General features: G+C 33.6%; 50 protein-coding genes (1 of these 50 only partly in view). 36 read left to right on the top strand and 14 right to left on the bottom strand.

Annotation, left to right across the window (positions count from 1 at the left end):
• Positions 1–204 precede the first annotated feature (204 nt).
• Positions 205–2,235 (top strand): YgiQ family radical SAM protein, encoded by a 2,031-nt coding sequence (locus BN2390_RS02865; RefSeq protein ID WP_053982840.1) that lies wholly within the window; start codon positions 205–207, stop codon positions 2,233–2,235.
• A 45-nt stretch (positions 2,236–2,280) separates the two neighbouring features.
• Here the strand turns inward: BN2390_RS02865 and BN2390_RS02870 are convergent, their stop codons facing one another.
• Complete coding sequence (locus BN2390_RS02870; protein WP_053982841.1) at positions 2,281–3,495, bottom strand: L,D-transpeptidase; 1,215 nt, start codon at positions 3,493–3,495, stop codon at positions 2,281–2,283.
• Between the two features lie 165 nt (positions 3,496–3,660).
• Between BN2390_RS02870 and BN2390_RS02875 the strand changes: the two genes are divergently transcribed.
• Complete coding sequence (locus tag BN2390_RS02875) at positions 3,661–4,062, top strand: DUF2871 domain-containing protein (protein ID WP_053982842.1); 402 nt, start codon at positions 3,661–3,663, stop codon at positions 4,060–4,062.
• Positions 4,063–4,111: 49 nt separating this feature from the next.
• Here BN2390_RS02875 and BN2390_RS02880 read toward each other — a convergent pair whose 3' ends face one another.
• Together BN2390_RS02880 and BN2390_RS02885 are read right to left on the bottom strand one after the other, a co-directional pair.
• On the bottom strand, positions 4,112–4,777 hold the full coding sequence (locus BN2390_RS02880; protein ID WP_053982843.1) for a hypothetical protein: 666 nt from the start codon (positions 4,775–4,777) through the stop codon (positions 4,112–4,114).
• 70 nt (positions 4,778–4,847) lie between these two features.
• Positions 4,848–5,414: a TetR/AcrR family transcriptional regulator gene (locus BN2390_RS02885; RefSeq protein WP_053982844.1), complete on the bottom strand. Its 567-nt coding sequence runs from the start codon at positions 5,412–5,414 to the stop codon at positions 4,848–4,850.
• Positions 5,415–5,803: 389 nt separating this feature from the next.
• Between BN2390_RS02885 and BN2390_RS02890 the strand changes: the two genes are divergently transcribed.
• Both BN2390_RS02890 and BN2390_RS02895 read left to right on the top strand, forming a co-directional pair.
• Entirely contained in the window at positions 5,804–6,859 is a 1,056-nt protein-coding gene (locus BN2390_RS02890; RefSeq protein ID WP_053982845.1) for a peptidyl-prolyl cis-trans isomerase, read from the top strand.
• A 191-nt stretch (positions 6,860–7,050) separates the two neighbouring features.
• Positions 7,051–9,123 (top strand): serine hydrolase domain-containing protein, encoded by a 2,073-nt coding sequence (locus tag BN2390_RS02895; RefSeq protein WP_053982846.1) that lies wholly within the window; start codon positions 7,051–7,053, stop codon positions 9,121–9,123.
• A gap of 173 nt (positions 9,124–9,296) precedes the next feature.
• On the opposite strand, the gene BN2390_RS02900 is transcribed toward BN2390_RS02895, so the two are convergent.
• Together BN2390_RS02900 and BN2390_RS21885 are read right to left on the bottom strand one after the other, a co-directional pair.
• A complete protein-coding gene (locus tag BN2390_RS02900) occupies positions 9,297–10,958 on the bottom strand; it encodes a glutamine--tRNA ligase/YqeY domain fusion protein (protein WP_053982847.1) in 1,662 nt (553 codons plus the stop codon).
• Between the two features lie 119 nt (positions 10,959–11,077).
• Positions 11,078–11,224: a hypothetical protein gene (locus tag BN2390_RS21885; protein ID WP_198524845.1), complete on the bottom strand. Its 147-nt coding sequence runs from the start codon at positions 11,222–11,224 to the stop codon at positions 11,078–11,080.
• 420 nt (positions 11,225–11,644) lie between these two features.
• On the opposite strand from BN2390_RS21885, the gene BN2390_RS02905 reads away from it, so the two are divergent.
• Positions 11,645–12,754 (top strand): C39 family peptidase, encoded by a 1,110-nt coding sequence (locus BN2390_RS02905; RefSeq protein ID WP_053982848.1) that lies wholly within the window; start codon positions 11,645–11,647, stop codon positions 12,752–12,754.
• Between the two features lie 72 nt (positions 12,755–12,826).
• Here BN2390_RS02905 and BN2390_RS21890 read toward each other — a convergent pair whose 3' ends face one another.
• Positions 12,827–12,979, bottom strand: coding sequence for a hypothetical protein (locus BN2390_RS21890; protein ID WP_198524846.1), 153 nt, complete (start codon positions 12,977–12,979; stop codon positions 12,827–12,829).
• Positions 12,980–13,158: 179 nt separating this feature from the next.
• Between BN2390_RS21890 and nadD the strand changes: the two genes are divergently transcribed.
• The 6 genes from nadD (at position 13,159) to BN2390_RS02935 (ending at position 17,996) form a co-directional block, all read left to right on the top strand.
• A complete protein-coding gene (nadD, locus tag BN2390_RS02910; protein ID WP_053982849.1) occupies positions 13,159–13,791 on the top strand; it encodes a nicotinate (nicotinamide) nucleotide adenylyltransferase in 633 nt (210 codons plus the stop codon).
• A 106-nt stretch (positions 13,792–13,897) separates the two neighbouring features.
• Positions 13,898–14,629, top strand: coding sequence for an NAD(+) synthase (gene nadE, locus BN2390_RS02915; RefSeq protein WP_053982850.1), 732 nt, complete (start codon positions 13,898–13,900; stop codon positions 14,627–14,629).
• 71 nt (positions 14,630–14,700) lie between these two features.
• Entirely contained in the window at positions 14,701–15,141 is a 441-nt protein-coding gene (locus BN2390_RS02920) for a GNAT family N-acetyltransferase (RefSeq protein WP_053982851.1), read from the top strand.
• A gap of 73 nt (positions 15,142–15,214) precedes the next feature.
• Entirely contained in the window at positions 15,215–15,832 is a 618-nt protein-coding gene (gene udk, locus BN2390_RS02925) for a uridine kinase (RefSeq protein ID WP_053982852.1), read from the top strand.
• 100 nt (positions 15,833–15,932) lie between these two features.
• Entirely contained in the window at positions 15,933–17,000 is a 1,068-nt protein-coding gene (gene buk, locus BN2390_RS02930) for a butyrate kinase (RefSeq protein WP_053982853.1), read from the top strand.
• A gap of 78 nt (positions 17,001–17,078) precedes the next feature.
• A complete protein-coding gene (locus tag BN2390_RS02935) occupies positions 17,079–17,996 on the top strand; it encodes a DUF4349 domain-containing protein (RefSeq protein ID WP_053982854.1) in 918 nt (305 codons plus the stop codon).
• Between the two features lie 43 nt (positions 17,997–18,039).
• Here the strand turns inward: BN2390_RS02935 and fba are convergent, their stop codons facing one another.
• A complete protein-coding gene (fba, locus tag BN2390_RS02940) occupies positions 18,040–18,903 on the bottom strand; it encodes a class II fructose-1,6-bisphosphate aldolase (protein ID WP_053982855.1) in 864 nt (287 codons plus the stop codon).
• Positions 18,904–19,194: 291 nt separating this feature from the next.
• On the opposite strand from fba, the gene BN2390_RS02945 reads away from it, so the two are divergent.
• On the top strand, positions 19,195–20,355 hold the full coding sequence (locus BN2390_RS02945; RefSeq protein WP_053982856.1) for a DUF2812 domain-containing protein: 1,161 nt from the start codon (positions 19,195–19,197) through the stop codon (positions 20,353–20,355).
• A gap of 47 nt (positions 20,356–20,402) precedes the next feature.
• Here the strand turns inward: BN2390_RS02945 and BN2390_RS02950 are convergent, their stop codons facing one another.
• Entirely contained in the window at positions 20,403–21,746 is a 1,344-nt protein-coding gene (locus tag BN2390_RS02950; protein WP_053982857.1) for a YjiH family protein, read from the bottom strand.
• A gap of 243 nt (positions 21,747–21,989) precedes the next feature.
• Between BN2390_RS02950 and BN2390_RS02955 the strand changes: the two genes are divergently transcribed.
• The 5 genes from BN2390_RS02955 to BN2390_RS02975 all read left to right on the top strand — a co-directional run bounded on the left by BN2390_RS02955 (position 21,990) and on the right by BN2390_RS02975 (position 27,299).
• Positions 21,990–22,727 (top strand): tRNA threonylcarbamoyladenosine dehydratase, encoded by a 738-nt coding sequence (locus BN2390_RS02955; protein ID WP_053982858.1) that lies wholly within the window; start codon positions 21,990–21,992, stop codon positions 22,725–22,727.
• A 200-nt stretch (positions 22,728–22,927) separates the two neighbouring features.
• Positions 22,928–25,510, top strand: coding sequence for a heavy metal translocating P-type ATPase (locus BN2390_RS02960; protein ID WP_053982859.1), 2,583 nt, complete (start codon positions 22,928–22,930; stop codon positions 25,508–25,510).
• Positions 25,511–25,529: 19 nt separating this feature from the next.
• A complete protein-coding gene (locus BN2390_RS02965; RefSeq protein ID WP_053982860.1) occupies positions 25,530–25,790 on the top strand; it encodes a metal-sensing transcriptional repressor in 261 nt (86 codons plus the stop codon).
• A 160-nt stretch (positions 25,791–25,950) separates the two neighbouring features.
• Complete coding sequence (locus BN2390_RS02970) at positions 25,951–26,901, top strand: hypothetical protein (protein WP_053982861.1); 951 nt, start codon at positions 25,951–25,953, stop codon at positions 26,899–26,901.
• A gap of 92 nt (positions 26,902–26,993) precedes the next feature.
• Positions 26,994–27,299: a Dabb family protein gene (locus BN2390_RS02975; protein WP_053982862.1), complete on the top strand. Its 306-nt coding sequence runs from the start codon at positions 26,994–26,996 to the stop codon at positions 27,297–27,299.
• Between the two features lie 79 nt (positions 27,300–27,378).
• Here the strand turns inward: BN2390_RS02975 and BN2390_RS02980 are convergent, their stop codons facing one another.
• Positions 27,379–28,302 (bottom strand): ROK family protein, encoded by a 924-nt coding sequence (locus BN2390_RS02980; protein ID WP_053982863.1) that lies wholly within the window; start codon positions 28,300–28,302, stop codon positions 27,379–27,381.
• A 144-nt stretch (positions 28,303–28,446) separates the two neighbouring features.
• On the opposite strand from BN2390_RS02980, the gene BN2390_RS02985 reads away from it, so the two are divergent.
• The 4 genes from BN2390_RS02985 (at position 28,447) to BN2390_RS03000 (ending at position 35,567) form a co-directional block, all read left to right on the top strand.
• Positions 28,447–30,816 (top strand): glycoside hydrolase family 38 N-terminal domain-containing protein, encoded by a 2,370-nt coding sequence (locus BN2390_RS02985; protein ID WP_053982864.1) that lies wholly within the window; start codon positions 28,447–28,449, stop codon positions 30,814–30,816.
• Between the two features lie 40 nt (positions 30,817–30,856).
• Positions 30,857–32,587, top strand: a complete 1,731-nt coding sequence (locus tag BN2390_RS02990) for a class I mannose-6-phosphate isomerase (protein ID WP_053982865.1) — start codon at positions 30,857–30,859, stop codon at positions 32,585–32,587.
• Between the two features lie 97 nt (positions 32,588–32,684).
• Entirely contained in the window at positions 32,685–33,410 is a 726-nt protein-coding gene (locus tag BN2390_RS02995; protein WP_053982866.1) for a GntR family transcriptional regulator, read from the top strand.
• Positions 33,411–33,506: 96 nt separating this feature from the next.
• Positions 33,507–35,567, top strand: a complete 2,061-nt coding sequence (locus tag BN2390_RS03000; RefSeq protein ID WP_053982867.1) for a DUF5054 domain-containing protein — start codon at positions 33,507–33,509, stop codon at positions 35,565–35,567.
• A 59-nt stretch (positions 35,568–35,626) separates the two neighbouring features.
• Here BN2390_RS03000 and BN2390_RS03005 read toward each other — a convergent pair whose 3' ends face one another.
• Complete coding sequence (locus BN2390_RS03005) at positions 35,627–35,971, bottom strand: DUF1622 domain-containing protein (protein ID WP_053982868.1); 345 nt, start codon at positions 35,969–35,971, stop codon at positions 35,627–35,629.
• 151 nt (positions 35,972–36,122) lie between these two features.
• Between BN2390_RS03005 and BN2390_RS03010 the strand changes: the two genes are divergently transcribed.
• The 8 genes from BN2390_RS03010 (at position 36,123) to BN2390_RS03045 (ending at position 44,688) form a co-directional block, all read left to right on the top strand.
• The gene (locus BN2390_RS03010) at positions 36,123–36,689 is read left to right on the top strand and encodes a DUF421 domain-containing protein (protein WP_053982869.1); all 567 of its coding nucleotides are present in this window, start codon (positions 36,123–36,125) and stop codon (positions 36,687–36,689) included.
• 133 nt (positions 36,690–36,822) lie between these two features.
• The gene (gene thiS, locus BN2390_RS03015) at positions 36,823–37,017 is read left to right on the top strand and encodes a sulfur carrier protein ThiS (RefSeq protein WP_053982870.1); all 195 of its coding nucleotides are present in this window, start codon (positions 36,823–36,825) and stop codon (positions 37,015–37,017) included.
• 1 nt (position 37,018) lies between these two features.
• Positions 37,019–37,822 (top strand): sulfur carrier protein ThiS adenylyltransferase ThiF, encoded by an 804-nt coding sequence (gene thiF / locus BN2390_RS03020; RefSeq protein ID WP_053982871.1) that lies wholly within the window; start codon positions 37,019–37,021, stop codon positions 37,820–37,822.
• 39 nt (positions 37,823–37,861) lie between these two features.
• Positions 37,862–38,632: a thiazole synthase gene (locus BN2390_RS03025; RefSeq protein WP_053982872.1), complete on the top strand. Its 771-nt coding sequence runs from the start codon at positions 37,862–37,864 to the stop codon at positions 38,630–38,632.
• A 2-nt stretch (positions 38,633–38,634) separates the two neighbouring features.
• Positions 38,635–39,765, top strand: a complete 1,131-nt coding sequence (gene thiH / locus BN2390_RS03030; RefSeq protein WP_053982873.1) for a 2-iminoacetate synthase ThiH — start codon at positions 38,635–38,637, stop codon at positions 39,763–39,765.
• A 10-nt stretch (positions 39,766–39,775) separates the two neighbouring features.
• Entirely contained in the window at positions 39,776–40,354 is a 579-nt protein-coding gene (locus tag BN2390_RS03035) for a thiamine phosphate synthase (RefSeq protein WP_053982874.1), read from the top strand.
• Between the two features lie 196 nt (positions 40,355–40,550).
• Positions 40,551–42,428: a sensor histidine kinase gene (locus BN2390_RS03040; RefSeq protein WP_053982875.1), complete on the top strand. Its 1,878-nt coding sequence runs from the start codon at positions 40,551–40,553 to the stop codon at positions 42,426–42,428.
• Positions 42,429–42,474: 46 nt separating this feature from the next.
• The gene (locus tag BN2390_RS03045; RefSeq protein WP_330373677.1) at positions 42,475–44,688 is read left to right on the top strand and encodes a DNA topoisomerase III; all 2,214 of its coding nucleotides are present in this window, start codon (positions 42,475–42,477) and stop codon (positions 44,686–44,688) included.
• 121 nt (positions 44,689–44,809) lie between these two features.
• On the opposite strand, the gene BN2390_RS03050 is transcribed toward BN2390_RS03045, so the two are convergent.
• Positions 44,810–45,799, bottom strand: a complete 990-nt coding sequence (locus tag BN2390_RS03050) for a leucine-rich repeat domain-containing protein (protein WP_053982876.1) — start codon at positions 45,797–45,799, stop codon at positions 44,810–44,812.
• 221 nt (positions 45,800–46,020) lie between these two features.
• Here BN2390_RS03050 and BN2390_RS03055 point away from each other — a divergent pair, with 221 nt between their 5' ends.
• Positions 46,021–48,528, top strand: a complete 2,508-nt coding sequence (locus BN2390_RS03055) for an ATP-dependent DNA helicase (RefSeq protein WP_053982877.1) — start codon at positions 46,021–46,023, stop codon at positions 48,526–48,528.
• Positions 48,529–48,572: 44 nt separating this feature from the next.
• Here the strand turns inward: BN2390_RS03055 and BN2390_RS03060 are convergent, their stop codons facing one another.
• Positions 48,573–49,475 carry an esterase/lipase family protein gene (locus BN2390_RS03060; protein WP_053982878.1) on the bottom strand — a complete coding sequence of 301 codons (903 nt, stop codon included), beginning with the start codon at positions 49,473–49,475 and terminating at the stop codon, positions 48,573–48,575.
• A gap of 142 nt (positions 49,476–49,617) precedes the next feature.
• On the opposite strand from BN2390_RS03060, the gene BN2390_RS03065 reads away from it, so the two are divergent.
• Positions 49,618–50,610 (top strand): asparaginase, encoded by a 993-nt coding sequence (locus BN2390_RS03065; protein ID WP_053982879.1) that lies wholly within the window; start codon positions 49,618–49,620, stop codon positions 50,608–50,610.
• Positions 50,611–51,307: 697 nt separating this feature from the next.
• On the opposite strand, the gene fsa is transcribed toward BN2390_RS03065, so the two are convergent.
• Positions 51,308–51,955: a fructose-6-phosphate aldolase gene (fsa, locus tag BN2390_RS03070; RefSeq protein ID WP_053982880.1), complete on the bottom strand. Its 648-nt coding sequence runs from the start codon at positions 51,953–51,955 to the stop codon at positions 51,308–51,310.
• A gap of 130 nt (positions 51,956–52,085) precedes the next feature.
• Here fsa and BN2390_RS03075 point away from each other — a divergent pair, with 130 nt between their 5' ends.
• From BN2390_RS03075 to BN2390_RS03090, 4 genes are all read left to right on the top strand, one after another.
• Positions 52,086–52,523, top strand: a complete 438-nt coding sequence (locus BN2390_RS03075) for a YaiI/YqxD family protein (RefSeq protein ID WP_053982881.1) — start codon at positions 52,086–52,088, stop codon at positions 52,521–52,523.
• 29 nt (positions 52,524–52,552) lie between these two features.
• Positions 52,553–54,586 carry a M13 family metallopeptidase gene (locus BN2390_RS03080; RefSeq protein ID WP_053982882.1) on the top strand — a complete coding sequence of 678 codons (2,034 nt, stop codon included), beginning with the start codon at positions 52,553–52,555 and terminating at the stop codon, positions 54,584–54,586.
• A 258-nt stretch (positions 54,587–54,844) separates the two neighbouring features.
• On the top strand, positions 54,845–55,474 hold the full coding sequence (locus tag BN2390_RS03085; RefSeq protein ID WP_053982883.1) for a hypothetical protein: 630 nt from the start codon (positions 54,845–54,847) through the stop codon (positions 55,472–55,474).
• A gap of 33 nt (positions 55,475–55,507) precedes the next feature.
• A complete protein-coding gene (locus BN2390_RS03090) occupies positions 55,508–55,795 on the top strand; it encodes a cupin domain-containing protein (RefSeq protein WP_053982884.1) in 288 nt (95 codons plus the stop codon).
• A gap of 108 nt (positions 55,796–55,903) precedes the next feature.
• Here the strand turns inward: BN2390_RS03090 and BN2390_RS03095 are convergent, their stop codons facing one another.
• A complete protein-coding gene (locus BN2390_RS03095; RefSeq protein ID WP_082238553.1) occupies positions 55,904–56,446 on the bottom strand; it encodes a superoxide dismutase family protein in 543 nt (180 codons plus the stop codon).
• Positions 56,447–56,611: 165 nt separating this feature from the next.
• Between BN2390_RS03095 and BN2390_RS03100 the strand changes: the two genes are divergently transcribed.
• Positions 56,612–57,671: the 5' portion of an oligosaccharide flippase family protein gene (locus BN2390_RS03100; RefSeq protein ID WP_053982885.1), read on the top strand. Its footprint extends 485 nt past the window's final position; 1,060 of the gene's 1,545 nt are visible here — the first part of the coding sequence; the start codon lies at positions 56,612–56,614; the stop codon falls past the right edge of the window.

The raw sequence follows: 57,671 nt of genomic DNA on the forward strand, positions 1-57,671 counted from the left end.
GAAAGGAACTTAATCAAGTTCCTTTTTTAATGAAAAAATGTTATGATACAAGGTAGTCTATTATATAGTAATAGTAAGCTATATATAGATTTAGTAATATTAGGAGTTTGGATGCTACTAAATTGAGTATGAGAGTAACAATTTAAAATATAAACAATGAATATGTTCAGCAGAACATAATGATAGAGAGGAAATATAAACTTTATGAGCGAAAAAAACTTTTTGCCAATATCTAAAGAAGATATGATAGAGCGTGGTTGGGATCAATGTGACTTTGTACTTGTAACAGCAGATGCTTATGTAGATCATCATAGTTTTGGAACAGCTATTATATCTCGTGTGTTAGAGTCAGCAGGTTATAAGGTTGGGATTATTGCTCAACCAGATTGGAAAACAACAGATGATTTTATGAAGCTTGGGAAGCCAAGACTTGCTTTCCTAGTTAATGGTGGAAATATGGATCCTATGGTTAATCATTACTCTGTTTCTAAGAGGATGAGAGATAAGGATCTTTATTCACCAGGTGGGAAAATGGGGCTTAGACCAGACCGTTCTACAATAGTATATTGTAATAAGATTAGAGAAGCTTATAGAGATGTAGATATTGTAATTGGTGGTATTGAGGCGAGCCTTAGACGTTTTGCACATTATGATTACTGGAGTAATAGCGTACGTAAATCTATTTTAGTAGATAGTGGAGCTGATTTACTTGTTTATGGTATGAGTGAAAACCAAATTGTTGAAGTAGCTAATGCTTTAAATGATGGCTTACGTGCAAAATATATTTCCTTTATTAATGGGACATGTTTCTTAGTAGATGATAAAGAATATGTGTATGATTATGTAGAGATTCCTTCTTTTAAAGAAGTTAGTGAAGATAAGATTAAGTATGCACAAGCCTTTAAAGTACAGTATCAAGAACAAGACCCTATTACAGGTAAAACAATCATTCAACAACATGGCAATAAGTACTTAGTACAAAATAAACCAGCAATGCCTTTAACAAGAGAAGAACTGGACAAAGTATATGCTTTACCTTATATGAAGACTTATCATCCAATTTATGAAAAAGATGGTGGTATTCCAGCTATAGAAGAAGTTAAGTTTAGTATTGTAAGTTCTAGAGGATGTTTTGGAAGTTGCCATTTCTGTGCCTTAACATTCCACCAAGGACGTATTGTACAAAGTAGAAGTGAAGAATCTATTTTACAAGAAGCTGAAGAAATGACAAACTTACCAGACTTCAAAGGATATATTCATGACGTAGGTGGTCCTACAGCTAACTTTAGGGGACCAGCTTGTTCAAAGCAACTTAAGGCTGGTGTATGTAAGCATAAAGAATGCTTAGCTCCAACTTTATGTAAGAACATGGATGTAGATCATAAAGAATATTTAGGCGTACTTAGAAAAATGCGTGAAATTCCTAAGGTTAAAAAAGTATTTGTACGTTCAGGATTACGCTATGACTACATTATGGCAGATAAGGATGACACATTCTTTAGAGAACTTATTGAGCATCATGTAAGTGGACAGCTTAAAGTTGCGCCAGAGCACATTTCAGCCAAAGTTCTAAAATACATGGGTAAACCAGCAGGTAAAACTTATGACCGTTTTAGAGAAAAGTTCTTCAAGATTAATGAACAACTTGGTAAAAAACAATATATTATTCCATACCTTATGTCTAGTCATCCAGGTAGTACATTAGATACAGCTATTGAACTTGCAGAATATCTAAGAGATATCCATTACCAACCAGAACAAGTACAAGATTTTTATCCTACACCAGGGACACTTTCAACCACTATGTTCTATACAGGATTAGATCCTATGACAATGGAAGAGGTATATATTCCACGTACTAAAGAAGAAAAAGCAATGCAACGTGCACTCCTTCAATTTAGCAATCCTAAGAAGTACGATATCGTATATGCGGCACTTGTTAAAGCAGAAAGATTAGATCTTATTGGATATGGGCCAAAATGTTTAATTAGACCACGCGAAGACCGCTTTGGTAGAGGTGGGCATGGCAAAGGACAAGGTCAAGGACAAGGAAGAAATGATGGTAGAGGTCAAGCTCAAGGCAATAATAGAGGCCAAAAATCATTAAGAAATAATAGTGGTTCAAGAAAACAAACAAGTGGTAAATCACAAGGTCATCAAAAAGGTAAAACAGTAAATACCAATACGAATAGAAGTAGTAGTAAAACTTCAAGTAGACCGTCTAAAAAACGCTAAATTTAATAGAAATAAAAAAGCTCACATTTAATGTGAGCTTTTTTATTAATCTATAAATACCTTAGTACCACTTAACATATTACTATAGAACCATTCACTATTTTCAACAGAGAGACGTATGCAACCAGCAGAGGCACGTGCTCCAAGTTCACCTTTACCTTGAAGAAGATAAGAACCTGTTTTATCAAACATTACAGAATGATAGAGATAAGTTGTACCTATAAAACCGAATGCATTCTTACAACGATATCCTTTTTCAACGCCAAAGTAAGGAACTTTTCGAGTGAGTTCATAAGATCCTTTTGGTGTTGGAGAAGAACTCTTGCCCGTTGAGCAGAGGAAGTATTTTTTTAACTTCCAATTTCCAGTACTACCTTCAAAAATAAATGTTCGTTGTAAATCTATATTGGTCCAAACGAGGTACTTAGTCTTACTAGACATATTCTTAGAATTTATGGTAGATTCAGCCCATATCAATGTATCAAAATCAATAGGATCACCCAAAGAAGATAAATCTAAATATTTTAGCTTAGTATAATAGTCAAAGAGTAAGTCATTTGTTTGGCCAAACATACTTCCATTATTATAATTGAGTTCTCGACCAGTAGCTTGCTTAATAATAGTAGTAATATACTTTTTATTATCATGTAATACATTCATTGTACGAGAACGTGTTTCTAGAGGAGAGAGGTCATAGTTACTAGGTTGCATAATAAAACCATTATCCCAATATAAATCAATGAGGGATACAGTGATAGGTGTGGGAAGATTGTTGGTAATAGTATTAGAGTTAGCAATAATATGTAGAGGTTCTTTTGGGGTCATGTGGTAAGTAGTATCAGTAATATCTATATGATAAAGCTGGCGTAGAGCACCTATAGGAATAAGAACATTATCTTCGGATACAATAGCATGGGTTTTAAAATCGCCAATCCATACGTCGGATTCATAAAGAGCAAAAGAGTTATTTTTAAAGGAAAGAGCTTGGGAAGTAGGTGAAGAAATTAGAGAAGGACTATTGATAACGACTTTACCAGAGGTGATATCATAATCAATGGGAAATCCTATAGAGCGTAATGAAGAAACAGGGACATAATCAGATTTAAATGCTGTATAGGTAGAAACTTTTTCACCATTAAAATCTAATTCAACATTGGATTGTGAGAGCTTACCCAATGGATTAGTAGACATTATATTAGCAGCAAATAAAGGAGTTGTTAAGAAAAAACAAAATAACAGAATGACACTAACTTTTTTCATAGGACACCTCTTTACAGAAATAGAATTGATATTATATATATTGAAGGAGAAGTTTAATTATACGCATTGTAATATTACGTTTATTTTACACTAGTATTTTGTATAAATAATGATATAATATATCTTGGTAAAAAATAATAATTATTATTAAATTAGAGGTGGAAAATGAAAAAGTATTATAATACAGCGTTTATTTATCTGGTTTTAGGATTAGGTTTAGGTGTATTCTATAGAGAATTTACTAAAATGCTAGGATTTGAAGGGCAAACTGTATTAAGAGGTTTACATACTCATGTAATCGTATTAGGATTTATCTTTTTTATGATTGTATTATTACTTGAAAAAAACTTCAATATAAATGGGCTAAAACAAAGTAAAGTATGGTTTATATTCTATAATATTTCATTCGTAGCAGTTATTGTAACTATGCTAGTAAGAGGTATTTTAGAAGTTAAAGGGCTAGATATGGCTGGACTAAGCCATATGGCTGGGCTTGCACATGCTCTTATGGGTGGTGCTTTAATTTGGTTTATGATTTTATTAGGAAAAGCAATTAAAGATAATTAATAATAGAAAAGAGGTGTTGCATTCATGCAACACCTCTTTCTTTAGGTAGTTATTTACTACGTCTAAAGTCTTTATATCCAATTAATACAATCCATACATAAGCTAATGTTTTAGGAATCATAAGCATACCTACGATTCTAATAGTTGTGCCCCAAAGAACAACTGGAACATAGAAGAAGAATGAAAGAAATACTGCGATAGCCATGTAGATATAGTCTTTATCTTGATGTTTACGAGCTTCTTGATACATAATAACAATCATAATAATTCCCATGATAGCAAAAGGAATATTACGATAGATACCCCAAGAGATAGGAGCATTATAGTTAAGCCAATCATTAGCAGGGAAGAAACAAAGAATAATACGAATGAGTGCTAAAGTATAAATACTGGTAGTAAGAACTTTAGTTTCTTCTTTTGTCTTATTAAATCGTACTTGCCAGATCTTATAAAGTACAACGTAGAAGATAGTCATTGTGATAGAAGTAATAAACTTACCAATTCCAAGGGCAGTAGCATTAGCCTCAAGACCTATAGTAAGTAGGCCGTATGCTCTAGGAATGAGATGGAATGCATCACCAAATCCAAGTAAGACAGACATATAACCAAATAATTTTACATATGTATTTTTCCCTTTTAAAATCATTTGTAGTCCCAAAATAATAACTGTTGATAAATAAACCACATCAAATAATGTTTCCATAATAGCTTGCATAAAAAATCCTCCTTGTTTTGAACGATGTTCATTTAGATGGCTGAAAAAATCATATCTATAAAAGATATGATTAAGGCAGTAAAAGTTTTTTTAAAATAAGATCAAAGTATTGATAGTCACGTTGACGTTTTTTAAGCATTATTAAAAAATTCGAGAGAATAAAGTCTACAATTTGATGTTTGCCTAAGGATTCATAAATATTAGGTTCAAATTGTAGGCGATGTGTTTCTAAAAGTTCCTCAAAAACTTGTAAAAAATGCCTCATATAAGCAAGTTCTCGTTCCTTTCCATACTGTTTATTTAGATCAGTAAGATTAGCTAATTCTTTTAACCAAGAACTTCTAAATTGTTCTAGATAATTAAACATATAGAAATAAAGAACTTCAAGCTGTTTAAAAAAGTCTAGATTAGGATCATAAGCATGGTGAAACTCTTTAAAACAATTATTCCAAAAATCTTCAATAATAGCAACGATGAGATCCATCTTATTTGGAAAATAATTATAAATCGTACCTAATGCAATATCACATTCTTTGGCCACTCGACGCATATTAACAGCAGATAGCCCTTCTTCGTGTGCGATATTAGAAGAGGTAGACAAAATTAATTCCCTTGGGTTATTAATAGTACGTGACATATTTTCACCTCTCTAAATGAACTATGTTCATATAATAAAATATTAATACGCTATAGTCAATAGCTTTTGTATAGATTTAAGAAATATAAATTCAGCTCTAGTTTATTAAATTAGCTTAAGAGAATAAATGAATAGAATAAGGTTAATAAATGACATACTAAGAGAGCACATACAATAAGCACATAACAAAAACTGTTTCAACTAAACAAGGAGTAGGAGCCATGTTTTGATTGAAACAGTTTTTATTTATTGTTAAAATAGTATAGCATAATTAGAAAAAAACAAGTATCATAGATAGTATCATCATAAAGTATATATATTTTATTTAAATGTTGTTAAGATTTTTAAGTTATAATAAGAATAATTAAAAATACGTAGGGAGAATCAAGATGAAAAAATTTAAGAAACTCGTTGCAATCTTAGGATTAGCAGCAATCACTGTAGCAGCTGTAGGATGTAGCCAAGCAGAAGCAAAATCAAATGAAGATACAACAAATGCAGCAGCACAAGAAAAAACTCAAGAAGAAACAGATAAAGAAAAAGCGGAACAAGAAAAAATTGTTGTTGCTGATGTTAATGGTGAGACAATCTCTCTTGCTGATTTAAATTCTGAGCTTGTATACCTTGAGCAACTTCTTATGATGCAATTTGGAGAAAACTTCAAAGAAAATGAAGATGCTATGGCTTACTATAAAGAACAACAAAAACTTATTTTAGATTACTTAATTGAGTCTAAATTAGTTGTTCAACAAGCAGGTGAAAATGGCATTAATGTTACAGATGAAGAAATAAAAGAACAAATTGAGCAAGTTAAACAAGCTAATGGTATTACAACAGATGAAGCATATGAAACAGCATTAGCACAACAAGGTTTAACACCAGAAACTTACTCCCAATTCATTAAAGAAAGCTTAATTATTGCTCAAACAATGGAATTAGTTACAAAAGATGTAACTACTAATGAAGATGAAGTTAAAGCTTATTATGATGACAACATTGCAAAATATACAAAAGCGGCTGGAGCAAATATGGCTCACATCTTAGTTGCAACAGAAGATGAAGCCAAACAAGTTAAAAAAGAATATGAAGAAGGTAAAACATTCGAAGAACTTGCTTCAACATATGGAACTGATGGAACAAAAGACCAAGGTGGAAGCTTAGGCTACATTCCTTATGACTCACAACAATATGATGCAGACTTCTTAGCAGGAGCTAAAGGCCTTAAAGAAGGAGAAGTATCAGCACCAGTAAAAACACAATTTGGTTACCACCTTATTAAAGTTACAGATGTACAAAGTGAGCCAGTTGTAACACCATTTGAGGATGTAAAAGCAGCGGCAGAACAAACTGTTTTACAAGACAAGCAATATGGTGTATTTGAAGAATATCTTAAAGGTATTAGAGAAAAAGCTACTATAGAAATTTTTGAAGATAAATTAAATTAGTAAAGTAAAAATGGGGTCGTTTAGAACGGCCTCATTTTTTATTTATTATAAGAATTAGAAAGCTGAAAACGACATTTCAAAGGGAAAAGTGTATAAGTCAGAAGCTAAATATGGTAAACAATAGATAAATGAATTATGATAAGGATAAGAGATATAATTAGAAGATAGTATAAGAAAATGAGGGGATTTATATGAAAAAGAAGTGGTTATTAAGTTTAGCAGTATTGCTTGCAGCACAAGTAATGCCAGTACAGCCAATTCAAGCCCAGGAGGTAGTAGCAATCAAACAAGAGAATACAAATACTCTAGAACAGATTGCACAAGCTAAGGCTAAAATACAAACGACTATGTTAGGGACTACCAGTTTACAGTATGCTTTGATAGATAATGGTGATATTGTCCTATCAGGCGTAGAAGGTGTATATAGTAAAACTGAAACAGGGACATTAGATCAAAATACTATGTATGGTATAGGCTCTACAAGTAAAATGTTCACTACAGCAGCTGTTATGAAATTAGTTGAAGAAGGTAAAGTAGACCTAGATAAATCAGTTACAACATATATTCCGGAATTTAAAATGAAAGATGAACGTTATAAAGAAATTACAGTTAGAATGTTACTTAATCATTCATCAGGTTTAATGGGATCTACTTTTAATAATGCATTTTTACTTGATGATTTTGACACAGAGGCACATGATAATTTATTAAAACAATTATCTACACAACGTTTAAAGGCTAATCCAGGAGAGTATTCAACTTATTGTAATGATGGGTTTACCTTAGCAGAAATAATAGTAGAACGCGTAAGTAATATGGACTTTACAAGTTTTCTACATACATATATAACAACGCCAATGGAATTAGACAATACTAAAACATCTCAAGATGAAGTGAATGATGAACAATTTGCAAGAACATATACAGCAACGACAGGTGGATTAACACCTAGGGATTGTGCTAATGTTATTGGGACTGGTGGTATTTATTCAACAGCAGAAGATCTTTGTAAGTTCTCTAATCTATTTATGAGAGATAGTGAAAAAAGCTTATTAGATGTATCTTTAGATGCAATGGAAGTAAATGAAGCTGAAAAAGGTATCTGGGCTGAGGCAGAAAATACTGGATTAGCATTTGGGTTAGGATGGGATAATGTAAATACATACCCATTTAACGAATATGGCATTAAAGCGCTTGTAAAAGGTGGGGATACCTTATTGTATCATGCAAGCTTAATTGTGCTACCAGAGTATAATATGGCAGCAGCAGTTGTATCATCAGGTGGAGCAAGTACCTATAATCAGTTTTTAGCAACTGATATATTGTTAGAACAACTTAAGGCAAAAGGTATTATTGATGAAATTAAGCCAACACCTACAGTAGAGGTACCTGAGCAAGTAGAAATGCCACAAGAGCTTATACAACAAAATAACATATATATCAATAGCATGGGTGTATATGGAGTAGAGATTACTTCCGAAGGTGTATTAAATCTTATTTGTTATAATATGACTGTTCCAGTACAAAGCTTTGTTTATACAACCGATGGGGATTTTGTAAGTAAAGAAACAGGTGTAAGAGTTAGCGTTGTAACAGAAGAAAATGGAAAAGATTATTTATATGTAGAAGGTATACAAACTATTCCAGGGCTTGGTAGCATACCTGTGTCAGAGTATCAACTAGAAAAGGTTGAAGCTATAAGTGTTGATCAAAAAATAGAGGATGCATGGAAAAATAGAGTAGGTAAGCCTTATTACCTTCTTAATGAAAAATATTCAAGCCAAGTTTACTTAAATGCTCCAGTGGGAATGTTAACTATGACAAATGAATTACCGGGCTATGTAAGTAATAATAAAATCATTAGTGAAAATGAGGCACAAGCAGTGGTTCAACTTCCAAGTGGTGGCGGGCGTGATTTAGGTGATATCTCTATGTATGAAAAAGAGGGTATAGAATATATGAACCTACAAGGTGGTATATATATGCCAATAGATGCAATTAAAGATTTAGCAAATGCTAAAGAAGCCATTTGTACAATTGGTGAAGAAGGATACACAAGATGGTTTAAGATACCAAGTACATTAGCAGGAAAAACCATTGTAGTGGAAGTACCAGAAGAAAGTGCAATTATGGTTTATGATAAAAATGGTTTGAATGTAGAAAATACTTATCTTACAAAAAGTAATAACGTTGTTTTACCAGAAGGCGGAATGATTGGATTTGTAGGAGAAGCAGGTGCACAATTTAGTTACAAATTAAAATAAAGATTTAATTTATAAAAGAACACTACATAAACATGTAGTGTTCTTTTAATGTTTCCTACTAAGTTCTTAAGTGAAGTCCTTAGAAGTGCTTCACTTAACTCTAATTAAAAAGAGAATTAAATAAGGAGTGTAACACATAGTGCCACACTCCTCTATAAAATGGAAAGGAAACGTTAACCGAGTTTAAAAGAACTTTTAAGTGGTACGATACGGTTGAATACAAGGTGATCAGGTGTAGTATATTTATTATCTACATTGAAGAAACCATGACGTACGAATTGGAATTTATCTAAAGGTTTAATGTCTTTACTACCAGTTGATTCAATGAATCCTTGAACAATTTCAAGAGAATTTGGATTGATTTGTTCTAAGAAGTGTTTACCTTCGTTTTCTGGTAGGTCATCTAAAATAAGTGGCTCAAATAATCTAAACTCACATGGTACTGCATCATTTGCATTAACCCAATGGATAGTAGCTTTAACTTTACGCCCTGTAAAGCCAGAACCACTCTTTGTTTCAGGGTCATAAGTACAGTGGATTTCTGTAACATTACCGTTTTCATCTTTGATAACATCTGTACATTTAACAAAGTAAGCACCTTTAAGGCGAACTTCATTACCAGGGTAGAGACGGAAGTATTTTTTTGCCGGTTCTTCCATGAAATCTTCTTGTTCAATGTAAATTTCACGAGAGAATGGCACAAGACGTGTACCCATAGTCTCATCTTTAGCATTGTTTTCGATTTCAAGCATTTCTACTTGTCCTTCAGGATAGTTAGTAATAACAAGTTTAAGTGGTTTCATAACTGCCATAAGAAGAGGTGCCTTTGGAAGAAGGTCTTCACGAAGGAAGTAATCTAACATTTGGCTATCTACAGTAGAATCTGCTTTAGAAACACCAATTTCACGACAGAATGTACGAATAGCTTCAGGTGTGTAACCACGTCTTCTAAGACCAGCAATAGTAGGCATACGAGGGTCGTCCCAACCATCAACTACATGCTCGTCTACAAGTTGTTTAAGTTTACGTTTACTCATAACTGTGTTTGTCATGTTAAGACGTGCAAACTCGATTTGGCGAGGAGTGCTTTCCATCTCACATTCACGAACAAACCAATCATAGAGAGGTCTATGGTCTTCAAACTCTAATGTACAAATAGAGTGTGTAATGCCTTCAATAGCATCTTCTAATGGATGAGCAAAGTCATACATTGGATAGATACACCATTTATCACCTGTATTGTGGTGAGTAGAATGTGCAATACGGTAGATAATAGGGTCACGGAAGTTGATATTTGGAGAAGCCATATCAATTTTCGCACGAAGCACTTTAGAACCATCTGGGAATTCACCATTTTTCATACGTTCAAGAAGGTCTAAGTTTTCTTCTACAGTACGGTCTCTATATGGGCTTGGTTTACCAGGTTGGCTAAGTGTACCACGATATTCACGCATTTCTTCTGGTGTAAGGTCACATACATATGCTAGCCCCTTTTTAATAAGAAGGATGGCTTTAGCATACATAATATCAAAGTAATCAGATGCAAAGTAAAGGTTGTCCCAATCAAAGCCAAGCCATTTTACGTCTTCTTTGATAGATTCAACGTACTCTGTATCCTCTTTTACAGGGTTTGTATCATCAAAACGAAGGTTTGTTTTTCCATTAAATTCGTCACCTAAACCAAAGTTAAGGCAGATTGATTTGGCATGTCCAATATGAAGGTAGCCATTTGGTTCAGGTGGGAAACGTGTAATAATTTCTTTATGTTTTCCACTGTTAAGATCATCAATAACAATGTTTTTAACAAAGTTAGATGAATTTATTTCATTTGACATAAGAAGTACCTCTCTAATCTTCAAAAAGAATTCATTTCTATATATTACCTCTATTTTAATCCAATCGACCAAAAAAATAAAGGGCTAAAGCCCTTTGAAATGAAAAATTTATGAAGAATTTAATCTTTTTTAGCTGCACATTGCTTACAAACTTTAGTTTTATTTTTTTCCCACATGAGTTTAACACGTGGTCTATTACAGAGTGGACAAGTACCTCGCCAATTTTTTTCTTTTTTAGCCCAAGGGCCACGTTTTGTTTTTGCCATTTTTTATCCCCCTAATATAAAACAAGATTATAGTTAAATATATTAAGCTTTGGACAAGATTATGCAGATTGATTGAAATAAAAGTGTTAATTTAATCCGATTAAGGAAGTAATAAGCTATAATAAATATAAAAAAACTACTAATAATAAGAATGTAACAAGGTATTCATTTAAGGAGGGATTGAATGATGGCTAATACACGTTCAGCAATGAAAGAAATGGTTAGAGATATTAAAAGAGTTATGAAAAAAACCATAAGAAAAATAAGCTAATTGTACTCTCCCTTTAAGGTGAAGCAGATGGTATAAACCAATTGCTTCACTTTTTTTATACCTATTATCATTTATTGCAAAAATGTTTAATTTAAGTATAATAGAGGTATTGGAATTTAGTTGGGAGAAAATGTAAAGGGGTTAGTATAATGAAAGCAAACAAAAGAATATATATAGCATACATTTTACTAGTTACTATTCTTATTAGTCCGAGATTATTTGCAAGTCAAAAAGTTATGATTCAGGGAGTACCCATTATTAATCAACATCCAGAACTACCAACAGGATGTGAGTTAACAGCATTGACTATGCTACTGCAATATAATGGAGTTAAAGTTTCTAAACAACAAGTGGCTAAAGAAGTTGTAAAGGTTCCAATACCCTATACAAGTAACGGAAAGTTATACGGAGGAGATCCGAATAAAGGATTTATAGGAGATCCATTTAGTAAAAATGGATTTGGTGTTTATAAAGATGCTATTCTTCCTATAATAGAAAAATACTTACCAGGTAGAGCAGAAGATTTAAGTGGTGGGGACTTTAGCCAAATATATAAGGCATTAGATGAGGGGAAACCAGTTATGCTCTGGACTACCATAGCTATGCTGAATGTAGATGAGAAAAAAAACTATTGGACTACATTAGAAGGTAAAACAATAGAATGGAAAACACCAGAACATGCAATGGTGGCTATAGGGTACGATGATGAATACATCTATCTTAACGATCCTTACGTTGGTAAGCAAAGGCAATATAAAAAGGAAATTGTTATTAATAGATGGTCTGATATGGGCAAACAAGCGATAGCTATTAAACCTAGTAAAGCACTTCCAAAGGTTGAGGTTCTTAAGAAGCAAAATGCTCTAATTGAAAATATTACATATATAAACTTTATTACAGTAGATGAACAAGGTACTTGGATACAGGCAAGAATGTTACCTAATGTTTTCCCTTCTACAGGTGTTTCTTATGATGAAAAAACATATTCAGTAGTTATAGATGTAAAAGCAAAGAATATTGATCCACAACTTTTTAAATCTATTCAAGTAGATAAGAGTATCAATCAAGCAATACCAAAAATAGAACAGATAAATTATCATAGTCAATTAAAACTACAGCCTACGGATAAGGACCTAGTGACTTATAATATGGAAGGTAAAAGAGTAGATATGGTCTATAAGATGATTGATGGTATTACCTATATAAATAAAGAATGGGTAGAAAATTTTTATAGTATGCCTATTAAAGTAATAGATTAATTAAATAAAAAGCCATCTACAATGAGGTTATTGTTTATACTCATTGTAGATGGCTTTTATTAATTAGAGAAACTAATTAATATGTTGACTTTGGAAGCCTTCACGAGGAATAGAATGTTTTTTTGCATTACGATTATGGTTTTGATTTTCTGCTGTAAGAGGAGTTTGATAATTACATTTTTCCATACGTTTTTGTTTATTGTCTATTTGACTATCTTTAGGCATGTTGAAAATCTCCTTTAATAAACATATTTAAATTCTAACTACTATTAGGATGGATTACTAAAGCTCTTTATATACTGGAAATATTAGATAAGCGATTATTTAGAGAATGAAATAAGACACACTTACACATAGTAAAATAAGAATGAGAGAAAATATAAAATATAGTAAGAGGTTAAAGAATGAAACAAGTGATAGTTGCTTTTGGAGGTTCTTTTAATCCGCCTACTAATTCACACTTTTCCTTAGCAGAGCAAATTTACTGTAACTTTGAAGAAGTAGATTGCATTATGTTTGTACCAGTATCAGATTTATATCCTAAAAAGGACTTACTAAGTGCTCATTATAGAGTTGAGATGCTTAATTTAGTATGCAAACGTAATTCACATTTTAAAGTATCAACCATAGAAATAGATTCACCCGTATTACTCAATAGTATTGAAACTTTAAGAGGTCTTCAAGAAGCTTATGAAGATCATGAAATCTGGTTAACATTAGGAACAGACAATTTAAAGGTACTAACTTCTTGGCCAGGGTACCAAGAAATTTTAGAAAGGTTTAAGTGTTTAGTATTAGAGCGAGATCAAGATGATTTTAATACGATTGTTATGCAAGATGAAATATTAAAGAAACACAAAGATAGGTTGATTAAAGTAAAAGATAGTATTCATAGTGATTCTAGTGCCACGTTGCTTCGAAATAAATTAAGAGAGGGAAAAAGCATACGTTATATGTTACCCGATGAAATTTATTTTTATATCAAGGAAAAAGGACTCTATACAGTTGTAGAGACCTCACATAATAAAATTGGGTAAAATGATATACTATGATATAATGATTTTGAAAGAAATATGGATTTACACTAGCTTTTATTATGAAAAGAACATAATTTGCAATACTTGAAGAAAGGAATGACAGTAAATGGATGAAAAGAGATTAGAACACAGATTAAATTGGATTCGTGAGCATGTCAAAGCCTCTGGATGTAAAGGTGTTGTAGTTGGAGAAAGTGGTGGAAAAGATTCGGCTACAGTAACTGCACTTTGTGTACGTGCTTTGGGAAAAGAGAATGTAGTAGGAGTTACTATGCCTTGTAATTCTTTATCTACAGATATGGAACATGCTCGCCTTGTAGCAGATGCATTTGGTATTAAACTACTTGAAGTAAATATTGCAAGTACCTTTAATACATTAAAAGAAACAATACAACAAGAGCAAGAAATTAGTGACTTAGCAGCTGCTAATATTAAACCACGTATTCGTATGACAACTTTATATGCAGTAGCTCAATCATTAAACTATCTTGTTATTGGAACAGATAATTTAAGCGAAATGGTGATGGGGTATTTCACTAAGTGGGGCGATGGAGGCTATGACTTTAATCCTCTAGGTGATTTAACAATGCAAGAAGTGTTAGAACTAGGACGTGAACTAGGTGTTCCAGAACCAATCCTAACAAAAGCACCATCCGCAGGCCTTTGGGAAGGACAAACAGATGAAAAAGAGATGGGTGTAACCTATAAAGCAATAGAAGAATACATTAAAACAGGGACAACGGATAAAGAGTCACTTGCAATTATTGAAAGAACTCACCGAAATACCCAACATAAACGTGAAATGCCATATATTTATAGAGGGTATACTGAAGAATAGGTATAACTCAAGCATCCCTCTTGCTAACTACCCAAGAGGGATATAGTTATTAAAAGGAGAGAAGAATAAAGATGACATGGCAAATCAAAAGATTTGATAAGCTTACTCCAGAAGAAATATATGATGTAATTAAGTTAAGATTAGAGGTATTTATAGGAGAACAAGGGTGTTCTTATGAAGATTTAGATGATAGGGATAAGAAAGCTTCACATGTCTTTTTATATGATGCTGATAATGTTGTTGCGTATTGCCGTATACTAGATGCCGGAGTAGCTTATGATGAGCATTCTATAGGACGTGTATGTATACATAAAAACTATAGAAATCAAGGTCTCGCAAGAGAAATGATGAAAAGAGCAATGGAATTTGTTAAAGAAGAGAATAGGGATAATCAAATCAAGATTTCCGCACAAAGTTATATCCTTCCATTTTATGAAAGTTTAGGATTTGAAGTCATATCAGAGCCTTACTTAGAAGAAGGAATTGAGCATAGAAAGATGAAATGGAAATAACATAATGTAGAAACTGAACATGACATATGTTATGATAGATGAAAAAAGTTATAACTATTGAGTGGAGGAAACTATGGAACATATAATTGTAATTGGTATGGCTGGAGGCACAGGTTCAGGTAAAACTACTTTAGCAAATAAAATAAAAGAGGCTTTTGGTGATGATGTTGTAATGCTTTGCCATGATTATTACTATAAATCAAATTCAAATTTACCATTTGAAGAACGTGTCAAATTAAATTATGACCACCCAGATGCTTTTGATACTGATTTAATGATTGAACATATTCAAAGGCTTAAAGATGGAGAAATTATTCATCATCCAGTGTACTCATTTGTGGAGCACACAAGACTTGAAGAATGTGTAGAAGTAAAACCTGCTAAAGTTATTATCGTAGAAGGAATTTTAATCTTTGAGAACAAAGAACTTTGTGACCTTTGTGATATTAAAGTATTTGTAGATACAGATGCAGATGTACGTATTTTACGTAGAGTAATTAGAGACGTAAAAGACAGAGGAAGAGACATTGATTCTGTAGTAAGCCAATACTTAAATACTGTTAAGCCAATGCATGAACAATTTGTAGACCCTAGTAAAAAAAGAGCAGATGTTATTATACCAGAAGGTGGATTTAATTCTGTAGCATTAGAAATGCTTTTAGAAAGAATTCGTACTTTTGTTAACCGCTAAAGAAGTTAAATAATATAACAACAGTAAGCTACACCAAAACTTAATATAATTTTAAATACTATAAATAGACTAGAATGTGACTTTGAGGAGAGCCATTACTATGAATAACTATAATATTTTAACTATTAACCCAGGATCAACTTCAACAAAAGTATCCTTATTTAAAAATAATGAGTTAGTATTTGAACAAGTATTAAGACATCCAGCAGAAGAACTTAATGCCTATGCTACATTACTTGATCAATATGAGTATCGTAAAGAAAAAATTGAAAGTTTTCTTGAAGAAAAAGGAATCAAATTAACAGATTTAAATGCTATTTCTTGTAGAGGTGGTCTTATTGGACCTATTCCAAGTGGTACGTATGCAATTGATGAAGCTTTATTTACAAGATTATCTACAGATGTAGTACATGCTTCTAACTTAGCAGGTATTATTGGATATAATATGGCTAAAGAACTTAATATTCCATCATACATTACAGACCCAGTAACAGTAGATGAAATGGCACCTATTGCAAAAGTAACAGGTATTCCAGGTGTTAGAAGAAAGAGTAAATTCCATGCTCTTAACCAAAAAGCAGTAGCAAGACGTGCAGCAAAACAACTTAATAAACGTTACGATGAAAGCAACTTTATTGTAGTACACATTGGTGGCGGTATTAGTATTGGTGCTCATGAGCTTGGTAAAGTAGTAGATGTGAATAACGTTATTGATGGTGATGGACCTCTTGCACCAACACGTGCAGGTTCAATTCCAGTGGAATCAGTAATTGATTTATGTTTCTCAGGAGAGTATAAATCAGCACAAGAATTTAAAGAATTTGTTTCTCAACGTGCAGGACTTACTGCATACCTTGGAACAAGTGATGTTAGAGACGTTCAAGATATGATGGAACAAGGAAATGAAGAAGCAAAAATGCTTTATGAAGCAATGGCTTATCAAATTTCTAAGAATGTAGGTGCAATGGCTACAGTTCTTAGAGGAAAAGTAGATGCTATTGTTATTACAGGTGGTGTAGCTTACTCAAAACAATTTATACGTCTTCTTAAAGAACGTATTGATTTCATTGGAGAAGTTATTATTATTCCAGGTGAAGAAGAAATGTTAGCTTTAGCTGAAGGTGCATTACGTGTATTAAGAGGCGAAGAAGCAGCAAAAACATTATAAAATAAATATAAATCCCTCCTTATCTTGAAATATTCAGACAAGTGTGTCATGATTGAGTATAGATAAGGGGGGATTTTTATGTTTCAAAAGAAAAAATATCTATTAGGAATAGTATTATTAGGAATAAGCTTGCTATTAAATGGTTGTTCGTCAGCATCATACATATCTAATACAGACAAAGCCACTTCAGAAATTGCTACAGAAGAAATAAAGCAAGAGTCAACTATGGATACTTTAAATAGTACAACAGGAAATAGTAATATACAGTTTGATACAAGCAATAAGCTTAATAGAAAAGTCATAAAAACAGGAATAATTAATTTACAGACTAAGACATTTGATGTAACAGTACAACAAGTCATGGATAAGGTAAATAATATAGGTGGATTCATTCAAAATTGCTCTATAGGAGGGAATGACCTATATGATACATATAGTAGGAGGTCTGCTTATTTAAGTATCCGAATTCCTAATATTGAATTTGATCAATTTATGAATGAGAGTGAGCAATTTGGAAATGTAACATCAAAGAGTATCGAAGGTGAAGATGTTACAGATAAATACATGGATACAGAAATTAGATTAGAAACATTAGAGATACAAGCAGAACGACTTAAAGAATTACTTAAACAAGCAGGAGACTTAGATAAGTTATTCAAGATAGAAAAGGAGTTAGCTAATGTAACTTATGAAATAGAATCTCTTAAAGGTACACTTAAAAAGTATGATAGCTTGATTGACTATTCAACAATAGAAATTTATATTGATGAAGCAGATGTTTATGTGGAACCTATAAAAGAAGATACTTTTGGAGAACGCATTAAAAACACATTTATGAGGTCTGTACAAGGCTTGGTAGATCTTTTGCAAAATTTATGCGTAGTTATTGTAGGAAGCCTACCATTTCTTATCATACTTATACCAATTATAGTCATTGTAATAAAGATCATACGAAGCAAAAGAAACAAACAAAATCATACAGATAATGATAAATAAAAAAGGTGCCACTATCATAGTGGCACCTTTTTTATAAAAAGAATTAAGCTTGGTTTACAGAACCGAATAATTCCATTTTTTCTTTAACTGTAGCTTTGATAGCTTCGAAACCTGGTCCTAAAAGTTTACGAGGGTCAAATCCTTTACCTTGTAAGTCTTTACCAGCTTCGATATATTTACGTGTAGCTTCAGCGAATGATAATTGACATTCTGTGTTAACGTTGATTTTAGCTACGCCTAAAGAGATAGCTTTTTTGATCATTTCTTCAGGAATACCTGTACCACCATGTAATACTAAAGGCATATCACCTGTAGCAGCAGCGATATCTGCTAATGCATCAAATGCTAAACCTTTCCAGTTCTCTGGGTATTGACCATGGATATTACCGATACCAGCAGCAAGCATTGTTACACCTAAGTCAGCAATAGCTTTACATTCGTTAGCATCAGCGATTTCACCAGCACCAACAACACCATCTTCTTCTCCACCGATTGAACCAACTTCAGCTTCTAAAGAAAGACCTTTTTCTGAAGTTAAACCAACTAATTCAGTAGTTTTAGCAATGTTTTCTTCGATAGCGTAGTGTGAACCATCGAACATGATTGAAGAGAAACCAGCAGCCATAGCAGCTTTAGCTCCTTCGTAGCTACCGTGATCTAAGTGAAGAGCAACTGGAACAGTAATGTTTAATTCTTCGATTAAACCGTTTACCATACCAACGATAGTTTTGTAACCACCCATGTATTTACCAGCACCTTCTGATACACCTAAGATAACTGGTGAGTTATTTTCTTGAGCTGTTAATAATACTGCTTTTGTCCATTCTAAGTTGTTGATGTTGAATTGACCTACAGCGTATTTACCAGCACGAGCTTTAGTAAGCATTTCTTTTGCAGAAACTAACATGATATAAAACCTCCGTATAATGGAATTCTATTTGGAGAAAAATGATAAATTCTATCGATTTTTCCTTGCCTTTTCTTATTATACCCCAAATGTCAAGTTGTGAAAATATAAACCAACAATTTTAATATACTAAAAATGGAAGTGAAAATAGAGATTTAATAGTTAAATTATATAAGAAATATCAATAAGATATAATTTATAATAATTAAATAGTTTGATAATTATACAGAAGTAGTATAATTAAGGTAAGAATAGGGATAGTAATCAATGTATAAAATGGGGGAAGGATCAATGGAATATACCTATAAGATTGTGCCGTATATGTATTGGCAAACCACAGAATTTGAAAAATGGTTATCGGATTTGGCATTAGAGGGGCTAGAAGTTGTAAAGTTAGGGGAAACTTGGATAAAGTTAAAGCGAATACAACCTAAGCGACTTATCTATAAAATTATGTTAGATGAAGAATCCATAGAAAAAGAATATAAGGAAACAGATGGATGGAACAAGGTTCATACACCCAATAAATTTTGTTTGTATGTTTCAGAAGAAGAACAGGCAAAGGTATGGTTAGAATATGACCATAAAAAAGAAATACAAAAAGTAGAAGGCCTTTTAAATGCATGTAAAATAGATGGAATTATGACACTGCTTTTATTAGTTGTATGGGCTGTTATGTTCAGTTTTAGTATTGGGCAGGGGCTCGTATATAAGCTACTAACAGGTAGTTTGACAGCCTATATTATATTGTTTATTACCTATATTATATTATTACCTCAAAAGATTAAGGAATTTAGGGGGTTAAAAGCTTTAAAGTTAAGATTAGAGGGGAAAGTTAAACAAATTAATAATCAAGAATATGAAAAAATACATAAAGATAATCTTATACGAGTCGTTACTTCATGGATAACAATAATCATATTTATACTTACCTTTATAAGTATTTTAAGTGAAGATGATGGGTATATGAAACACTCTATAGAATTTATTGATATACCTATTGTGAGCTTAGCCTCTTTAGAAACAGATAGTACTTTTAGTAGAATGCACCAGGAAAATAAAGAAGACATTGATTGGAAGAATAGTTATGAAAAGAAAAGTAATTTATTTTTAAGCACGCAATATGAAATGAGGGAGACTGGTAAAGTAGAAAATTCAAAGCTTAAAGTGGATGAACCTTTTATCAATCAAACCATTTATGAAATAAACTTTAAGAGCATGGTAAAGCCTTTTACTAATAGTTTGTTAAAGCGTAGAATCACAAGAGGTTATCGTGAGATGGAAGCAATGGAGGATAAAGGTTTAGATAGCCTTTACATACATGAAATATGGAATGGTATAGAGATAATAGCTGTAAAGGGTAAAGTGGTTATGGAATTATATTATCGTGGGAATGGAGATAAGGAAGAAGTTATAGAACAAGTAATACAGACATTAGACTGCTATCAATAATAAGAATAGACATAGAAAAAGGACCGTACTTTACGGCCCTTAATTATTTAGAATAATAAGTGTGCTACAAGTGCAATTACTGGAAGCGTTACTAAAGTTCTTTGGATAAAGATAATGAAGAGTTCTTTTAAGTTTACTGGAATCTTTGATCCGAGTAAAAGTGCCCCAACTTCTGATAAGTAGATAAGCTGTGATACAGATGTACAAGCAACTACAAAACGTGTCATATCAGAAGCAATGTCACCAGCTAAAATGGAAGGTAGGAGCATATCTGCAAAACCAGCCATAAGTGTACTAGAAGCTGCCATAGCTTCAGGAATACCAAGTAATGCAAGTACTGGATAGAATGGTAATCCAATGATTTTGAAGAATGGTGTGTATTCTGCAATAATCAGTGTGATTGTCCCAACACCCATAACAATTGGAATAACTGCAAACCACATATCAATTACATTTTTAACACCATCTTTAAAGATACAAGTTGTGATACTTTGATGCTCAGCTTTATCAATAGCATTTTTAAATCCAAAAGTAAAAGCATTATGACCTTGTGGAAGTGTTTCTTGCATATTAGGTTTTGTACCATTTACAAGAACATCTTTTTTCTTAGCAAGAGGTCCAAACTTAGGTACTACGATTGCAGCTACGATACTTGCAAGTGTTACTGTTAAATAAAATGGAATGAACATATGGCTAAGCCCTACTGTTTCTGCAATAACAAGTGTAAATGTAATAGAAACAAGAGAGAATGTTGTTCCGATAACGCAAGCTTCTCTTTCTGTATAGAAGCCTTCTTCGTATTGTTTACTTGTAAGAAGAACGCCGATAGTACCATCTCCAAGCCAAGACGCAATACAGTCAATTGCTGAACGTCCTGGTAATTTGAACACTGGGCGCATAACTTTAACAAGTAATGAACCTACAAATTCAAGTAATCCGAAGTTAAGTAAAAGTGGAAGAAATAATCCTGCAAAAAGGAAGATTGTAAAGAGAATAGGAAGTAAATCGTTAAGAATAAGTCCTCCTGTTAATTCTCCATAGATCATTTCTGGCCCAACTTCAAATACTGCACAAGTTAAGAATACAACACTTAAAAGACGAATAACTACCCATACAGGTGTTACATTAAAGAGAGTATTTAAAAATTTATTTTCCATAATAAATTTAGGTTTTATACATTTTGTTACAATAGTTCCAATACCTGTTACAATAGTAATCCCTAATAGGATAGCAGGTAATAAACTAGCGAGTTGTCCTTGCAACCATTTAGATAGAATAGCTACAGGAATTGTAATTCCCCCATCGACTGAAAAAGGAATCATAAATAAGAATATCCCAATTAATGATGGGATAATGAACTTTATGATTGAACTAGTCTTATACGTTTTCATAATGATTTCCCCTCTATATTTAAATTTGTTATGTTAAGTATTATCTTGTATCATTATAAATTAATACTAATAAAAATGCAATAATGAATTTACATAAACATGCATAAAAATAAGTAACTTATGTAACCTTCATAAAAGTAGAATTACTACCTAGTGCTAGAAGTAAGTTCTTGCTATAATAAGAAAGAATTAATAATAACAAAGATAACCTATTAAATAGGTTTGGATAAAGGAGATAAAAGTATGCTACATGCTTTCCAAAGAACAGAAATGCTACTTGGTACAGAGGCATTAGAAAAATTAAAAAATAGTAAAGTAGCTGTTTTTGGTGTAGGAGGAGTAGGCTCTTATACAGTTGAAGCACTTGCTAGAACAGGTGTAGGTAATTTAGTGCTTATTGATAGTGATACTGTTTGTGTATCTAATATTAATAGACAAATCCATGCTACGGTAGAAACAGTAGGTAAACCAAAAGTTGAAGTTATGAAAGAACGTGTGCTTCTTATTAATCCAGAAGCCAATGTGACAACTTATGAAGCACTCTATAATGCAGAAACAGCAGAAAGTCTATTAAATGAAGACTATGATTATGTTGTAGATGCTATTGATATGGTAACTTCTAAAATTGATCTTATTGTAAGATGTAAAGAAAAGAATATTCCAATCATTAGTGCTATGGGTGCAGCGAACAAATTAGATCCAACACAATTAGAAGTAACAGATATCTATAAAACAAGTGTGTGCCCATTAGCAAAAGTTATGCGTCATGAGCTTAAAAAACGTAGGGTAAAGAAACTTAAAGTTGTATATTCTAAAGAACCAGCACTCAAACCAACACAACCAGAACCAACAGGTGAAGCGCCAGAACCAGGTACATGGACAAGAAGACAAATCCCTGCATCTGTAGCTTTTGTACCATCTGTATCAGGGTTGATTATTGCAGGTGAAGTAATTAAAGAACTTATAGGTTATAAAAAATAATTAGATAAAAATTACGAGGACACTGATATTAAAATCAGTGTCCTTTTTTTGCTAAGTAGGTTTATAAGCAGAAGAATGAAAAGCCTTTTTGAGGACAGACTAATTTATAGGAGAGATGAAAAGAGTAGTTGACAAAAGAAAAAAAACAAATTACACTAACTTTAAAATAACCCCCCAGGAGGGGGAGGGTAGGTGGAAAGATGAAAGATCAAAAATTTAAAGTAAATGGTATGACCTGTTCGGCTTGTGTCGCTCATGTTGAGAAGAGTGTAGGCAAGCTAGAGGGTGTTAATAAAGTAAACGTTAATTTGTTTAATAACACGATGCAAGTTAGCTATGATGTAGATAAATTAAATCCTGAAGCTATTATTGCTGCCGTTGAAAGTGGTGGATATAGCGCAGAATTAGAACAAAACAATAATCAAATAGCAAAGAGTAAAATAAATCAAGTAGATCCTGTGCAAGAAGAAATCAAAGATATGAAGAGACGTCTTATTATTTCTTTCATATTTGCAATACCTTTATTCTATATTTCGATGGGACACATGATGGGATGGCCATTTTTAGAAGCTTTCCATGGGAATGAGAATGCCTTAAGTTTTGCATTTACACAATTCTTACTGGCATTACCAGTTGTCATTGTAAATAGTAAGTACTATAAGGTAGGTTTTAGAGCACTTATTAAAGGTGCTTCTAATATGGATACATTAATCGCAATAGGTTCAGCTGCAGCACTTATCTATGGCGTCTTTGCAATTTATAAAATGAGTTATGGATTAGGGCATGGAGATATGGAGCTAGTAATGCAATATTCCATGGACCTCTATTTTGAATCAGCAGCTGTCATTCTAGCACTTATAACATTAGGTAAGTTCTTAGAAACACGTGCAAAAGGGAAAACGTCTGAAGCTATTAAAAAGCTTATGGACTTAGCACCTAAAACAGCAATCGTGATAAGGGATGGGCAAGAGATAGAAGTTGCTATTGAGCAGGTAGTAGTAGGTGATATTATCCTTGTGAAACCAGGTCAAAGTATTCCTGTAGATGGTGTTATTGTAGAAGGGACTTCATCAGTAGATGAATCAATGCTTACAGGAGAAAGTATTCCTGTTGAGAAGCAAGCAGGTGATAAAGTTATTGGTGCAAGCATGAATAAGACGGGAACATTTAAGTTTAAGGCTGTTCATGTTGGAAGTGATACGACCTTATCACAAATTATTAAGTTAGTAGAAGATGCAAGTGGTTCAAAAGCACCAATCGCAAAATTAGCAGATCAAATCAGTAGTGTATTCGTACCAGTAGTTATAGGTATAGCTATAGTGGCAACGATTGTATGGTTATTCCTTGGAGCACCATTTGAGTTTGCACTGTCTATTGGTATTTCTGTATTAGTTATTTCTTGCCCATGTGCATTAGGGCTTGCAACACCAACAGCTATCATGGTTGCTACAGGTAAAGGTGCAGAAAATGGCATTCTGATTAAATCAGCAGAGGCACTTGAAACCTTACACAAAGTAGACCGTATTGTTTTAGATAAAACAGGAACGATTACAGAGGGGAAACCTCGTGTAACAGATATTATTGTAAGACAAGGACTTGATGAACAAGAATTCTTAATCTTTGCAGCATCAGCAGAAAAACAATCTGAACATCCTTTAGCAGAGGCTATTGTTTTAGAAGCAAATGAACGTAACTTAACATTAAAGCAAGCAACTAACTTTAAGGCTTTAGTAGGTCAAGGGCTAGAAGTTGTCGTAGAAAATAAAAAATTATATATAGGAAATGCTAAGCTTATGAAAGAGCAAGGCATTACTATGGAAGCTTTTGAAGCAAAGGCAATTCAATTAGCTGAGGACGGAAAAACACCTCTTTACTTTGCAGATGAAAAAGGAATAATGGGTATTATTGCAGTAGCAGATACAATTAAGCCAACAAGTAAAGAAGCCATTACACAGATGCAGGAAATGGGTATTGAAGTCATCATGCTCACTGGAGATAATAGAAGAACTGCAGAAGCAATCCAAAAACAGTTAGGTATAGCAAAAGTTATAGCAGAGGTATTACCACAAGATAAAGAACAAGAAGTACGTAAGCTTCAAGAAGCAGGCCATGTTGTAGCTATGGTTGGTGATGGTATTAATGATGCACCGGCATTAGCACGTGCAGACGTAGGGGTTGCCATTGGTGCAGGAACTGATGTAGCTATTGAATCAGCGGACATTGTTCTTATTAAGAGTGACTTACTTGATGCAGTATCAGCAGTATCTTTAAGTCGTGCTACAATCAAAAATATTAAACAAAACTTATTCTGGGCATTCTTCTATAATGTTGTAGGTATTCCACTTGCAGCAGGTGTATTCTATACACTTTTAGGATGGAAGTTAAATCCTATGTTTGCAGCTGCAGCGATGAGTTTAAGCTCAGTCACAGTTGTAAGTAATGCACTTAGATTAAAGTTTTTTAAACCTAAAACATCTAATAGAGTAGTAGAAAATAATAAAAATGTACAACAACAATTAACAAGTAAAGTTAATAGTGATATGATTAAAATAGAAGAGAAAGAGGAGAGTAAAAAGATGACAAAACATATGGTTATTGAAGGTATGAGCTGTGGACATTGTTCAGGAAGAGTAGAAAAAGCATTAAATGCACTTGAAGGTGTAACAGCAACAGTAAATCTTGAAACAAAAACAGCAACAGTAGAACTTACTCAAGAAGTAAGTGATACAGTGCTTAAAGAAACAGTAGAAAACGCAGGATATGATGTAATAAGTATTAATTAAGTAAGAATAGGGGATTCCTATGAAAGCAGATAAAGATAAAGTAGGCAGATACCTGAAAACTGCAAAAGGGCAGATTGAAGGGGTTCTTAAAATGATAGAAGAAGATCGCTATTGTATAGATGTTTCCAATCAATTGCTTGCAGTAGAGGCACTTCTAAAAAAAGCAAACCGCGAAGTACTCAAAGCACATATGGAACACTGTGTAGTTGAGGCTGTAGAGGATAATAAATCACAAAAGATAGAAGAAGTCCTCGCTATTATTGATAAATTAACGAAGTAATATAAAGATTGAATATAGGTATGAAGCCTATATTCAATCTTTTTTTATACCATAAAACTAATCTACCTATATAGAAAAATTTTCCACTCATATTTTTTCAACAAAATAGGTGACTTAAGTGTATTACATATATAAAACAAAAACTTTGGAGGAAAAGATTATGAATACAAAATTATTAAATACACTTAAAACATTATGCGTAGTAGGGGCTTTAGCAGCAACAAGTTTCTCTGTTATAGCAGCACCGGTTGAAGGCCAAACTAAAGTGATTAAAGAGAAGGCAGCAGTTGTATGTAATGTAGGCTACATTGAGGATACTATTGTAAAAATTGATGAGAAAAATAAGCAAGTTATCGTAGGTGATGCAGAGGATAAAGGTGCACAGATCATTATTAATGTAACAAAACAAACGAATATACTTTCTGTGAAAGATAAGAAGGTATACACATTTAGTGATCTAGAAGTAGGACAAAAAATAGGAATTGAATCAAATGGCATGATGACAAATGGTCAACTTACGGCTTTTGTCCTGACAGTGATGGAAGATGAAAATGAAGAAGAAGAAAACTTAGCTATTTGTCCTGTAGCAGGCTATATCACAGATACAATTGTAGGTATTGATGCTGATGCACAAACTATCATCTTAGGTGATGCAACAGATAAAGAAGCACAAATTGTTGTAAAGGTAAATGAAGATACTCAAATTAGTCATGAATTAAATAAAAGAGCTTATACTTTTGCAGACTTTGAGGTAGGTCAACAAGTTATACTTGAATCAAACGGTATAATGACAAACGGCCAAGTAACGGCTTTCTTCCTCACAATATTAGATGAGCAAGAAGAAAATTTAGTAACATGTCCTGTAGCAGGCTATCTTACAGAACAAATTGCAAAAATTGATAAAGAAGCTAAAACCATCACTCTTGGTGATAAAAAAGATGAGGAATCACAAATTATAGTGAAAGTCACAGAAAATACTAAGATTACAGATGCTAAAAATAAAAAAGTAGTTAAATTTAGTGACTTAAAAGTATGCCAAACCATTTCAGTAGAATCAAATGGTATGATGATAAATGGACAAGTAGAAGCTTTTGAAATTACAATTCAATAAAACTTTCGGTATTAAAGTATATGTTAGATTATTTTAAATTAAGGTATAATAAAATTAGAAGTTAAAATTTCCGATAAGAGGAGTGAGGGGAAATGGTTAGACATATTGTAATGTGGAAGGTAGCAGAACATCCTGAACATGGTTCTAAAGAAGAAATTATGGCTAAAATTAAAGAAAGACTTGAAGCTCTAAAAGGGGAAATAGAAGGGCTTGTTGAGATTGAGGTGGGGATTAACTTTAATCCTTCAGAAGCTAGCTATGATTTAGCATTAGATTCAGTATTTACAGATGCTGAAGCACTTAACTATTATCAGGGGCATCCAAAGCATTTAGAAGTGGCTAATAGCTTAGTAAGACAAGTGGCAATATCAAGAGCAGTAGTAGATTATGAAATGTAATTAAAGCATAAAAAAGATCAGCAAGCCATGAGGTGCTTGCTGATCTTTTTCTATCTAGTCATCACTTAAAAGTAATTTTCTACAATGTGTCTAGAAAGAGTTGTTTTACACCAAGAAGTGTACTTAAAGAAGAGTCTGTACTTAACTTTATATGAAAAGATGGGGGACTCGTCGCTAAAGAAGCTTTTAATCCAGACTCAAATAAAGTATAACTTTTGGCTATTTGGCCACCAATAACTAAAGTATGAGGATTGAAAGTCTCCAAAAAATCATTAATCGCTTCGCCAAAACGTTTTCCAAAGTATTCAAAAGTGGTAAGAGCATACAGATTACCTTGTAAAGCAGAATCAGCGATAGATTTAACATCTGGCATTTGGATGCCATGAAGTTTTTCATGAAGACTAAGAATACCTCTTGCTGAAATATGGTTATCAATGATACTACCTAAAAAAGGTGTATCATAAACCCAACCATTAGGTGGAACATCTTCTCTAGAGGTAATGAGTTTACCATCTTCTAAAAAGGCAGACCCAAGGCCTGTACCAATACAGAGACAAAGAACTTTGCCTGACATTAGGCTTTCATCTAAAACAGTCTCTCCTAATGCATAAAGACTTGCATCATTTTCGAAGCGAATTGTGTAGTGAGGAGTGGTCTGAGAGATAAACGCTTCATGATGACTAAGTTTAAGCATAAGGGTTTGTCTTAAGTCTATGCCATAAAGTGCATCATACTTATTAATATTTTGCATAAGTGAAATGCCTTTTTCATAGTCAAAAGGACCAGGGAATGCCATGCCAATGCCTTTAATAATAATAGGAAAAGGTATCTTTTTAAACTCATCTATAATAATAGACGTAAAGTGATCTAAAATAGTTCCCAAATCTTCATTAGATTTTGAAGGATAATGAGAAATTTTAGAACTAATTAGATGACCAGCTTCCGATATGACGCCAGCTTTGATAGAGGTACCACCTACATCAAGTGCAATAAATCCATTCATAAGAAAATCCTTTCTAATATGTTATAACATATAATGGGTTAAATATAAATATATTATAACATATTGAAAAGGATAAGGATATATGTTATAACATATTTATATTGATTTATATTTTAAGAGAAGATAAGCGCTAGGAGGCCCTACATGTTAGATCGCAAATGGAAAGTATACGTTATTCACCACTCACACACAGATATAGGTTATACAGATTTACAAGAAAAAATCATGTACAACCATATGGATTACATTAAATCAGCAGTGACTATGACAGCCGAAAGACCAGCTTTTAAGTGGAATTGTGAAACATACTATTGTGTAGAAAAATTCTTAGAAGAAGCTACTGAAGAAGAGAGACTTGCATTTATTGAGCAAGTTAAAAAAGGTGGAATGGGACTTTCAGCAAGTTACCTTAACTTTACAGATTTAGTAGATAAACAAGTGCTACATAATCGTACAAAAGCGATGGTAGAGTACTTCAAGCAATATGATGTTCCTGTAAAAGTAGCTATGAATGCAGACGTAAATGGAATTTCATTAGGAAGCTTAGATGTATTCTTAGATAATGGAATTGAATTCTTATTTACAAATATTCACTGTCACCATGGTATGTACCCTCTTTATCAAAATCAAAAACCATACTTCTGGGAAAATGAAGCAGGTAAAAAACTTCTTGTATGGAATGGGGAACATTATAACTTAGGTAATGCACTAGGACTTGTTCCAAATAAACATGCAAACTTCATGACAGAAAATTATTTTGGTAAAGAAAAACCAAAAACTCCAGTAGAATCATTTAAAGATAATTTATATGACTACTTAAAAGAATGCGTAGATAATGGCTATAAATATGACTTCATGGTTACAAGTGTATCAGGCGTATTCAGTGATAATGCACCTCCAAACATGGATATCCTTGACTTAATAGAAGAATTCAATGCCAACTATGGTGCTGAAGTTGAAGTTGAAATGGTAACAATAGCACAACTTTATGATGGTATTAAAGATAAATTAGGAGATATTCCAACTTATAAAGGTGATTTAACAGACTGGTGGGCGCATGGGGTTGGTAGTACACCATATCCAGTTAAACACTATAAAGAAGCACAAAGAGCTTACCACCTTTGCGAACGTCTTGACCCAGAGCATAAAGTGATGAGAGAAGACTTTATAAAAGATGCAGAAGATAACTTACTTGTATATGCAGAACATACTTGGGGACATTCTTCAACGATTACAAATCCATACGATACAATGGTACAAAACTTAGATATTCGTAAAAATAGTTATGCTTCTAAAGCACATGAAGCAACAGCTAAGAACTTAAACCGTATTCTACATAGCAAAGGTGATAAGTTAAGATACTATGACCGTGATGGTAGAATCAAAGCAATTAATGCTTCTGATAAAGCAGGTAAGAAAGTAGTTGAATTCTATATTGAAGTATGGAAATACGATGGTGTAGAAGTGACTTCAGAACTTACTGGTGAAGTAATGAACACACAAATTTCTTCACATCCAAGAGGGGTACTTATTAGTTTTGTTGACCACTTTGAAGGAAACCAAGAAAAAACATATAAATTCGTTGAAAAAGCTGATGCACCAGTTAAGAACAACACACGTATTGCTTACATGGGTTCAGAACGCGTTAAAGATATCGTTAACGAGTATGATCCTGTAACTTATACACTTCCTTATGGTGTTGAAAATGACTACTTCAAAATTAGCTATGAAGTAGGTAAAGGTGTAACATCTTTCTATAATAAAGTGGATGATGTAGAGATGCTTAAAGAAGGCGATGCACGTTTCTTCACACCAATTTATGAAAACACAGAGATTCGTACAGATATCTATGAAGAAAGACGTTTACTTGGAAGAAATATTAGAGGACTTCATGCTAAAAAATATATTGCAACACTTGATGACCTTAAGCTGATTAATAATGGTCCAGTGTTCACAACCATTGAACTTATTTACAAATTAGAGGGTACATTCTTCAGTTCAGTAGTGATTAAAATGTACAATACATTACCAAAAATCGAATTCAAATACAAAATCGCAAAAACACTTTCACAAGACGTAGAAAACATCTTATTACCACTTACTTTAAACTTACCACAAAGTACACTTTATGTAGATAAGAGTGATGCATGCTTTAGACCAGGGATTGATCAACTTCCAGGAACATGTATGGAATACTACCTTATCGACAATGGTCTTGTGTATGAAACTAAGGCTCACAATATCTTAATTCAAACAAAAGATGCACCTATGATTTACATGGGAGAACTTACACATCACCCAATTACACTTTGTGATAACAAAGAAGCAAATAACCACCGTGATGTATACTCATGGATCATGAATAATATTTGGGAAACAAACTTTAAAATGGACTTATCAGGTATTACAGAGTTTTGCTATAGCTTAACGATGACAGATAAAGAAGCAGCAAAAGATAGCTTCAAAACAATGAAAGACGAAGACTTTGGTGTTGTAACATTCATGACAAACTAAAGCATATTAAGGGGTAGGCGATTAGGAAAGGACTAGAAAAATGGCAAGATACGATAAATATCCAGAAGTAAGAGTAAAAGGTTATGATGATCACGCTGTAGCAGGATATCCTGCTATAGCTGGCATTGTTCAAAAAGACTTAAAAGTAGGTACAAAAAATGTAGTTGTAGTAGATTGTTATCCAGGTGTAGATGAACAAGAAATTATTAAAGGGCTAGAAAGCCTTAACTTTGATAAAGTTATTTGTTCAGATTACTGTGCACTCAGAGAGGAAGCACTTACACAAGCTATAGATGAGTACTTAACTGAAGACCGTGTGTTTGGGGTACTAACTACAAAGAATTTCAAAGATGTCTTTGTAACAGAAAAGATAGAGGCAGCTCGCGCTGAAATTGAAGAAGCTAAAGGTAATGTACTTGTAATTGGTGTAGGTGCAGGCTTAATTACAACAGGTGACTTATATATCTATGCAGATTTAGCAAGATGGGAAATTCAACTTCGCTATCGCAAGGGTATGAGTAACTGGAATGTAAGTAATGCAGATGCTCCAATTTTAACAAAGTATAAAAGAGGTTTCTTTGTAGAGTGGCGTATGGCAGATAGACATAAGATGAGCCATTTCCAAAATTTTGACTATGTTCTAGATACAAATGTTGCCAATGAACCAAAGTTAATTACAGCAGAGAGTTTCTTTGCAGGCCTTAAACAAACAGCTAATCGTCCATTTAGAGTGGTACCATATTTTGACCCAGGTGTATGGGGTGGACAATGGATGAAAGAAGTATGTGACCTTGATAAAGAACAAGAAAACTTTGCTTGGAGCTTTGACGGTGTACCAGAAGAAAACAGTCTTTTCTTACGTTATGGAGATATTAGAGTAGAAGTGCCATCTATTGATGTGGTATTTTATCAGCCAATAGAACTTCTAGGAACACGTGTACATGCTAGATTTGGAAAAGAATTCCCTATTCGCTTTGACTTCTTAGATACTATGGGAGGGCAAAACTTATCTCTTCAAGTACATCCTTTAACAGAGTATATTCAACAGACCTTTGGAATGCACTATACACAAGATGAAAGTTATTATATCTTAGACTGTAAAGAAGGTGCAGATGTCTACTTAGGACTTAAAGAAGGCATTAATAAAGAAGAAATGATTGATGATCTTTATATTGCTCAAACGGGTGAAAAAAGCTTTGATGCAGATAAATATGTCAATCGTTTTAAAGCACATAAGCATGATCACTTCCTTATTCCAGCAGGGACAATACACTGTTCAGGTAGTGATACAATGGTACTTGAAATTAGTGCAACACCATATATCTTTACTTTTAAACTTTGGGATTGGGATAGACTTGGCTTAGATGGGCTACCACGTCCAATTCACGTAGAGCACGGAGAAAAGGTTATTGCTTGGGATCGTACAACAAAGTGGGTAGAAGAAAATTTAGTAAGCCCAGTACAAGTTGTAGGAGAAGGTGAGGGCTATGTAGAAGAAAGAACAGGTCTTCATGAACGTGAATTCATTGAAACGAGACGCCATTGGTTCACCGAAGCTGTACATCACACTACACATAATAGTGTAAATGTGTTAAATTTAGTAGAAGGTGAAGAAGCAATCGTAGAAAGTCCAACAGGAGCATTTGAACCATTTGTGGTACACTATGCAGAGACTTTCATTATCCCTGAAGCTGTAAAAGAGTATACTATTAAGCCTTATGGTGCTTCAGAAGGAAAGAAAATTGCTACGATTAAAGCTTTCGTGAGATAAATAATAGAAGACAAGGGTATTAAACTCTTGCTTTTGAACACGAATAACAAGGCTATGCTTAAGTAAAATTGAAAGAGATAGAAAGTAGGAGGTATATATGCTACAAAGAGGTAAAGGAGCCCCTACCCTTAAAGAACAGTTGATTAGGATTATTGAAGAGGAAATTCAACAAGGCATCTACAAACAAGGAGAACTGCTTCCAAGGGAGATTGATTACGAAGAAAAATATGGTGTAAGTCGTATTACAGTACGTGCAGCTATTGGCGACCTTGAGCAAAAAGGTTATGTAGAACGCATTAAGGGGAAAGGAACCATTGTTTTAAAACAAAAACAATCAGAGCCCTTACTTAAAATAGAAGGCTTTACAGATGAGATGAAAGCCCAAGGTATTATACCAACTACAAAGAGCGCAAAGATTAGCCTAGTTAAAGCTGATGAAGTATGTGCGCGTGCATTACAAATAGATAAAGGCATGCCTGTATATGAACTGATACGTATAAGATGTATCAATGATATTCCAGTGGTACGCTTTAAAACATACATTAAATGTCATATTGATTTAGAATTAGATAAAGACCTTTATTATGGGTCACTTTATGATTATCTTAGAACAAGGCATCAAGTAGAGATTTCTAAGATTACACAACGCATAACAGCAGGGCTTGCTGATGAGGTACTAGCAGAAGAACTAAATTGCAACAAAAAAGGTCCGATGCTTATTTTAAAGAGAATAGGCTATGATCAAAAAGGCGAAGTATTTGAATATACAGAAGGCCAATATGTTGCTTCAAGATATGAATACTATATGGAACTTAATAAATAAAAAGTGAGGGAGTTACCATAATCTTAATAAGGGTTAAAGGTGACTCCCCTTATTATTTACTTTAAACACAAAAGTTAATGGAAAGAGGCATTAAATATGGATAAACATACAATCAAAAAAGTACATGTGGTCTATAAAACACATTTAGATATTGGATTTACTAACTTTGGGTATCAAGTATTAGATAATTACCTTAATCAATTTATTCCAAAAGCTATAGACTTAGCCTTAAAGTTAAATACGAAGGAAGATAAGAAATTTATTTGGACAGTAGGCTCTTATCTAATAGATTATTATTTAAAACATGCTTCACAAGCTGAACAAGAAAAGCTTGTTTGTGCGATTAAAGATGGTTCAATTAGATGGCATGGTATTGCTTGTACAACGCATACAGAAGCCATGAATGAAGCATTATTAGAATATAGCTTAAATATATCAACGAAGTTAGATGAACAGTTTGGAACACATACTATTTCAAGCAAAATGACAGACGTACCTGGACATACACGTGGAATGGTGAAGCACTTAGCAAAAAGAGGTATATGTTATTTACACATAGGCGTTAATCCATCTTCTATGGTACCTAATGTACCACCAATATTTAGATGGCAAGATGGGGAAGATGAAGTTATCGTACACTACTCAGCAGGGTATGGAAAAGAGTTACTTATCGATGGCTTTGATGAGGTATTAGAGTTTGCTCATACAGGAGACAACTTAGGCCCTCAATCAGAAGAAGATATTTTAAATGAAATCGATAGAATACAGAAGTTATATCCTCATGCTACTATTCAAGCTTCTTCATTAGATGAATTTGCAAAAAGTATTTTAACCATTAAAGATAGATTACCAGTAGTAAAAGAAGAAATAGGAGATACTTGGATTCATGGTATTTCTTCAGATCCTAAGAAAATTGCAGAGTATAAAGAACTTCTTAGACTAAGAGATGAATGGATGAAGGCAGGCTTACTTAAAGAAGAAGATCAAGCATATGACGGATTCATGATGAATTTACTTATGATTGCTGAACATACATGGGGGCTAGACTTTAAAAAATACTTAGCAGACTTTAAAAATTGGTCTAAAGAAGACTTTAAAGCAGCTAGAGAAGCAGATGCTACAACACTTGAATTTTTAACTTATAGAAATAATCATATGTTAGAGGTGCTTGAGTATGATATTGAAAAGTACAGAGATGGACATTTTACAGGTTCCTATCAAACTTATGAAGCATCACATACAGAACAAAGAGACTATATCAAAAAAGCAGTAGAAGCATTACCATCTCACTTACAGCAACAAGCACAAGAAGCACTAGAGAGACTTAGACCACAAGCATTTGATAGAAGTGGGGAAGAAGTCTTTACAAATCGTATCCTTGAAGTAGGTGGATGGAACGTTAAAGTAGGTGCTCATGGTCAACTTACATACTTAGAAAATAATGAGAAAGTATGGTTAGAACAAGGTGAAGTGGGAAGATTGCAATATGATATCTATGACGTCGTAGATGTTGCTACAAACTACTATCAGTATAATAGAAACTTCTTAGAAACTTGCTCATGGTCTGAAGGAGACTTCTCTAAACCAGGTTTAGAGTTTGTAGAAGACCTTAAGAGTAGATGTTATGACTTTACAACAAGATATATTGTTAAAGATGGCAACCAACTTAAGGTAAGTCTATTTGGAGATGAGCAGGCAGCTAAGAAATATGGAATGCCTAACCAAGCTCAAATCTACTATACATTTGAAGCAGATAAAGTATCTATGCGTGTTGAATGGTTAGAAAAAGAGGCAAATAAAATACCAGAAGCCATCTGGTTGAAAGTACAATTTGACGTAGATAATCCATACAGATGGCAAATGAATAAATTAGGTGCATGGATAAGTCCATTTGACGTAGTAAGAGGTGGAAATAGAAAGCAACATGGAGTAGAAGCCTTAGCGTATGATGGAGCAGATGGCGCTATTCATATCCATAACATTCACAGTCCAATAGTAAGTATTGGAGATAAGAATATTTATAAGATGGATAATAAGGTAGATTCATTAGAAGAAGGATTCTACTTCAATCTTTTCAACAACAGATGGGGAACTAACTTCTGTCAATGGTGTGAGGATGATTGTGCTTTTGAATATGAAATAACTTTTAATAAATAAATACGAAAAAGATAAAAAGGAATTACTTTCAACCTAAGGTGAGGTTAAAAGTAATTCCCTTATTTTTCAGGATCTGTACGTTCATGAGGTGAATCTTGCCTGATTTCCCAATGGATAATGAGTGTCATGAGAGCACGTAGGAGAATAATTGCACCTAGAATGATGATCTCATCAATAGTACGTACGAGAACAGTTTTTAGAATCTCAGCAGCAAGTTTAAATTCCAGGGAGATGGCCATAGAACTAGCAAAGTGACTTCTAGAAGTTGATGGATTATGATGAAATAGGCTAACCATATAGTGATAAAAACCATTTGCTGCCCCAATGGTAAGGACTATGATTCCCATGGCTTCTAGTACATGAATGAGTGCAGGGAGATAACGAGTAATGAGAAATTCTAACATAGGTGGACTCCTTTAGAATAAAATAGATTAAATTAAGCTAGTCTATAAATAGGATATGTAAGACAGGCAAAGAGTATAACTAGGAGATAGTAATAACATACATGGAATAAATAAAATGATCACATAATACAAAGGTGAGGAGTGATAAGAGATGGAAATTCCTTTTTTACTTAAACCTATTATTTTATTTGTAGTAGCAGTTTTTTTACTTAGGCTTACAGGACGTAGATCGATTGCTCAAATGACCATTGCACAGACAGTAATGATTATTTCAATAGGTGCAATCATTGTAGAACCTTTTGCAGATAAGGATATTAAAAAGACCATAGCTACAGCGACTATTTATATTCTTTTACTAATTATATTTGAAGTGGCTTCATTCTATATGAAGTGGTTTAAAAAGCTGGCAGTAGGCAATAAAATAATTATTATACAAGATGGGAAGTTTGATGAAGCAAAGCTTAAAAAGCTTCGATTAACAAAAGAGGAGGTACTTTCAAGGCTACGTCAAGAAGGTATACCCAAGTTAGAATATGTAGAAGAAGGTACGTTAGAATCTAATGGAGAATTTGGTTTTCGTTTAACACCAGGGGCTGAGCCATTACGTGTACAAGATATGGTTTATATTCTCAATGAGGTATTAAGTGAAGATATTAAAAATAGAGTAAACTTAACAGCAGAAGAAATTATTAAAGGGAAAGAAAAATATAAAATTTAATAATAAATTATTGAATTGAATTAAAAAATATTTTATACTTAAAGGACAAAAGGCATAGATGGGGTACACCACCGCGGGTGTAGTACCTATCTATGCCTTTTTTTATGTGTTTTTTTAAGAAAGGAGTTAAAACATGCAATATAATGGTCAAATAGTATCATTAGAAAAAGGAATAGGGCTTATTAAATTTTTAAAGGAGAGAAATTATAATCTATCCCAAATAGCTGTAGAACTTAATGGAAGTATTGTTTCTAAACAGAGTTATGAAGAGATCCTTTTACATGATGAAGATGTGCTAGAGGTTGTAAGTTTTGTAGGTGGAGGTTGATATGAAAATTTGTTTGAATGGTATTGTAACAGAGATAGAAGGACAATATATAGAAGCAATATGCTCCAAGAGCCAACAAAATCATGATGTTTATATTGTAAATGGGTATCAAGTATCAAGGAATTATCAATTAAATGAAGGCGATGAAGTCTATCTCATTGAAAAAGGAATGATGCCAGATCAAGAAGTATTAGAAGCCATGATGGTAGCAAGGCATACTCCAGGAGTACATAGTAAGGTAAAGCAAGCTAAAGTAGTAGTAGCAGGATTAGGGGGTCTAGGTTCTCATATTGCAGTAAGCCTAGCAAGAACAGGTGTAGGACATTTACTTTTGGTAGACTTTGATGTAGTAGAACCTAGTAATTTAAATCGCCAAAATTATAGTATTAAGCATTTAGGTTTATTTAAAACTTTAGCATTAAAGGAACAGCTAGAAGATATTAATCCATTTATCCAAGTAGATGTGAAGACGGTACGGGTTACAGAAGAAAATATAAAGGAGCTATTTGAAGCATATGACATTGTTTGTGAAGCATTTGATCAAGCAGAGGCAAAGGCAATGCTAGTGAACACTGTTCTAACGGAGTTACCACATATTAAAGTAGTTGCATCATCAGGGATGGCAGGGTACGAAAGTGCAAATCAAATTCAAACCTATAAAAGGATGTCTCGGCTATATGTATGTGGAGATTTACAAAATGAAGCACAAGTAGGTAAAGGGTTAATGGCACCGCGTGTGCAAGTCTGTGCAGGGCATCAAGCCAATATGGTACTAAGGCTAATTTTAGGAGAAGAGAATGCCTAAGTTAAATAGATAGAGATAAAATTTAGAGGAGGAAAAGCAATGAACAATGATGTATTAGTAATAGGTGGGCATAGTTTTAATTCAAGATTTATATTAGGGTCAGGAAAATTTTCATTAGAAATGATGAAACAGGTAGTAGAAAATGCAGGTGTTGAGATGGCTACAGTAGCATTACGACGTGCTAATGTAGGTGGGGAAGAAAATATTCTAGATTATATCCCTAAGGAAGTGACACTCCTTCCAAATACTTCAGGGGCAAGAACAGCTGAAGAAGCTGTACGCATTGCAAGACTATCACGTGAAATAGGATGTGGAAGTTTTGTAAAAATAGAGGTAATCCGTGATACAAGGTATTTATTACCGGACAACTATGAAACCATAAGAGCTACTGAAATCTTAGCAAAAGAAGGGTTTATTGTCATGCCCTACATGTATCCAGATTTAAATGTAGCAAGGGAATTAAGAGAAGCAGGTGCGGCAGCAATTATGCCTTTAGGTGCACCTATTGGAAGTAATAAAGGACTTTGTACAAAAGATTTCATTAAAATATTAGTAGAAGAAATAGATTTACCAATCATTGTTGATGCTGGAATTGGTAAGCCATCACAAGCATGTGAGGCTATGGAGATGGGTGCAAGTGCAATTATGGCTAATACTGCTATCGCAACGGCACAAGATGTAGCAATGATGGCAAGAGCTTTTAAATTGGCAGTTGAGTCAGGAAGAGCTGCTTACTTAGCAGGATTAGGACGTGTACTAGAGTTTAAAGGAGAGGCATCTAGTCCTCTTACTGGATTTTTGGAGGGCTAAAGATGAAACAATTAGTAGAGATGGAGATGATAGAATCCTCCATAATGGAAGAAGTCTTATCACAAGTAGAAAGTTATGATTACAATCAGTACACAGTAGGTGATGTACATTATGTTTTAACTAAAGAACAATTAACTAAAGAGGACTTTGGCATTTTGCTCTCTCCAGTAGCATTAGAATGTTTAGAAGACATGGCACAAAGGTCAAAGGCACAGACCTTAAAGTACTTTGGGAATGCAATAAGCTTATTCACGCCACTTTATATCGCTAACTATTGTGAGAATCATTGTGTGTATTGTGGCTTTAACTGTAAAAATAAGATTAAGCGAGGAAAGCTAACTTTAGAAGAGATAGATAGAGAAATGCAAACTATTGCTGAGACTGGGTTAAAGGAAATTTTGATATTAACAGGAGAATCAAGAGTTCAATCTGATGTAGACTACATAGGAGAAGCTATTAAGCTAGCTAGAAAGTACTTTTCAACTATAGGAATAGAAATTTATCCTTTAAATACAGATGAGTATACTTATCTTCAAGAGTGTGGGGCAGACTTTGTCAGTGTTTATCAAGAGACCTATAACCAAGCAACTTATAAGGAAATGCATTTGAGTGGACCTAAGAGAAACTTTGCCTATCGTTTTACAGCACAAGAACGTGCTCTAAAAGGAGGGATGCGAGGAGTAGCTTTTGGTGCACTTTTGGGCCTTGATGACTTTAGAAAGGATGCATTTGCAGCAGGTCTACACGCTTATTATATTCAGCAGAAGTACCCACAAGCAGAAATAGCTTTTTCAGTACCAAGGTTACGTCCTTATATTAACCAAGCAGAAAATAATCCTAGAGATGTACATGAACCACAGCTTTTACAGGTGATGTTAGCTTATCGTTTGTTCCTGCCATTTGCAGGTATTACAATTTCTACAAGAGAAAATCAGAAATTTAGAGATAATGTAGTAGGGATGATTGCCACAAAAATTTCAGGTGGTGTTAAAGTTGGAGTAGGTGGGCATGAAGAAGAACAAAAGGGTGATGAGCAGTTTGAAATTTCTGATCCTAGAAGTGTAGAAGAGATTCAAAAGATGCTCAAACAACGTGGCTTACAACCTGTCTATACAGATTATATAAGGGTGTAATGGAGGAGATATGATCTTAGTTGTAACGAATAGAAAAAGCTGCAAAGATGATTTTTTAGTAAGAATCGAAGCAATTGCTAGAAGGAAGCCTTACGGTATATTGCTAAGAGAAAAAGATTTATCAAAAGAAGATTATTTAGAACTTGCAAGATCCTGCCAAAGCATTTGTGAAACTTACCAGGTACCTCTTATTGTTCATTCTTATATAGAGGTGGCACGTGAACTAAAAATTAAAGCCATTCATTTACCTTATGATAGATTTGTTGAACTAGGAGGGGAGCTACAAGGCTTTAGCGAAGTAGGTGTATCTATACATTCTAAAGAAGAGGCGAAAGTAGCAGAGCAAAAGGGTGCAACAAGGCTTATTGCAGGACATATTTATGAAACCACTTGTAAACCTAATTTAGAACCTAGAGGATTAGTTTATCTAAGAGACATTGTTGATACAGTGAATATACCTGTTTTTGCAATAGGAGGGATTACTTTTGAACGCATTAAAGAAGTTGAGTCTGTTGGAGCAGAAGGTATATGCATGATGTCTATGTTGATGTCATGTCCAGAAGAAAAACTAAATTTATTATTAAAATAAAGAGATAACTATTAAAGTCTTAGTTAAGTAGAAAATTTTAACTAGGGCTTTAATGGTTATAAAAATAGAAACTAAGAAATATTAAATTTATATTAAAGGTATAAAAAATATTGAATTTATTGATTTAAGCTTTTATGCTATAGATGTAAAGTTTTTACAATAGCGTATAAAAATATAAAGCACTTAGGGGGAACAAATGAAAGAACGCATATATAGAAAATTAATAGAAGATAGCCCAATACCGTATATACACCTTAAAATGCTACAAGGGGAAAATAAAGTAGGTAAACAAATAAAGGTATTGGATATAAATAAAAGCTTCGAGCATGTTTTTAAAACATCTAAAGATAAAGCTATAAATGCGGATGTAGAAAAAATTTTAAATGATGAAGAGTATGCTAGATTAGTAAATAGACTAAATATAGCCAATAGCCAGGAATATAGTACTTTTATAGTTGATGAATTAGGGGGAAGCTTTTTAAATTTAGAAATATATACATTTGAAAAAGATGAATATCATATAAGGGCAACTAGGATGAATAGGTACAGTAATCAGCTTTCTACAATGATTAAACAGTCACCGTTTGCGGTATGGGTTAAAGATAGAGATGGTAGGTATATTGATGCAAATAGGCACTATTTGAGAAGCTTTAATATACAAGGTAATCATATCATTGGAAAATTGCCTGAAGAAGTATGGGAAATACAAGAAGCGAAAAGTTTTAGGGAAAAAGATAAAAAAGTTATACAAGATAATATGGTCTATAGAGATGTGGAAGTTATAACAGTAGATAAAGATAAATCTTATTATTTTGAGGTAGTAAGATGGCCATATACAGATGAAACAGGGAATACAATACTAGGTACTATGGGGATTGCCATAGAAGTTACAGATAAAATTAAGCTACGAGAAGCAATAGAAAAAAATCAGAAAAACTTCTTTGATATGGCAAATAATATAGATGAACTTATTATTATACGTGATGCAAAGAAAGCATTATATATAAGTCCATATTTTGAACAATTATATGGTTTTAAACCTGATGCTTTATATGAAGATATGGAGAACTGGTATAAACACTGGGATTATATTGAGTTCTTAGAAGAACCTAAAGCATATGAGTATAAAGAAATTGATACATGTATATTTAGGGTAGTGAAAAATGGACAAGTTGATAAATGGATACAAAGTAAATTTGTACCCATTTTTGATGAGCATGGAAATACTTTAAGGAAGATTGGAATGCTACGAGATATAACAGATAAAAAGAACATAGAAGATGAGTTAGAAAACTTAAGAATGGAATTCTTTGCAAATATTTCTCATGAACTTAGAACGCCAATCAACATTATAATAAGTGCTCTTCAGATGATGAATTATAGCATAGAGCAATTAGAGCAATCCGTACTTGAAGATTTTAGAAGATATATGAATCTTATCTCACAAAATAGTTTAAGAATGTTGAGGTTAGTAAATAACCTAATTGATACAACAAAGATCAAAGCAGGTCATTTTGAGTATAAGCCTACGAATCAAGATATAATCAGTTTTGTTGAGGATATTTGTACATCCGTAATAGACTTTGTGGAACGCAATCAATTAGAAATTATATTTGATACAGATGTGGAAGAAAAGCTAGTAGCATTTGATATGGATCAGATGGAACGTATTATACTCAATTTAATTTCAAACGCTATTAAATTTAATCAAGAGCATGGAAAAATTGAAGTTACAATATGTACAGAAGATCAGATTAAAATAAGTGTTAAAGATAGTGGATTAGGGATTCCACAAGATAAGTTGGAAAATATCTTTGAACGATTTGAGCAAGTTGATAAGAAGCATAGAAGAGAAAAAGAAGGTAGTGGCATAGGCCTTGCGCTTGTAAAATCCCTAGTTGAAATGCATGAAGGGACAATAGAGGTAATAAGTACAGTAGGACAAGGTAGTGAATTTATTATTACATTACCAGAGGTATTAATGTCTGAGGAGATAGAAAATGAGAATAAAGCTAGCCACCATATAGGACAAGGGCATAAAGTTGATGTAGAGTTTTCAGATATTTATTTATAAAGGTTGCTTATCTAAGCAACCTTTTATTGTTTTTAGAAGGTATGTTATGATAGAACAAGATACAACGAAAAGGAGTACATTAAACATGGCAAAAAAACTTGTTTTAGCAGAAAAGCCTAGTGTTGCACGTGACATAGCACGAGTTTTAAAGTGTAGCAAAAAGGGTAATGGATATATAGAAGGTAATGATTATATTGTGACATGGGCACTTGGGCATCTTGTAGGTCTTGCTGACCCAGAGGCTTATGATGATAGATATAAAACTTGGAGTATGGAAAGCCTCCCAATGCTTCCAAAACAAATGAAGTTAGTTGTACTTAAAGGTGCAGGTAAGCAGTTTAATAGCGTAAAAGAGCAAATGCAACGTAAAGATGTGGATGAGATTATTATTGCTACAGATGCTGGACGTGAAGGAGAGCTTGTAGCCAGATGGATTATTGAAAAAGCAAAAGTGAATAAGCCAATGAAGCGTCTTTGGATTTCATCTGTTACAGATAAAGCTATTTTAGAAGGATTTAAAAACTTAAAACCAGCCAAAGATTATCATAATCTTTATGAGGCTGCAGTGTGTCGTGCAGAAGGTGACTGGTTAGTGGGACTTAATGTGACCCGTGCGCTGACTTGTAAATATAATGCCCAACTTTCAGCAGGACGTGTACAGTCAGCAGCACTTGCTATGATTGTAACAAGAGAAGAAGAGATCAAAAACTTTAAAGCTGAAGATTACTTTAACATCAAAGTGAAAACACCAAGCTTTAGTTTAATGTGGCAAGGCACTAAAGGGCCTAATATCTGGAATGAAGAAGAAGCAAAGAAGCTTAAAAATCAACTTGAAGGTAAGTCACTTCAGATTGTGAAGGTAGATGAAAAAGATAAAAAAGCCTATGCACCTGGTTTATACGATTTAACAGAATTACAACGAGACGCAAATAGATTGTATGGTATGAGTCCAAAAGAAACGCTTAATATTATGCAAAGACTTTATGAAAATTACAAAGTATTAACTTACCCTCGTACAGATTCAAAGTATATTTCCCAGGACATAGTGCCTACACTTAAAGATAGATTACAAGCTGTCAATGTAGGGAACTTCCGCCCAGCTGTGCAAGCTGTACTTAAAAATGGGATTAAGACAGGCAAACACTTTGTAGATAATAACAAAGTATCTGATCACCATGCGATTATCCCAACAGAAGAAAGTATTATGCTTTCAAAACTTTCAAATGATGAACGCAAAATTTATGAACTGGTTGTAAAACGTTTCTTAAGTGTGATGCTTCCTCCTTGTGAGTACAAACAAACCACTATTGAGGCTAAATCAGGAGAAGAAACCTTTGTAACAAAAGGCCAAGTAATGATCAATCAAGGGTTTAAAATTGTTTATGAAAAAGGTGAAGAAGAAACTGAAGAAGGTGAAAGTGATAACACACGTCTACCAGAAGTAAAAGTAGGTGATAGTTTAAAAATAGTGAACGTTGAATGCAATAAACTTCAAACTAAGCCACCAGCACGTTTTAGTGAAGCAACACTTTTATCTGCAATGGAAAGCCCACATAAGTATGTAAAGGTAAGCAAAGAAGCAGCCAAAACACTTGGAGAAACAGGTGGTATTGGTACTGTTGCCACACGTGCAGACATTATAGAAAAACTCTATAATATGTTCTACATTGAGAAAAGCGGTAATAGCATCGTACCAACTTCAAAAGGTAAGCAACTTATAGACCTTGTACCAGAAGAACTCAAAACACCTCTTCTTACAGCTAAATGGGAAAGAGAACTAGAGCTTATTAGTAAAGGCAAACAAAATCCAAAAGACTTTATTACACGTATGCGCAAGTATAGCGGTGAATTAGTTGACACAGTAAAAGAGAGTACAGATAAGTTTAAACATGATAATATAGTAGGCAAACGTTGTCCTGACTGTGGTAAGAGTCTACTTGAAGTTAAAGGTAAGCATGGTAAACTCTATGTATGCCAAGATAGAGCATGTGGCTATAGAGAAAATGTAAGTAAATTTACAAATGCACGTTGCCCAGAGTGTCACAAAAAACTTGAGTTACGCGGTCAAGGAGATGGGCAAATCTATGTATGTACAACTTGTACCTTTAGAGAAAAGGCAAGTACCTTTAATAATCGCTTTAAAGATAAACAAGGTAAAGGTGACAAGAAATCTGTACAAAAATACCTTAAGCAGCAACAAAAAGAAGATGAAGGTAACTTCGCTTTTGCGGATTTATTCGCAAATTTAAATAAGAAATAGAACACATTAAAAAGAGAGCGATGCATACTTATCGCTCTCTTTTTAATATGCTATTTGATAGATTGTTTTAAAGGTTATTATCGTTTCGAATAAGGCAGTTACCAGATTCGACTAGATTATTTCAAGCTTCTTCACCCAATATATCCTTTAATGAGATTGTATTCTTTCTAGGCTTTAATTTCTCAACAAACTCTATAAAAGCTGGAGAATACTGAGTATGATCTAGCTCAGGGAGTACAAGTACTTTTAAATGCTTTAAATTCATAAGTGATTCAGGTACTTTATTGGTTTGTAAGCCATCTAAATACAGCTCTTGCAATAGAGGAAGTTCAGTAATTTCGTTAGGAAAGTGTTCAAGAGGCATGGCACCCAAGTCTAATGCTTTTAGATTTTTTAGTTTACCGATGTTAAAACCTAAATTTTTAACTTTATTTCTTGTTAATCTTAAAAGTTCTAAGTGTATTAGTTTTTCTAAGGACACATTCAAAGATACCAATTGATTACTAAAAATTTCTAAGCTTTTTAAGTAGGTTAATTGCCCTATGTTATCAGGTATAGACTGTATCGTGGGATTTACCATACTTAGTTTTGTTCTGTCTTGATAAGCGTATTCCTTGAGGAGATCTTCAAAGCTAGGTTGTTCTTTAGCATTATAGAGGTCATGTGGAATACGTAAATGATAAAAGATATTGTATTGATCTTTGGTTAAAAATAAGCATCCTATTTTTTCATGAGAACAAATAGAACAAAGTAATTCACCCTGTTTATAAAAAGCAGGGTCTTCTACGATTTCGGCACCTACCTCATCAATGTGGAGCTGCTCATAAATATCCTTCAGCGTATCAAATTTATGCTTAATTTGATGATCATTTTTTATGTGAAAAATAGTAGTAAGAGGACCTTGTGTGCAGTGGGTTTGATTTGTTTCTTCAGACCTAAGTAATTGAATGTTATTTAATACCTTTGGTGAGTGGTCACCAACCTTTAGTTGACAAAGTACAATTTCGTCACTTTCCTTAAAGCAAAAGTCGATAAGGCTTTTAACTTTCTCTGTAGTTAGTTTTTCATCAGCTAATCTTATGAAAATCTTTTCTTCATCCTCTAAAAACATCTACGTTTCCCCCAGTGTCTTTGAAATTATTATTTCTAAGTCTATACTATAAGATTAGATGTTTCAATAAATAAGTTATACTAAAAACCTAGTTTTTGAGTATTGAATAAAGTTATTAGGGCTAAGGCTATTTTGAAATTAATAAAAGCAGTATAATAGAATACAGACAAGAACAGAAAAACAAAATAAGATAGATCAAGATAAAAGAAAAGGAACACACTATGCGTATTACAGATGGGTTAGTTAACATATCGGTTAGAGAACTTGTAGAATTTGTAATGCGTTCAGGGAGCATCTTTGCATCTTTTGTGAGTCGTGCCAGAGCAGTAGAGGGGACTAAGGCTCATAAGAAAATTCAAAATGCTATGGACGCAAATTATGAGAAAGAAGTTAAGCTTGTTCATGAATATGTAGCACAGGACATTACCTTTGTCGTAGAAGGAAGAGCAGATGGTATTATTCGTGATTTGATTGCTGTAACCATTGATGAAATTAAATCTACAAGGACAAGTTTAGAGGTTATAGATGAAGATTATAATCCACTTCACTGGGCACAAGCGAAATGCTATGCCTACTTTTATGCTGCACAAAACCATCTAAAAGATATGAATGTAAGACTAACCTATTATAATTTGGATACAAAGGAAACTAAGCATTTACTTAAAGTGTATCAATTCGATGAGTTAGAGTGTTTCTTTAAAGAAATAATAGAAAAGTATGCAATATGGATACGTTTTTATATGGACTGGAGCAAGGAGAGGACAAGCTATTTGAAGGCATTGACCTTTCCTTTTGAAGGCTATCGCATAGGACAAAGAGAGCTTGCCGTTAATGTGTACAAGAGCATTACCAATGAGTCTAACCTCTACGTGAATGCACCTACAGGGATAGGAAAAACCATATCTACGCTTTTTCCTGCCCTTAAAGCAATGGGTGAAGGGCATGTGGGTAAAATCTTTTATCTTACAGCTAAGACCATTACTAGAACTGTTGCAGAAAAAAGCATTCAGATGATTTATGATAAGGGAACCAGGGTTAAAGCCATTACTTTAACAGCGAAGGATAAGATATGCTTTTTGGATGAAAGAAGCTGCCATCCAGACTTTTGTCATTATGCAGAAGGGCACTTTGATCGTGTAGATGAAGCAGTCTATGATGCGATTACACATACAGACCTATTTACAAGAGATGTAATAGAGGACTATGCCAAAAAGTATAATGTGTGTCCTTTTGAGCTATCCCTTGACCTTGCCATCTATGCAGATGTGGTTATTTGTGATTATAACTATATCTTTGACCCAACAGTTGCTTTAAAACGTTTTCTAGACCAAAGGGATTTTGTAATATTGGTAGATGAAGCCCATAACTTAGTTGATCGTGCAAGAGAAATGTACTCAGAAAGCCTATCTAAAAGACAATTTTTGAGTGTTAAAAAATCTGTCAGTAAGCAATATCCGACTATTTCAAAAGAGCTAGGCAAGCTAAATGAGTATTTACTAAGTATAAGAAAAGACTACATTGACTTAACGGGAAGTATGATTAGCAAAGAAGCACCTACAAAGTTTAATCGTATGGTGAGACAGTTTATTAATGAGTGTGATAAGAAGCTCCAAAAGGGTGCTATGCATAAGTTACCACAAGATTTATTAGAGCTTTATTTTAGAGCCTATAATTTTAATAAGATTTATGAGTTCTTTGATGAAAGGTATATCACCTATGCAGACCAAGTAGATGGTGATATTATTTTTAAACTTTTTTGTATGGATCCATCTTATTTAATTGGAAATATGGTAAGTGCTTGTAAAAGTGTTATATTCTTTTCTGCCACATTGATGCCTATTGATTACTATAAGTACATGTTAAGTGGCGAAGGGGAGAGAGCTATTGCGCTTCCTTCACCGTTTGATCAGACCAAGTCCCTAAAACTTATGGCAACAGATGTCTCTACTAGATATCAGCATAGAGAGGGTAGCTATAAGAAGATTTGTGAGTACATTATAAAAGTAAGCCAAGCTAAAGTAGGGAATTATATGGTGTTTTTCCCATCTTATAAGTACATGAAAGATGTATATGGATACTATATGGAACACTACGGAGAGACAAATTTAGAGGTAGGACAAGAGGTCCCATCTGAAAGCAGTATGCAACAAGTAGGGGAAGAGATCCCATATATGATAAGCAGACGAGAGGTTAAGCAAGACGGAAGAGAGAGAGTACAAGGACAGCAATGGCATAAAGAGGATAGTCCGCAAATTGAGCTGATTATGCAAGATACCAATATGGATGAAGAGGCACGTGAAGCCTTTCTAGCTCAGTTTGAAAAGAATCCAACTAAGACAAAAATAGGATTTTGCGTATTGGGAGGTATCTTTTCTGAGGGGATAGATTTGACAGAAGATCGTCTTATTGGCGTAGTTATAGTAAGTGTAGGTTTGCCTCAGATTGGATTAGAAAAGGACCTTATTAAATACCATTTTGAAGATCAAGAAAAAGAAGGTTATCACTATGCCTATACTTATCCAGGTATGAATAAGGTACTTCAAGCAATAGGAAGACTAATCCGTACAGAAAAAGATAAAGGGGTCATCCTTTTAATAGATGACCGCTTCAATACACCGTTATATAGTAGCTTAATGCCGGCAGAGTATTCAGATAGAAAGTGTACCCAACTAAGATATGTTACAGAACAGGTAGAGGGCTTTTGGGACGAACGGGAAAAACACATTTAGATAAAAGTGTATGAGTAGCTTGAAGTAGACAAGAAGATAAAAGGTTAGATTAAAGCAGGTAGTAAATTAGCTGCTTGGAGTAGAAGTTCACCATAATCTACATTAAATAGATACTCTTCCCCAGGACAGGCAAGTACACTTTTTAGAGGTGTACAGCTATCGCCTTCAAGTGTAGAAGTACAATCTATAACTTTTCCATCACTCCACTTATCAAGAGCACAAGCGGGGAAAACTTGAAGCGTATCCACAGTGTCACAACCACGGCCTCCAACAAGTATAACTTTAGAGACACGTTCTTGAAGTAAGTTGCTAGATGTATTTAGATCATCGAGAAAAGTATTTTGAAGTTGCATAGATTGATAAGGTATAGAGAAGCAGTCTTGTCCACGAGAATATATTAAATAATCTCCATAACTTTTAGACGGAAGAAATTCAGATAAAGCAGGAAATTCACTCGTACTAATAATCTTAAGAAAAAGCGTTAGATTGAGAGAAATAAAATCAGGTTCACCAGCAAAAGGATAAGGAAAGTTACCACCACTTAAGTAATTAAAAGGCGCTACAAAACCAGCATTGGGTGTACCAACTAAAATTAAGTGTTTAATACTGGGAGTAAAAAGGTCAGATTGAATGTAATAACGGCCAATCAACCCACCGGTACCATGACAAAGTAAATTAACTTTTGTACAACTATTTAGTTTAAGTACTTTATAAATAAGAGGAGCGAGAGCTAGTTCAGCAACGTCTTTAGTGCTTTGACGCCAGTTATAAAACATAATAAAGAAATTTTTATTAAGAGTATAACCTTGCTTCTCCATTTCTTTTATAAAGCGAACACCTGTATAGCGTGAAGGTCCAAAATGCCATTTGCCAGTATGGGGTATAACTTCTGATCCTAAAGAACCAAATAAACCAGGAATAAAAATCAAAGGTAATTTAAGTGACATATATTCACCTCCTTAGTGAATAGCATAACAAAAGCCTTAGCTTATATAGTTTATGCTAGAAACATAACAAGGTGATAAAATCCTTGAAATTAAGGATAAATATAGATATGATGAAGGAAGTAAAACAACAAGGGGTGACTATATGCATAAGCCAAAAGTATGTATTATCTTTACAGGTGGGACTATTTCAATGACAGTAGATGACACGATAGGAGCGGCTATTCCAACGTTGTCAGGAGAACAAATTTTATCTATGGTATCAAATATAGATAAAATAGCAGATATAGAAGTAGTAAATTTTTGTGAGATTCCAGGTCCACATATGACCTTTAATAAGTTACTAGAACTTAAAAATCTTATTAAACAAACATTAGATAGACAAGATATTACAGGTGTTATTGTTACACATGGAACAGATACATTAGAAGAAACAGCGTATTTCTTAGATCTTACTATCAGACATCATAAACCCGTTGTTGTAGTTGGAGCAATGCGTAATAGTTCAGAACTCGGCTATGATGGCTCAAGTAATTTAGCAGCAGCAGTATGTACAGCAATTTCACCTAAAGCTATTGATAAAGGTGTACTCGTTGTGTTAAACAATGAAGTTAATATTGCTTCAGAGGTAACAAAAACAAATACATTATCTCTTAACACATTTCAATCCCCATATGGACCACTTGGGATTATTGACACTAATGATCTGATTGTTTATAGAGATATTGCATTTAGACAACATATAGATACAAATACTGTTGAACGTAGAGTAGACTTAATTAAAACAGTACTAGATATGGATGATAGATTTATTAGACTTTCAGTAGATGCAGGTGCAAAAGGCATTATCGTAGAAGCAATGGGGAGAGGGAATCTACCTCTTAAAATGCTAGAAGGCGTGAAATATGCCCTTTCAAAAGATGTAGTAGTTGTTATTGTATCAAGATGTAGTTCAGGTCGTGTATTTGAATCGTATGGCTATGCAGGTGGTGGCAAAGAACTCTCAGACTTAGGTGCCATCATGGGTGGTGAAATGAGAGGACCAAAAGCACGTATCAAATTGATGCTTGGTTTAGGAAAGACACAAGATATAGAAGAAATTAAAAAACTCTTCTCAGAAGAGAGTTACGTACTATAAAAAGAGGACTGTAAATATACAGTCCTCTTTTATGATTTTAGGTAATAAATATTTGGTTAAGTGTGAGGGCATGTAGGCAAGCTTATTATATTCCAACTTTTAGTCCTCATCTTTTAAGACAGGCTAAGTTCATTTCATCAAACTAACGGTCAAAACTCAGAAAAGAAGTTCACTTTTCTTCAGACATTTCCCTAAAACCAGTTTGATTCCATTCGCTAAGCCTCTCTAAAAAGTCTGCGGAGGAAGTTTCCATACAATAACTTACCTTACAGCCCATCACATCATAACCCCTTGTGGTAGAAAGATAGCTAAACTTTCTAAGTAGAAAAGGGCGGTAATGCGTGGGTGACCTCCATGGAGCTTTTTTCGAGGATGGACTTAGAATATAAGCTACATGCAGTTTAGCAATCTCTCTGACGGTGCAGTCCACAAAGTGAGGGAGGCATATTTGTAGACTTGATTCAGTGAGCTGGATAGGTGCATTCTCCGGAACCTGCCTACGTAGCTTTCAGATAAGAAATGTTCGAAATGAAAAAATAATGGTTTTAGGTGTGCTGTCTGAACGAAGTGAGTTCACACCGTTATTATTTTTGAATGAGTTACATTTCTCTGAAAGCGAAGTGAAGCAGGTGAAGGAGAATCTAACTAACCAACTCACGTAAGTAGACTAAATATAAGCACCTCCTCACTTAACCAATTATTTATTTTGCAGTGTAGCCCAGTCAGCTAAGAAGCGTTCAATCCCACTTGCAGTTAAAGGATGTTTAATCATCTGTAGAATAACAGAGTAAGGTACGGTTGCAATATGAGCACCGGCTTTAGCTGCTTCAAGAACGTGGATAGGATGGCGTACACTAGCAGCAATAATCTCTGTTTGAATACCATGGATTTCAAAGATTTCAACAATGTCTTGGATAAGTCCCATGCCATCAAAGCCAATATCATCTAGGCGTCCAATAAATGGACTGACATAAGTAGCACCTGCACGGGCTGCTAAAAGTGCTTGTGTTGCAGAGAAAATAAGGGTTACATTTGTTTTAATGCCTCTAGAAGTAAGTATTTTAGTAGCTTTAAGACCTTCTTCAGTCATAGGAAGTTTGATAACAATATTCTTATGAATGGCTGCTAACTTTTCAGCTTCTTCTACCATTTTAGGTGCTTCTAGGCTAATGACTTCAGCACTAATAGGCCCATCCACAATGGTTGTAATCTCTTGAATAACTTCTTCAAAAACTAACCCTTCTTTAGCAATCAATGAAGGATTAGTAGTAACGCCACAAATGACACCTAATTCATATGCTTTGCGAATATCTTCAGTATGTGCTGTATCAATAAAAAATTTCATTTGTTAATCTCCTTTAAGTAATCTTTTGATTAGGATATGTGAAATTAAAAAAGGATATACAAAGGTTTGAAAAACATACTGTGAACTGATAGACTCAAAGTAGACAAATCACATCAAGGGGGAATTTAGAATGAAACTATTAATCGATGCAGATGGATGTCCAGTAGTGGATTTAACAATCAAAATAGGGAATATGTATAAAAAGGAAGTTATAATTTTTTGCGATACTGCACATGTAATAGAGAGAGAGAATATAAAAACTATATTGGTTCAAAAGGGAATGGATGCTGTTGACTTTGTAATCGCTAATCATGTAGAAAAGGGAGACATTGTTATTACTCAAGATTATGGATTAGCAACTATGATTTTGGCTAAGAAGGGTTTGCCAATTAATCAAAATGGACTTATCTATACAGAAGACAATATTGATGAACTTCTGTTTAGAAGACATGTAGCTAAAACAGTAAGAAAATCAGGTAATAAAACAAAAGGACCTAGAAAACGTACATCAGAAGATGATGAAAAGTTCCAAAAAGGGTTAAAGTATCTTATAGAATCACATAGTTAAATGCTTTTATAAGAAAAGAGGAAATAGCAATGACAAGAAAAATACTATCGATTATACTTGCATCGATTTACATGTTTACACCTCTTATGCCAGTCAAAGCAGAAGAAGTAAGGAATCAACATGTAGCTGTCAAAAAAGAAGTGAATACTGTAAGATTACAAGATGATTTTTATCAAGCTGTAAATAAAGAATGGTTAGCCAGTGCACATATTAAGCCAGGTTATACCGAGTCTTCTGCCATGACGGATTTGACGGATAAGTCTGATGCAAATGTCAGAGCTATTTTTGATGAAATTTTAGCAAAAGAATCAACCTATAAAAATAATGATACCGAGAAGAAGATGATTAATCTCTATAAAAATGAGCTCAATTGGGAAGCAAGAAATAAACAAGGTTGTGAGCCTATTAAAAAGTACTTAGAGCAAATTGATAAGGTTCAAACAATAGAAGAGTTTTCTAAGTTACTTCAAGATGAAGAGATTAGTTTGTTTGATGGACTTATTAATATGGGTATTGATCAAGACATTCAAGATAGTACTCAAAATGTACTTTATATAGGTTCAAGTTCTTTGCAATTAGAAGATGCCGACCACTATACTATGCCATCTGAAATGGCAACAAAGATGAAGCAAGCTTTAGATGAATATAATCAAAAGATACTAGAACTTGTAGGATATAGCAAAGATGAAGCAAAACAAACAATCGAAAATGTCTATAAGCTAGAAAGTGTAATGGCACCCTTCATTATGGGAACTAAAGAAATTAATGCACATTTAGATTATTATAGAGCAACTTATAATGAATATACCATCAAAGAGTTAGAAGCCTTGGCACCTAATTTAGGACTAAAGAAATTATTAAAAGCTAATGGTGTAGATAAAGCAAAGAAGATTATTGTAGAAGAGCCTAAATGGTTAAGGGCACTCAATTCGCTCTACACTCAAGAGCACTTAGAACTCTTAAAGGATTACTTGAAGCTTAATCTAATCCAAGATACAAGTGGATGCTTGACTAAAGAATTTGAAGAAGCACATCATCTATTAAAAGCGAAACTATTAGGTGTAAATGGAAAGTTAACAGAAGAAGAAGTTGCTTTTCAAACCGTGAATACAGTATTTAGTAATGCACTTGGCAAAGAGTATGTAGAAAGATATTTTTCACCAGAAGCTAAAGCAGATGTTGAGCAGATGATAGATGAGATTATTGCTAAATATGGAGAACGTATTAGCAAACTAGAATGGATGGGAGACTCCACTAAGAAAAATGCAATCCAGAAATTAGAAGCTATTAAAGTAAAGGTAGGGTATCCAAAGAAATGGGAAGACTACAAAAAACTAGAAGTTAAAACATTTGAAGAAGGTAGTAATCTCTTTGAAAATAATCTAAGCGTTCTTAAATATTTAAGAGATAAACAAGTCAATAAGCTTAACAAACCAGTAGATAGAGATAAGTTTAGCATGCCGCCTCAAATGGTCAATGCCTATTATAATCCATCCAATAATGAAATTGTATTTCCAGCAGGTATTTTGCAAGCACCTTATTATGATATCAATCAATCTAAAGAAGCTAACTTAGGAGGGATAGGTGCTGTTATAGGGCATGAAATTAGCCATGCCTTTGATAATTCAGGTGCAAGATTTGATAAAGATGGAAATTTAAATAATTGGTGGACTTACGATGACTATAAAGTCTTTGAAAAAAAAGAAAAGGCTGTTAGAGAGTACTATAATCATGTTGAAGTAAGTCCAGGAAAATATGTAGATGGTAACTTAACAGTGGGTGAAAATATAGCAGACATTGGTGGTTTAGCTTGTGTAATTGATATATTAAATGATAATGAGAAAGCTGATTTTAAAGCATTCTTCAATAACTGGGCAACTATATGGAGAGGTATTCAAAGTCCAGAGTATGCAGCCTACTTATTGACCGTTGATGCACATTCACCTTATAAAGTCAGAGTAAATGAAGCAATCAAGCAATTTGAAGAGTTTTATAAAACCTACGGTATAACTGAAAAAGATGGAATGTATTTAGCACCAGAGAAAAGATTAGGAATTTGGTAGGGGATAGTCCCAAAGAAATAATTGTTTAACCTATATAAAAGGCATATAAGCTAGTGGCATATGAAATACTTCTTATCTACATGATAAAGGAGTAAATCAATTCCCTAACTTATATGCTTTTTTGTTTATAAATCAGTATAAAAAATATGTGGAAGAGTTTTTTTGCATACAAGATTATGGGAGAATACATGACATTACAAAAAAATGCTCATACTAACTTTTAATACTGCAACTAGAAGTGACTAAAAGGAGACTAACATGAGTGTAGAATTACAACCTATACATTATTGGGTCCTATATAAAATACAGTTACAAGAAACACTTATAGAAGAGCTATTAAGATGGAGTAATGAAAAAGGAGGACATAGTACAGAATTACAAGCAGAAAGCTATAGGTTATATGGGAAACCAATAGATGAAAATTTTCACCGATCTTTAGAAAATACTAACGTAGATCGATGCCTTCAAGAGAAATTAAGAAGTGCACAATATAGATTAGCTTATATATTTACTAAGCTTTTAGAAGAAAAATATATTACATTAGATGAAACAAAGGATATTTTTAGAGAGAATGGAATAATAACAGCTAGAAAAATAGGACTTTATGAAAAAGGGATCAGAGATGCTCGTGAAGTTTATAAGAGGCTTTATGATTGTCTACCCGAAGGAAGGCCTAGTGATGAAATTAATGAGGTTATTATCTCAACACCAGAGGAAGTTGTTTGGAGGACAAAGGAGTGTATACAAGAAACTTATTGGAACCAGGTTGGTGGAGATAGTATTTACTTTTATGTGCTAAGACAAGTGTGGATAGAAGGTTTTTTACAAGAAGGTTCTATGTATTGTGAAGAACTTAAAAAATCTGTTTACACTATTAGAAAAAAATAAATTAACAAATGAGAAGAGAAGGATGGATATTTTATGGAAGTAGTAAACATTAATGATTTAACAGCACAATCAACTTTAGCATCACACAATGGATGCCAAACAACTTGTTTGGTATTTGAAGAAGAATCTGCTATTCCTCAACGTACCTATAGAGGAATGGGAACACTTCAAGTTGTATGTGGAGAAGTTGAGATGCATTTTGTAAATGGGGAAAGTTATACACTTAGACAAGGTGACTATATGCCTTTTGATGCAAGAGTAGATCACTATGTTATAGCAAAAGAAAATACAAAAGCATTGTTAACTATTCAAGAATGTTGATAATTATCCCGAAAAAGTTGTGGAAACTGTGGATGATAAGTAAAACAGAAAAAAATAAAATATACCCATTGTGGATAAAAATAAAGGAAGAATAATCTTCCTTTATTTTTATTTATTGTATTCATCTAAAATGGGAACTGCATAAGCATAAATATTACCACAAGCTAACCTTGCACCAGAATTACCACTAGGTTGAGTTTTAAAATCATCAGCATCTTCATGTAAAACAATGGATCTACCAATAATATCTCTAATATTAAATTGGCTTGCATAGACACTCATAAAAGCTGTTCCATTAGTAGACATAATGGGAGGGAGATCACCTGCATGTAAAGGATGAGGTTGATTGGTAGGATTATAATGACCACCAGCTGCTGCAAAAGCTGCTGTACTATCACTCATTCCGGTACAACTCATTTCATGAATATGGAATCCATGAAAAGCAGTCGGATTACCACTATTATTAACAAGAGGAATACCTGTTATATAAGTACGAATAAGCACACCATCAGTTAATTGATAAAAGAATACAAGGCCGACTAAATTAGGTGCAAGAGGGCCAGCTTTTAATTCTGCATAGGCATCTGGTTGAAGATGATCAAAGTTTTGGAAGACTTCAGTGATACTACATTTTCCTTTGGATCTATCCATCTAAAAGCTCCTATTCTAATTAAAGGGATCTATAGTAGTTTATGGTTAAAAGAGGAGTTGAGTGCTTGTTGATAGCAACTTGTAATGGAAGAAATAATAAGTTGTAGCATAGGAAGAACCATTGTCCACATATACTATATAGAATAGGACAAGGTAGGTGACGAAATGAAAAAACAAGGATTAGCCTTAAGTGCCTTTATTTCAACGCTAGGATCCGTTATTACAAAGGCTTTGGGGATAGTTTCGACTATTTATATATCTAATGCAATAGGACCAGAAGGAGTAGGTCTTTACCACTTAACAACAACCGTATATATGATGGCGTATATGATTGCTTCAGCAGGTATGAGTACTTCTGTTTCTAAGATGGTAGCAGAAGAAATTGGGCACAATAATGGAAAAGGCATCAAGAAGATTATGAAGATATTCTTTGCTATAAGTATTATAGCGAGTATATTGATTACGTCAGGTATATTCACTTTTGCAGATGTAATAGGAGCTAAAGTAGTAAATGATAGTCGTACAGTACTAGGACTTAGAGTGCTCTCATTAAGTATTCCATTTATGACAGTATCTTGCTGTATTAAAGGATACTTTTATGCTGTTAAGAAAATGATTAAGCCAGTAAGCTCAGATGTTATGGAGCAAATTGTAAAGGTGATTCTAGTTATTGTTTTTTTACGTACATGGGGCGGAGGAGACTTAGTCTATGCATGTGCAGCCATAGGACTAGGAATAACTTTAGGTGAAGTATTTTCATTTTCTTATATGTTGATTCTATATTTAACAGATCCTGATAGAAGAGCAAGAAGAGAACATAAGGATATAGGTACAACTAATGTTTTGACGAATATCATAAAATTGCTTTTACCTATTACTTTAACTGCTTATATTAGTTCAATGATTACTTTATTACAAAACATATTAATCCCAGTAGGATTTAGAAAATCAGGATTAACAGCAATGGAATCTATGAGTATGTATGGTATGATACAAGGCATGGTATTTCCTATTTTGTTCTTCCCAGTCGCTCTTTTAACCGCGTGTTCAACTGTTTTGACACCTGAAATTGCAAGGGCACAAGCAAGAAATATTAGAGGAAGAGTAGAAAGCTTATCTGGTAGGACCATACACTTGATTATGGTATTAGCTATGATTGTAGTAAGTATCTTTTTAAACTTTGGTAGAGAATTTGGAGTATTAATTTATCATAATAGTCAAGTAG

This window comes from Niameybacter massiliensis (assembly GCF_001282685.1).
GTDB classification, from domain to species: Bacteria; Bacillota; Clostridia; order Lachnospirales; family Cellulosilyticaceae; genus Holtiella; species Holtiella tumoricola.

Excerpts from the sequence above, each read along its gene's own strand:
- BN2390_RS02865 (WP_053982840.1), top strand. The coding sequence starts at position 205 with ATGAGCGAAAAAAACTTTTTGCCAATATCTAAAGAAGATATGATAGAG.
- BN2390_RS02870 (WP_053982841.1), bottom strand. The coding sequence starts at position 3,495 with ATGAAAAAAGTTAGTGTCATTCTGTTATTTTGTTTTTTCTTAACAACT.
- BN2390_RS02875 (WP_053982842.1), top strand. The coding sequence starts at position 3,661 with ATGAAAAAGTATTATAATACAGCGTTTATTTATCTGGTTTTAGGATTA.
- BN2390_RS02880 (WP_053982843.1), bottom strand. The coding sequence starts at position 4,777 with ATGCAAGCTATTATGGAAACATTATTTGATGTGGTTTATTTATCAACA.
- BN2390_RS02885 (WP_053982844.1), bottom strand. The coding sequence starts at position 5,414 with ATGTCACGTACTATTAATAACCCAAGGGAATTAATTTTGTCTACCTCT.
- BN2390_RS02890 (WP_053982845.1), top strand. The coding sequence starts at position 5,804 with ATGAAAAAATTTAAGAAACTCGTTGCAATCTTAGGATTAGCAGCAATC.
- BN2390_RS02895 (WP_053982846.1), top strand. The coding sequence starts at position 7,051 with ATGAAAAAGAAGTGGTTATTAAGTTTAGCAGTATTGCTTGCAGCACAA.
- BN2390_RS02900 (WP_053982847.1), bottom strand. The coding sequence starts at position 10,958 with ATGTCAAATGAAATAAATTCATCTAACTTTGTTAAAAACATTGTTATT.
- BN2390_RS21885 (WP_198524845.1), bottom strand. The coding sequence starts at position 11,224 with ATGGCAAAAACAAAACGTGGCCCTTGGGCTAAAAAAGAAAAAAATTGG.
- BN2390_RS02905 (WP_053982848.1), top strand. The coding sequence starts at position 11,645 with ATGAAAGCAAACAAAAGAATATATATAGCATACATTTTACTAGTTACT.
- BN2390_RS21890 (WP_198524846.1), bottom strand. The coding sequence starts at position 12,979 with ATGCCTAAAGATAGTCAAATAGACAATAAACAAAAACGTATGGAAAAA.
- nadD (WP_053982849.1), top strand. The coding sequence starts at position 13,159 with ATGAAACAAGTGATAGTTGCTTTTGGAGGTTCTTTTAATCCGCCTACT.
- nadE (WP_053982850.1), top strand. The coding sequence starts at position 13,898 with ATGGATGAAAAGAGATTAGAACACAGATTAAATTGGATTCGTGAGCAT.
- BN2390_RS02920 (WP_053982851.1), top strand. The coding sequence starts at position 14,701 with ATGACATGGCAAATCAAAAGATTTGATAAGCTTACTCCAGAAGAAATA.
- udk (WP_053982852.1), top strand. The coding sequence starts at position 15,215 with ATGGAACATATAATTGTAATTGGTATGGCTGGAGGCACAGGTTCAGGT.
- buk (WP_053982853.1), top strand. The coding sequence starts at position 15,933 with ATGAATAACTATAATATTTTAACTATTAACCCAGGATCAACTTCAACA.
- BN2390_RS02935 (WP_053982854.1), top strand. The coding sequence starts at position 17,079 with ATGTTTCAAAAGAAAAAATATCTATTAGGAATAGTATTATTAGGAATA.
- fba (WP_053982855.1), bottom strand. The coding sequence starts at position 18,903 with ATGTTAGTTTCTGCAAAAGAAATGCTTACTAAAGCTCGTGCTGGTAAA.
- BN2390_RS02945 (WP_053982856.1), top strand. The coding sequence starts at position 19,195 with ATGGAATATACCTATAAGATTGTGCCGTATATGTATTGGCAAACCACA.
- BN2390_RS02950 (WP_053982857.1), bottom strand. The coding sequence starts at position 21,746 with ATGAAAACGTATAAGACTAGTTCAATCATAAAGTTCATTATCCCATCA.
- BN2390_RS02955 (WP_053982858.1), top strand. The coding sequence starts at position 21,990 with ATGCTACATGCTTTCCAAAGAACAGAAATGCTACTTGGTACAGAGGCA.
- BN2390_RS02960 (WP_053982859.1), top strand. The coding sequence starts at position 22,928 with ATGAAAGATCAAAAATTTAAAGTAAATGGTATGACCTGTTCGGCTTGT.
- BN2390_RS02965 (WP_053982860.1), top strand. The coding sequence starts at position 25,530 with ATGAAAGCAGATAAAGATAAAGTAGGCAGATACCTGAAAACTGCAAAA.
- BN2390_RS02970 (WP_053982861.1), top strand. The coding sequence starts at position 25,951 with ATGAATACAAAATTATTAAATACACTTAAAACATTATGCGTAGTAGGG.
- BN2390_RS02975 (WP_053982862.1), top strand. The coding sequence starts at position 26,994 with ATGGTTAGACATATTGTAATGTGGAAGGTAGCAGAACATCCTGAACAT.
- BN2390_RS02980 (WP_053982863.1), bottom strand. The coding sequence starts at position 28,302 with ATGAATGGATTTATTGCACTTGATGTAGGTGGTACCTCTATCAAAGCT.
- BN2390_RS02985 (WP_053982864.1), top strand. The coding sequence starts at position 28,447 with ATGTTAGATCGCAAATGGAAAGTATACGTTATTCACCACTCACACACA.
- BN2390_RS02990 (WP_053982865.1), top strand. The coding sequence starts at position 30,857 with ATGGCAAGATACGATAAATATCCAGAAGTAAGAGTAAAAGGTTATGAT.
- BN2390_RS02995 (WP_053982866.1), top strand. The coding sequence starts at position 32,685 with ATGCTACAAAGAGGTAAAGGAGCCCCTACCCTTAAAGAACAGTTGATT.
- BN2390_RS03000 (WP_053982867.1), top strand. The coding sequence starts at position 33,507 with ATGGATAAACATACAATCAAAAAAGTACATGTGGTCTATAAAACACAT.
- BN2390_RS03005 (WP_053982868.1), bottom strand. The coding sequence starts at position 35,971 with ATGTTAGAATTTCTCATTACTCGTTATCTCCCTGCACTCATTCATGTA.
- BN2390_RS03010 (WP_053982869.1), top strand. The coding sequence starts at position 36,123 with ATGGAAATTCCTTTTTTACTTAAACCTATTATTTTATTTGTAGTAGCA.
- thiS (WP_053982870.1), top strand. The coding sequence starts at position 36,823 with ATGCAATATAATGGTCAAATAGTATCATTAGAAAAAGGAATAGGGCTT.
- thiF (WP_053982871.1), top strand. The coding sequence starts at position 37,019 with ATGAAAATTTGTTTGAATGGTATTGTAACAGAGATAGAAGGACAATAT.
- BN2390_RS03025 (WP_053982872.1), top strand. The coding sequence starts at position 37,862 with ATGAACAATGATGTATTAGTAATAGGTGGGCATAGTTTTAATTCAAGA.
- thiH (WP_053982873.1), top strand. The coding sequence starts at position 38,635 with ATGAAACAATTAGTAGAGATGGAGATGATAGAATCCTCCATAATGGAA.
- BN2390_RS03035 (WP_053982874.1), top strand. The coding sequence starts at position 39,776 with ATGATCTTAGTTGTAACGAATAGAAAAAGCTGCAAAGATGATTTTTTA.
- BN2390_RS03040 (WP_053982875.1), top strand. The coding sequence starts at position 40,551 with ATGAAAGAACGCATATATAGAAAATTAATAGAAGATAGCCCAATACCG.
- BN2390_RS03045 (WP_330373677.1), top strand. The coding sequence starts at position 42,475 with ATGATAGAACAAGATACAACGAAAAGGAGTACATTAAACATGGCAAAA.
- BN2390_RS03050 (WP_053982876.1), bottom strand. The coding sequence starts at position 45,799 with ATGTTTTTAGAGGATGAAGAAAAGATTTTCATAAGATTAGCTGATGAA.
- BN2390_RS03055 (WP_053982877.1), top strand. The coding sequence starts at position 46,021 with ATGCGTATTACAGATGGGTTAGTTAACATATCGGTTAGAGAACTTGTA.
- BN2390_RS03060 (WP_053982878.1), bottom strand. The coding sequence starts at position 49,475 with ATGTCACTTAAATTACCTTTGATTTTTATTCCTGGTTTATTTGGTTCT.
- BN2390_RS03065 (WP_053982879.1), top strand. The coding sequence starts at position 49,618 with ATGCATAAGCCAAAAGTATGTATTATCTTTACAGGTGGGACTATTTCA.
- fsa (WP_053982880.1), bottom strand. The coding sequence starts at position 51,955 with ATGAAATTTTTTATTGATACAGCACATACTGAAGATATTCGCAAAGCA.
- BN2390_RS03075 (WP_053982881.1), top strand. The coding sequence starts at position 52,086 with ATGAAACTATTAATCGATGCAGATGGATGTCCAGTAGTGGATTTAACA.
- BN2390_RS03080 (WP_053982882.1), top strand. The coding sequence starts at position 52,553 with ATGACAAGAAAAATACTATCGATTATACTTGCATCGATTTACATGTTT.
- BN2390_RS03085 (WP_053982883.1), top strand. The coding sequence starts at position 54,845 with ATGAGTGTAGAATTACAACCTATACATTATTGGGTCCTATATAAAATA.
- BN2390_RS03090 (WP_053982884.1), top strand. The coding sequence starts at position 55,508 with ATGGAAGTAGTAAACATTAATGATTTAACAGCACAATCAACTTTAGCA.
- BN2390_RS03095 (WP_082238553.1), bottom strand. The coding sequence starts at position 56,446 with ATGGATAGATCCAAAGGAAAATGTAGTATCACTGAAGTCTTCCAAAAC.